Annotated in this window: 44 protein-coding genes (1 of these 44 running past the window's edge); 27 read left to right on the top strand and 17 right to left on the bottom strand. The window is 48.0% G+C overall.

Going from position 1 to position 57,671, the window contains the following annotated elements:
* Both C9J03_RS21535 and C9J03_RS21530 read left to right on the top strand, forming a co-directional pair.
* Nucleotides 1-477, top strand: the 3' portion of a protein-coding gene (locus C9J03_RS21535; protein WP_044623219.1) for a phage tail protein. 135 nt of this gene lie to the left of the window's left edge; the window shows 477 of its 612 coding nt (coding positions 136-612); its start codon lies beyond the left edge, outside the window; its stop codon occupies nucleotides 475-477.
* 664 nt (nucleotides 478-1,141) lie between these two features.
* Nucleotides 1,142-7,837, top strand: coding sequence for an Ig-like domain-containing protein (locus tag C9J03_RS21530; RefSeq protein WP_162845587.1), 6,696 nt, complete (start codon nucleotides 1,142-1,144; stop codon nucleotides 7,835-7,837).
* Nucleotides 7,838-7,914: 77 nt separating this feature from the next.
* Here C9J03_RS21530 and C9J03_RS21525 read toward each other — a convergent pair whose 3' ends face one another.
* A complete protein-coding gene (locus C9J03_RS21525) occupies nucleotides 7,915-9,393 on the bottom strand; it encodes a protein adenylyltransferase SelO (protein WP_044623220.1) in 1,479 nt (492 codons plus the stop codon).
* A 73-nt stretch (nucleotides 9,394-9,466) separates the two neighbouring features.
* The gene (locus C9J03_RS21520; protein ID WP_039456824.1) at nucleotides 9,467-10,825 is read right to left on the bottom strand and encodes a hypothetical protein; all 1,359 of its coding nucleotides are present in this window, start codon (nucleotides 10,823-10,825) and stop codon (nucleotides 9,467-9,469) included.
* 284 nt (nucleotides 10,826-11,109) lie between these two features.
* Between C9J03_RS21520 and C9J03_RS21515 the strand changes: the two genes are divergently transcribed.
* Together C9J03_RS21515 and C9J03_RS21510 are read left to right on the top strand one after the other, a co-directional pair.
* Nucleotides 11,110-11,949, top strand: coding sequence for a CvfB family protein (locus C9J03_RS21515; RefSeq protein ID WP_044623221.1), 840 nt, complete (start codon nucleotides 11,110-11,112; stop codon nucleotides 11,947-11,949).
* A 141-nt stretch (nucleotides 11,950-12,090) separates the two neighbouring features.
* On the top strand, nucleotides 12,091-13,707 hold the full coding sequence (locus C9J03_RS21510; protein ID WP_044623222.1) for a peptide ABC transporter substrate-binding protein: 1,617 nt from the start codon (nucleotides 12,091-12,093) through the stop codon (nucleotides 13,705-13,707).
* 57 nt (nucleotides 13,708-13,764) lie between these two features.
* Here the strand turns inward: C9J03_RS21510 and C9J03_RS21505 are convergent, their stop codons facing one another.
* Together C9J03_RS21505 and C9J03_RS21500 are read right to left on the bottom strand one after the other, a co-directional pair.
* Nucleotides 13,765-14,418, bottom strand: coding sequence for a MarC family protein (locus C9J03_RS21505; RefSeq protein ID WP_044623223.1), 654 nt, complete (start codon nucleotides 14,416-14,418; stop codon nucleotides 13,765-13,767).
* A gap of 153 nt (nucleotides 14,419-14,571) precedes the next feature.
* A complete protein-coding gene (locus C9J03_RS21500; RefSeq protein WP_044623224.1) occupies nucleotides 14,572-15,030 on the bottom strand; it encodes a CC0125/CC1285 family lipoprotein in 459 nt (152 codons plus the stop codon).
* A gap of 293 nt (nucleotides 15,031-15,323) precedes the next feature.
* Between C9J03_RS21500 and C9J03_RS21495 the strand changes: the two genes are divergently transcribed.
* A complete protein-coding gene (locus tag C9J03_RS21495; RefSeq protein ID WP_044623225.1) occupies nucleotides 15,324-15,869 on the top strand; it encodes an OmpA family protein in 546 nt (181 codons plus the stop codon).
* A gap of 33 nt (nucleotides 15,870-15,902) precedes the next feature.
* Here C9J03_RS21495 and moeB read toward each other — a convergent pair whose 3' ends face one another.
* Together moeB and moeA are read right to left on the bottom strand one after the other, a co-directional pair.
* Nucleotides 15,903-16,649, bottom strand: a complete 747-nt coding sequence (gene moeB / locus C9J03_RS21490; RefSeq protein WP_044623226.1) for a molybdopterin-synthase adenylyltransferase MoeB — start codon at nucleotides 16,647-16,649, stop codon at nucleotides 15,903-15,905.
* A gap of 70 nt (nucleotides 16,650-16,719) precedes the next feature.
* Nucleotides 16,720-17,952 carry a molybdopterin molybdotransferase MoeA gene (gene moeA / locus C9J03_RS21485; protein ID WP_044623227.1) on the bottom strand — a complete coding sequence of 411 codons (1,233 nt, stop codon included), beginning with the start codon at nucleotides 17,950-17,952 and terminating at the stop codon, nucleotides 16,720-16,722.
* 236 nt (nucleotides 17,953-18,188) lie between these two features.
* On the opposite strand from moeA, the gene folE reads away from it, so the two are divergent.
* Nucleotides 18,189-18,842: a GTP cyclohydrolase I FolE gene (gene folE / locus C9J03_RS21480; RefSeq protein WP_039456800.1), complete on the top strand. Its 654-nt coding sequence runs from the start codon at nucleotides 18,189-18,191 to the stop codon at nucleotides 18,840-18,842.
* A 106-nt stretch (nucleotides 18,843-18,948) separates the two neighbouring features.
* Nucleotides 18,949-19,872, top strand: a complete 924-nt coding sequence (locus C9J03_RS21475; protein ID WP_044623228.1) for a LysR family transcriptional regulator — start codon at nucleotides 18,949-18,951, stop codon at nucleotides 19,870-19,872.
* Nucleotides 19,873-19,922: 50 nt separating this feature from the next.
* On the opposite strand, the gene C9J03_RS21470 is transcribed toward C9J03_RS21475, so the two are convergent.
* Entirely contained in the window at nucleotides 19,923-20,975 is a 1,053-nt protein-coding gene (locus tag C9J03_RS21470; protein WP_044623229.1) for an AraC family transcriptional regulator, read from the bottom strand.
* Nucleotides 20,976-21,135: 160 nt separating this feature from the next.
* Here C9J03_RS21470 and C9J03_RS21465 point away from each other — a divergent pair, with 160 nt between their 5' ends.
* The 3 genes from C9J03_RS21465 to C9J03_RS21455 all read left to right on the top strand — a co-directional run bounded on the left by C9J03_RS21465 (nucleotide 21,136) and on the right by C9J03_RS21455 (nucleotide 25,962).
* Nucleotides 21,136-22,611 carry a coniferyl aldehyde dehydrogenase gene (locus C9J03_RS21465; protein ID WP_082060604.1) on the top strand — a complete coding sequence of 492 codons (1,476 nt, stop codon included), beginning with the start codon at nucleotides 21,136-21,138 and terminating at the stop codon, nucleotides 22,609-22,611.
* Between the two features lie 114 nt (nucleotides 22,612-22,725).
* Complete coding sequence (locus C9J03_RS21460) at nucleotides 22,726-24,276, top strand: long-chain-fatty-acid--CoA ligase (RefSeq protein WP_044623230.1); 1,551 nt, start codon at nucleotides 22,726-22,728, stop codon at nucleotides 24,274-24,276.
* Nucleotides 24,277-24,291: 15 nt separating this feature from the next.
* Entirely contained in the window at nucleotides 24,292-25,962 is a 1,671-nt protein-coding gene (locus tag C9J03_RS21455) for a GMC family oxidoreductase (RefSeq protein ID WP_044623231.1), read from the top strand.
* 67 nt (nucleotides 25,963-26,029) lie between these two features.
* Here C9J03_RS21455 and C9J03_RS21450 read toward each other — a convergent pair whose 3' ends face one another.
* Both C9J03_RS21450 and C9J03_RS21445 read right to left on the bottom strand, forming a co-directional pair.
* On the bottom strand, nucleotides 26,030-26,899 hold the full coding sequence (locus C9J03_RS21450; RefSeq protein WP_044623232.1) for a YjjW family glycine radical enzyme activase: 870 nt from the start codon (nucleotides 26,897-26,899) through the stop codon (nucleotides 26,030-26,032).
* Complete coding sequence (locus C9J03_RS21445) at nucleotides 26,865-28,412, bottom strand: YjjI family glycine radical enzyme (protein WP_197078593.1); 1,548 nt, start codon at nucleotides 28,410-28,412, stop codon at nucleotides 26,865-26,867. The genes C9J03_RS21450 and C9J03_RS21445 overlap by 35 nt, the downstream gene beginning before the upstream one ends.
* A 354-nt stretch (nucleotides 28,413-28,766) precedes the next feature.
* On the opposite strand from C9J03_RS21445, the gene C9J03_RS21440 reads away from it, so the two are divergent.
* The 5 genes from C9J03_RS21440 to C9J03_RS21420 all read left to right on the top strand — a co-directional run bounded on the left by C9J03_RS21440 (nucleotide 28,767) and on the right by C9J03_RS21420 (nucleotide 35,799).
* The gene (locus C9J03_RS21440; RefSeq protein WP_044623234.1) at nucleotides 28,767-30,536 is read left to right on the top strand and encodes a L,D-transpeptidase family protein; all 1,770 of its coding nucleotides are present in this window, start codon (nucleotides 28,767-28,769) and stop codon (nucleotides 30,534-30,536) included.
* 171 nt (nucleotides 30,537-30,707) lie between these two features.
* Entirely contained in the window at nucleotides 30,708-32,240 is a 1,533-nt protein-coding gene (locus C9J03_RS21435) for a phospholipase D family protein (RefSeq protein WP_044623235.1), read from the top strand.
* Nucleotides 32,241-32,305: 65 nt separating this feature from the next.
* Nucleotides 32,306-32,737: an ecotin family protein gene (locus C9J03_RS21430; RefSeq protein WP_044623236.1), complete on the top strand. Its 432-nt coding sequence runs from the start codon at nucleotides 32,306-32,308 to the stop codon at nucleotides 32,735-32,737.
* Between the two features lie 260 nt (nucleotides 32,738-32,997).
* Nucleotides 32,998-34,479, top strand: a complete 1,482-nt coding sequence (locus tag C9J03_RS21425; protein WP_044623237.1) for a pyridoxal phosphate-dependent decarboxylase family protein — start codon at nucleotides 32,998-33,000, stop codon at nucleotides 34,477-34,479.
* Between the two features lie 48 nt (nucleotides 34,480-34,527).
* Entirely contained in the window at nucleotides 34,528-35,799 is a 1,272-nt protein-coding gene (locus C9J03_RS21420; protein ID WP_044623238.1) for a metal-dependent hydrolase family protein, read from the top strand.
* 84 nt (nucleotides 35,800-35,883) lie between these two features.
* Here C9J03_RS21420 and C9J03_RS21415 read toward each other — a convergent pair whose 3' ends face one another.
* Nucleotides 35,884-36,831, bottom strand: coding sequence for a TerC family protein (locus C9J03_RS21415; RefSeq protein ID WP_044623239.1), 948 nt, complete (start codon nucleotides 36,829-36,831; stop codon nucleotides 35,884-35,886).
* Between the two features lie 404 nt (nucleotides 36,832-37,235).
* Between C9J03_RS21415 and C9J03_RS21410 the strand changes: the two genes are divergently transcribed.
* The 4 genes from C9J03_RS21410 to C9J03_RS21395 all read left to right on the top strand — a co-directional run bounded on the left by C9J03_RS21410 (nucleotide 37,236) and on the right by C9J03_RS21395 (nucleotide 40,380).
* The gene (locus tag C9J03_RS21410) at nucleotides 37,236-38,648 is read left to right on the top strand and encodes an FAD-dependent oxidoreductase (protein WP_052829761.1); all 1,413 of its coding nucleotides are present in this window, start codon (nucleotides 37,236-37,238) and stop codon (nucleotides 38,646-38,648) included.
* A gap of 157 nt (nucleotides 38,649-38,805) precedes the next feature.
* Nucleotides 38,806-39,276, top strand: a complete 471-nt coding sequence (locus C9J03_RS21405; RefSeq protein WP_146149100.1) for a hypothetical protein — start codon at nucleotides 38,806-38,808, stop codon at nucleotides 39,274-39,276.
* Nucleotides 39,277-39,403: 127 nt separating this feature from the next.
* The gene (locus tag C9J03_RS21400) at nucleotides 39,404-39,649 is read left to right on the top strand and encodes a hypothetical protein (RefSeq protein WP_146149099.1); all 246 of its coding nucleotides are present in this window, start codon (nucleotides 39,404-39,406) and stop codon (nucleotides 39,647-39,649) included.
* Between the two features lie 68 nt (nucleotides 39,650-39,717).
* Nucleotides 39,718-40,380: a DedA family protein gene (locus C9J03_RS21395; protein WP_044623242.1), complete on the top strand. Its 663-nt coding sequence runs from the start codon at nucleotides 39,718-39,720 to the stop codon at nucleotides 40,378-40,380.
* Nucleotides 40,381-40,483: 103 nt separating this feature from the next.
* On the opposite strand, the gene phnR is transcribed toward C9J03_RS21395, so the two are convergent.
* From phnR to C9J03_RS21380, 3 genes are all read right to left on the bottom strand, one after another.
* Nucleotides 40,484-41,188 (bottom strand): phosphonate utilization transcriptional regulator PhnR, encoded by a 705-nt coding sequence (phnR, locus tag C9J03_RS21390; protein WP_044623243.1) that lies wholly within the window; start codon nucleotides 41,186-41,188, stop codon nucleotides 40,484-40,486.
* Nucleotides 41,189-41,371: 183 nt separating this feature from the next.
* Entirely contained in the window at nucleotides 41,372-43,081 is a 1,710-nt protein-coding gene (locus C9J03_RS21385) for a putative 2-aminoethylphosphonate ABC transporter permease subunit (protein ID WP_044624468.1), read from the bottom strand.
* 68 nt (nucleotides 43,082-43,149) lie between these two features.
* Nucleotides 43,150-44,223, bottom strand: a complete 1,074-nt coding sequence (locus C9J03_RS21380) for a putative 2-aminoethylphosphonate ABC transporter ATP-binding protein (RefSeq protein WP_044623244.1) — start codon at nucleotides 44,221-44,223, stop codon at nucleotides 43,150-43,152.
* A 528-nt stretch (nucleotides 44,224-44,751) separates the two neighbouring features.
* Here C9J03_RS21380 and C9J03_RS26775 point away from each other — a divergent pair.
* Complete coding sequence (locus C9J03_RS26775) at nucleotides 44,752-44,910, top strand: hypothetical protein (protein ID WP_156149939.1); 159 nt, start codon at nucleotides 44,752-44,754, stop codon at nucleotides 44,908-44,910.
* A 125-nt stretch (nucleotides 44,911-45,035) separates the two neighbouring features.
* Here the strand turns inward: C9J03_RS26775 and C9J03_RS21375 are convergent, their stop codons facing one another.
* Nucleotides 45,036-46,049 carry a putative 2-aminoethylphosphonate ABC transporter substrate-binding protein gene (locus C9J03_RS21375; RefSeq protein ID WP_044623245.1) on the bottom strand — a complete coding sequence of 338 codons (1,014 nt, stop codon included), beginning with the start codon at nucleotides 46,047-46,049 and terminating at the stop codon, nucleotides 45,036-45,038.
* Between the two features lie 320 nt (nucleotides 46,050-46,369).
* Here C9J03_RS21375 and phnW point away from each other — a divergent pair, with 320 nt between their 5' ends.
* The 5 genes from phnW to C9J03_RS21350 all read left to right on the top strand — a co-directional run bounded on the left by phnW (nucleotide 46,370) and on the right by C9J03_RS21350 (nucleotide 52,058).
* Nucleotides 46,370-47,467 (top strand): 2-aminoethylphosphonate--pyruvate transaminase, encoded by a 1,098-nt coding sequence (gene phnW / locus C9J03_RS21370; RefSeq protein ID WP_044624469.1) that lies wholly within the window; start codon nucleotides 46,370-46,372, stop codon nucleotides 47,465-47,467.
* Nucleotides 47,468-47,477: 10 nt separating this feature from the next.
* Nucleotides 47,478-48,875, top strand: a complete 1,398-nt coding sequence (locus C9J03_RS21365) for an aspartate aminotransferase family protein (protein WP_044623246.1) — start codon at nucleotides 47,478-47,480, stop codon at nucleotides 48,873-48,875.
* Nucleotides 48,876-48,963: 88 nt separating this feature from the next.
* Nucleotides 48,964-49,776, top strand: a complete 813-nt coding sequence (gene phnX / locus C9J03_RS21360) for a phosphonoacetaldehyde hydrolase (RefSeq protein WP_044623247.1) — start codon at nucleotides 48,964-48,966, stop codon at nucleotides 49,774-49,776.
* Between the two features lie 294 nt (nucleotides 49,777-50,070).
* A complete protein-coding gene (glgC, locus tag C9J03_RS21355) occupies nucleotides 50,071-51,288 on the top strand; it encodes a glucose-1-phosphate adenylyltransferase (RefSeq protein ID WP_044623248.1) in 1,218 nt (405 codons plus the stop codon).
* 371 nt (nucleotides 51,289-51,659) lie between these two features.
* The gene (locus C9J03_RS21350; RefSeq protein ID WP_044623249.1) at nucleotides 51,660-52,058 is read left to right on the top strand and encodes a hypothetical protein; all 399 of its coding nucleotides are present in this window, start codon (nucleotides 51,660-51,662) and stop codon (nucleotides 52,056-52,058) included.
* A gap of 53 nt (nucleotides 52,059-52,111) precedes the next feature.
* On the opposite strand, the gene C9J03_RS21345 is transcribed toward C9J03_RS21350, so the two are convergent.
* From C9J03_RS21345 to C9J03_RS21335, 3 genes are all read right to left on the bottom strand, one after another.
* Entirely contained in the window at nucleotides 52,112-53,518 is a 1,407-nt protein-coding gene (locus C9J03_RS21345; protein ID WP_044623250.1) for a basic amino acid/polyamine antiporter, read from the bottom strand.
* Between the two features lie 227 nt (nucleotides 53,519-53,745).
* On the bottom strand, nucleotides 53,746-54,216 hold the full coding sequence (locus C9J03_RS21340) for a cell division inhibitor SulA (protein ID WP_044623251.1): 471 nt from the start codon (nucleotides 54,214-54,216) through the stop codon (nucleotides 53,746-53,748).
* 426 nt (nucleotides 54,217-54,642) lie between these two features.
* On the bottom strand, nucleotides 54,643-55,629 hold the full coding sequence (locus tag C9J03_RS21335) for an integron integrase (protein WP_044623252.1): 987 nt from the start codon (nucleotides 55,627-55,629) through the stop codon (nucleotides 54,643-54,645).
* Between the two features lie 279 nt (nucleotides 55,630-55,908).
* On the opposite strand from C9J03_RS21335, the gene C9J03_RS21330 reads away from it, so the two are divergent.
* Together C9J03_RS21330 and C9J03_RS21325 are read left to right on the top strand one after the other, a co-directional pair.
* The gene (locus C9J03_RS21330) at nucleotides 55,909-56,451 is read left to right on the top strand and encodes a CbrC family protein (RefSeq protein ID WP_082060607.1); all 543 of its coding nucleotides are present in this window, start codon (nucleotides 55,909-55,911) and stop codon (nucleotides 56,449-56,451) included.
* A 574-nt stretch (nucleotides 56,452-57,025) separates the two neighbouring features.
* Nucleotides 57,026-57,451 (top strand): hypothetical protein, encoded by a 426-nt coding sequence (locus C9J03_RS21325; RefSeq protein ID WP_107291744.1) that lies wholly within the window; start codon nucleotides 57,026-57,028, stop codon nucleotides 57,449-57,451.
* Nucleotides 57,452-57,671: the final 220 nt, after the last annotated feature.

Raw genomic sequence — 57,671 nt, 5'->3', positions numbered from 1 at the left:
GGGGATGGTAGAACAACACTTGGCTTACCTGATTTACAGGGGCGTTCGCCTGTGGGTGTAGGGCAAGGAAAAGGTTTGTCAACAATAATGTGGGGCCAGAGCTATGGCTCTGAACTTACGACGCTGAGTTTAGACAATCTTCCTAAACATTCACATGTGGCTGCGTTTAACCCGTCTGGCGGTGGCGGTAGCGTTGAGGTGTCAGTGATGGCCTCTAAAAAAGCGGGCGATACGTCTGCTAAAGATAATGCTGTTTTAGCGAATGCGACCGAAGGTATGGGTTTACAAACAGCCTATGCCGCGAACCCTGCTGATGCTGATCTTGTTTCTCTTGGTGGCGTGCGCGTGCAGGGGAGCGGTGGCGGAACGGTGGCAGTTGGAAACACAGGTTCAAACCAAGCATTTGGAATTCGAAACCCGTATTTGGGGCTGTACCACATCATTTCCCTAGTGGGGGTATTTCCATCGCGCAACTAAGGAAGGGGTCTAGTTCATCATAGATAATTGTCGAGGATCACTATAAAGGGCTGAGCACCACAAGGATGTGGTAACTGGGGGAGAAATAGATATGGATGGTTTGTTTAGATTTAGTCCAAATAGCTTGAGAAATTGTTGGAGAGCTATAATTTTTTATAGTGCAACCTTGGGTTTAATATATTCTGGGCAAGTGAACAGTGCGATTGTGGTAAATGACACCAATGGCTGGGCGTTTAATATTTGGTCTTCTAGCCAGTACGGTTCGGAGTGGGGGCAGACGTTTGAAGCTCCTGCAACTGGTGTGGTTACCAAAGTAGAACTTGTTTCAAACCAATCATCTACATGTACAATTCAATTTTATGAATTTAGTGGTAGTAAAGGTGCGTCAATAGGTAGTGAAGAACAATGGAATTTCACTAATACGTTCATCACCAGTACAGAGCAGAATGGTTATAGTTTTAGTGAAATTTCCCTTACCGACTCTGTACCTGTTACTGAAGGGAATACTTATCTTTTTACGCTAATGCCCGCTGATTGTCATAGCATTAACTATTCGGATGGTAGCAAGTCAGCTAATTACGGAAACCCACCATTTTATCCTAATGGAAATCTGTATTTAGATGGTGCTGTTTTTCCCGATTATGACCTAACCTTCAGACTGACGGTGACACCCTCGTCGGCAGGTAACACAGCGCCAATCATTTCAGGGGCGCCGGCGACCTCGGTCAATCAGGATGCCAGCTACAGCTTCACGCCAGTGGCCAGCGATATCGACAACGATGACTTGACCTTCAGCATTGATAATCAACCGTCTTGGGCAAGCTTCAATACCGCCACCGGACAGCTGTTCGGCACACCGACCAATGACAATGTCGGCACCGCGGCGAACATCGTGATTCATGTCAGCGATGGCACGGAAACGGTCAGCTTGGCCGCGTTTAACCTGGAAGTGGTGAATGTTAATGATGCACCGACGATTTCGGGCATCCCGGCGACCAGTGTGCAGCAGGATGCCAGCTACAGCTTCACGCCAGTGGCCAGCGATATCGACAACGATGACCTGACCTTCAGCATTGATAATTTGCCGAGTTGGGCGAGCTTCAATACCGCCAGCGGGCAGTTGAGCGGCACGCCGACCAACGACGATGTCGGCACCACGTCGAACATCGTGATTCATGTCAGTGATGGGGTAGAGACGGATAGTCTTGGTCCATTCAGCCTAGAGGTGGTCAATGTCAATGATGCACCGACGATTTCGGGGACGCCGGCGATTTCGGTCAACCAGGATGCCAGCTACAGCTTCACCCCAGTGGCCAGCGACATCGACAACGATGACTTGACCTTCAGCATTGATAATTTGCCGAGTTGGGCGAGTTTTAATACCGCCAGCGGTTTGCTTTCCGGCACGCCAACCAATGATGATGTCGGGACTATATCGAACATCGTGATTCATGTCAGCGACGGAAACGAGACCGTGAGTCTGGCCGCGTTCAACCTGGAAGTGGTGAATGTTAACGACGCGCCGACCATTTCGGGTACCCCGGCGACCAGCGTCCAGCAGGATTCCAGTTACAGTTTCACGCCAGTAGCCAGTGATATCGACAACGATGATCTGACCTTCAGTATTGATAATTTGCCAACCTGGGCGATCTTTAATACCGCCAGCGGTGTGCTTTCCGGCACGCCATCCAACGGCGATGTCGGCACTACGTCGAACATCGTGATTCATGTCAGTGATGGAGTAGAGACGGATAGTCTTGGTCCATTCAGCCTAGAGGTGGTCAATGTCAATGATGCACCGACGATTTCGGGGACGCCGGCGACTTCGGTCAACCAGGGTGCCAGCTACAGCTTCACGCCAGTGGCGAGCGATATCGACAGCGATGCGCTGACCTTTGGTATCGACAATCTGCCGGCTTGGGCGAGCTTCAATACCGCCACCGGGCAGCTGTTCGGCACGCCGAGCAACGACGATGTCGGGACTACATCGAATATTGTGATTCATGTCAGTGACGGCAACGAGACTGCGAGTCTGACGGCGTTTAATCTTGAAGTGGTGAACGTCAACGATGCACCGACGATATCGGGCACCCCGGCGACCAGCGTGCAGCAGGATGCCAGTTACAGCTTCACGCCAGTGGCCAGCGATATCGACAACGATGACTTGACCTTCAGTATCGACAACCAGCCTTCGTGGGCGAGCTTTAATACCGCCAGCGGTTTGCTCAGCGGTACGCCGACTAACGGCGATGTCGGGACTACATCGAACATCGTGATTCATGTCAGTGATGGAGTAGAGACGGATAGTTTAGACCCATTTAGCCTCGAGGTGGTCAATGTCAATGATGCACCGACGATTTCGGGCACCCCGGCGACTTCGGTCAACCAGGATGCCAGTTACAGCTTCACGCCAGTGGCTAGCGATATTGACAACGATGACTTGACCTTCAGCATTGATAATTTGCCGAGTTGGGCGAGCTTTAATACCGCCAGCGGGCAGCTGAGCGGCACGCCGAGCAACGACGATGTCGGCACCACGTCGAACATCGTGATTCGTGTCAGCGACGGCAACGAGACTGCGAGTCTGGCGGCGTTCAATCTCGAGGTAGTCAATGTTAATGACGCGCCGACCATTTCGGGTACCCCGGCGACCTCGGTCAACCAGGACGCCAGCTACAGCTTCACGCCAGTGGCCAGCGATATCGACAATGATGACTTGACCTTCAGCATTGATAATCAACCGTCTTGGGCGAGCTTCAATACCGCCACCGGACAGCTGAGCGGCACGCCATCCAACGATGATGTCGGGACGACATCGAACATCGTGATTCATGTCAGTGATGGGGTAGAGACGGATAGTCTTGGTCCATTCAGCCTAGAGGTGGTCAACGTCAACGACGCGCCGACGATTTCGGGCACACCAGCGACCAGCGTCCAGCAGGATGCCAGTTACAGCTTCACGCCAGTGGCCAGTGATCTCGACAACGATGCGCTGACCTTCGGTATCGACAACCAGCCATCGTGGGCGAGCTTCAATACCGCGAGCGGGCAGTTGTTCGGCACGCCGAGCAACGACGATGTCGGCACCACGTCGAACATCGTGATTCATGTCAGTGACGGCACCGAGACAGTGAGCCTTGTGGCGTTCAACCTGGAAGTGGTGAATGTCAATGACGCGCCGGTTTCTGTTGATGACATTGCGGAGACAAATGAAGATGAGTCCGTACTGATTGACATTCTGAGCAATGATTACGATATCGATCAGAATCTGGTGGTATCCAGCGTTAGCATAGAAACTGCCCCAGAACATGGTACTGCTCAGTTTGATACTGGAACAGGAAAAGTGACCTACCAGCCTGAAAATGATTTCAATGGTACCGATATCTTCTCCTACAGAGTCAAAGATAGCGATTTAAGTCAATCTGAACTGGCAACGGTCACCATAACAGTCACACCTGTTAATGATGCACCGGTCGCTGCTGCATTTAACGAAAAAACGAAAGAGGACAACCCTTTAGATTTGGCGGTAAGGATTGCTGCTTCGGACTCTGAAGAGGGAACACCAGCAGGGGATATCGAAATAGTGGTTCATCCTGAGTACGGTGTGGCTACCGTAGTCGACGGCGCCAATATTCGTTATATGCCCAATGATGATTACTTTGGCCAAGATGAATTGATCTACCGCATCTACGATGAAGCAGGACTCGCATCGGAAAATGCAGAAATCAAGATTTTGGTAGGGGCAATTAACGACCGACCTGTTGCCAGAGATGATGAAGTTACGACATTCGAAGATGAGCCAGTTGATATCGCAATTTTGTCGAACGACAGTGATATCGAAGATGGTAGTGGCGAGACTGGGTTTGCATCTCAACAGATCACCCTCATTGACCAAGGCTCTTTGAATATAGGCTCAGTCTCAGTGCTCGCTGATGGAAAGCTAAGGTATGTACCTGATGCGGATGCTAATGGCACTGAATTGATCTCGTACTCTATTACTGACAGCGATGGCTATGAGTCGTTAGCCGCAACGGTGACTGTTACGATTACTTCTGTCAACGATTCACCTGTTGCTATCGATAACCAAGCTCAATTGCTCGAGGAGGGCACGCTAGAGATTAACGTCTTGGGCAATGACTACGATGTCGACGAGGGTGATCAGCTAGACGTTTCATCGGTAGAAATTGTGACAATGCCACAAGGCGGGACGGTCAGTGTAACGCCGACCGGCGCAATACGTTACCAGGCCATTGAGAATTTCTTCGGTGATGACTTATTTAGTTATCAGGTCAAGGACTTGACTGGTGACGTGTCTAACATTGCCATGGTGGACCTGACCGTTATGCCGGTCAATGATGTGCCGATTATCGTTGACGACACCATCACGGAAACATATACGGAGCAAAATCAGTTTGAACTCGATGTGCTAAGCAATGATGTCGATGTGGATGGTGACGAATTGAGCATTGTTGCGGCCCAGGCCAGCGTGGGAACAGTAACAATCGAGAATAACAAGCTTAATTTTGTTGCACCCGCAGGCTTTACCGGCAATGTTGAAATCAGCTATTTGGTTACTGATGAACACAGTGAGTTAGTCAGTGCGACGGTCAATTTAACCATCGAAGGAGATGTTCAGTTAGGAACACCTGTTATCAATGAACCCGATGACGTTGAGGTCAACGCAACAGGACTCTTTACTAAAGTTGATCTCGGTATTGCCTCAGCATTTGATTCTGTGGGTAACCCGCTAAGTGTTTCTTTGGTCGATAATCAGCTTTACTTCCCTCCTGGTAAGAATATTGCTTATTGGCAAACCAAAGATGCCCAAGGAAATACTGCGGAGGCAAGCCAGCGAGTCATGGTACACCCGTTAGTGTCTATCGAAAAAGACAGAGTGACAGCGGAAGGAAGTCGTCACCAGGTTAAGGTTCACTTAAATGGGGCCTCTCCGAGCTACCCTGTTGTCATCCCTTACACCATATCGGGAAGTGTGGATAACAAAGACCACGACCTGGAAGAAGGCAAAGTTGTTATTGAAGACGGTGTGGAAGGTTCGATCACGTTTTCGGTAGCTGCTGATGGTATCAGTGAAGGCGATGAAGAGTTGATTATCACCTTGGATCAAAGCGTGAATCTTGGTAGCAAGTCAGTGTTCCACCTGCTTATCAAAGAGGACAATATTCCACCTCAGCTAACAGCTACTGTGAGTCAGTCTGGTCAAAATCGTCAGTTGATCACCAACAGTGCCGATTTGGTCACCATCAGAACTACGGTTATTGACGCAAATGTTTTGGATAGCCACCAATATAGCTGGGATACGGATGAGCCTTTGATCATTAACCAAAGTGATAATGAAGAGGAGTTTGTGTTTTCACCCCAGTCGCTTTTGCCAGGGCATTATCGAATCAGCTTGACGGTGATGGATAATGCTTCTGTTCCGGCATTGGTGAAAAAGGACATTTATTTCGAGGTGGTCTCGCAATTGGCTTCGCTTGGCACTGAGGATAGTGATGGTGATTTGATGCCTGATAGCGAAGAGGGCTTTGCCGACAGCGATGATGATGGTATCCCTGATTACCTTGATGCAATCAATGAATGTAATGTCCTCCAAGAGCGTGCTCTCGAGTCGGATAGCTACCTGATCGAAGGGAACCCAGGGGTCTGCTTGCGTAAAGGTGTGAGTGTTGCCGCGAATGCATCGGGAGGAACGCAGTTATTTGATGACGAGGTTGAGCAGGAATTTGGAAGCGATACGGAAGCAACCAATATCGGTGGGGTGTTCGATTTCATCGCTTACGGACTACCGACGCCAGGTCAAACTTATCAGGTGGTCTTTCCTCAGCGTCTTCCTATTCCGGCCAATGCTGTTTACCGAAAATACTCGGAGGAGAATGGGTGGTTTGATTTTGTCATAGACAGTAATAACTACTTGTCGTCAACCGCGGGTGAGGCAGGGTATTGCCCGCCGCCAGGAAGTGAACTTTGGGTTGTTGGCCTTAAAGAGGGAGATTGGTGTGTTCAGCTCACGATAGAAGATGGTGGCCCGAATGATGATGATGGTACGGTAAACGGTAGCATTATGGATCCGGGCGGTGTAGCGGCAAAAGCCAGTGAAAACGTGCTTCCCGTCGCTGAGCCTGATACCGCGATAGTGGGTAAGAATGCTTCTGTCATGATTGATGTGTTAGCAAATGACAGTGACGTAGGCGGGGATACCCTCAGTATTGTCAATGCGTCGGTTAACTTCGGCCAGGCTGAGATCATTAATGGTCAACTCTATTATACGGCTGAAACGGGCTACCTCGGTGAGGCGTTGATTGCCTACAGTATTACAGATAGTCGAGGAGGGACTGCCACTGCGACGGCTACCGTCACGGTTGTTAACAGCCAGTCGCCGGTTGCGGTGGCAGATGATGCACAAGCTGTCACTCAGGAAACGGTGCTTATCGATGTTCTGGCAAATGACTACGATCCTGATAGCGATCAATTAGCAATACTCGCTGCTAGTGCGACGAATGGTAAGGTTGTGATTAATAGCAATCAAACCTTGAGTTATCAATCTGATGCCGGGTTTGAAGGGATAGATACCATCAGCTATCAAATTACAGATATGTTTGGTTTGACGTCGGTAGCTAACGTCAAGGTCACTGTCCGTAATGTCAGTTCAACCTACGTGAAAAATTCAGGAGGAGGCAGCATGGGTGGAGTAGGGATAATGATGCTGATGTTGTTAGCGCTTTGTAAGTGGGGGGCTTCCAAAAGCCGTTCATTGATACGCATGATACTGTTGTTTATGCTGCCTTTCAGTTTACAGGCTCAGGCTGGTTGGTATGTAGAGGCGGATATCGGCATGAGTAAAGCTCGAGATGATTTGGGTTCGACCCAAGCAGAGATCATCAATATCGAGGATGATGATCTTTACTGGGCTGTTGGGGTAGGTTATTCGATCACGCCTGATTGGGATGTAACGATTAGGTATATTGATCAGGGCAAAGCAGCGGCGACCTTAGCCGGAGGGCTTGGTCTGACAGACGCTGAGCATCAATCTGTATCTCGAATAACGCCTGTACTGGTGCAAGGTTTTGGTATCGATACTCGTTATGCATTCTGGCGGCAACATCAAGTATCACTTGCCGGAGTAGTGGGCGCCATGTTTTGGCAGGCAGATATAGAGAGCCTATATCAAGGAAAGGTAATTACCCATGATGACGACGGTGTGGATCCCTATTTAGGCTTAGAATTGAGTTATGCTTTCACTCCGCAGTGGCAAGTTAGCTTGGCTGTTAACCGTTATTTTATCGATGCCAATGACGTAGATTCGTTCAGTGTTAAGCTGAAGTACCAACTTCCCGGTTTCTGATATCATTAACAATTGAAAGTAGCTCATTCAGCAGTAAACAATGAAGCCATTTACGAGCTGTAAATGGCTTTTCTGTATCAAGAAGAGCAGCTGATTTCCAACTTTTTGCCCCATTCAGGTGGGCGTTTTGCAAAGGCATCGAATTCCGGGTGTTCATCAAAGGGATGTTGGAGGATGGCCAGTAGTTGCTCGATCATGGAAAAATCCCCTTTTTCTGCCAGCTCAATGGCTTGCTGGGCGAGGTAGTTCCTCAGGATAAACTTGGGGTTGGTTGATCTCATGAGATCGAGGCGATCTGCATCATCTAACGATTCTTTTTCCAGCCGAACTGAATATAAAGACAGCCAGGCAGCCAAAGGGGCGAGATCTTCAAACAGGGCCTGAAAGTGGTGACTTGCTGATAGGAGTTCGGCATGAGGGAGCGACGATAACGTGCGGAAGAACAGCGTGTAGTCAACGGCTTGGGATTTCAATAAATCAAACAAACCAGCAAATAGCGCGGTATCTTGTTCGAGTGTTGCTTTCAATCCCAGCTTATGGCGCATTTTCTTGCTGTAAGCTTTCTGCAATAGCGGCTGATAGTTCTGAAGGGCCTGATCAATGGCTTGTTTTTCCAACAGCGGGGTTAATGCATAGCCCAGAGCGGATAAATTCCACAAGGCGATCGTTGGTTGCTGGTTGAACGCATATCGGCCGGAGTAATCAGAGTGGTTACAAATATAGCCGGGCTCGTAGTCATCGAGAAAGCCGTATGGACCGTAATCGAACGTCAGGCCGAGTACCGACATATTGTCGGTATTCATCACCCCATGAGCAAATCCTACCGCTTGCCAGTCGGCTATCATTTCGGCGGTCAGTTGAACTATGTGGTTGAACATCTCCCGATACTGGCCGGTCTCATTATTATGGCGATTGATTTCAGGAAAGTGATGGCTGATTAGATAGTCGGCCAGTAGTTTTAATTCGGCATATTGCTGGGTATAAAAAAAGTACTCGAAATGACCGAACCTTAGGTGGCTGTCCGCCACCCGGATCAAGGTTGCTCCGCGCTCGACCGTTTCTCTAAATACTGGGGTGTTGCTCGAGAGCACCGCCAATGCATGGGTTGTTTTGATCCCCAACCCCGCCATTGCGGCGCTGGCCAGGTATTCACGGATGCTGGAGCGCAATACAGCCCGGCCATCCCCTTGGCGCGAGTAGGGGGTAAGGCCGGAGCCTTTCAGGTGTATATCCCACTTTTGCCCGGAAGATGTCAGTACTTCTCCCATTAGCAAGCCTCGTCCGTCACCCAGATCAGGGTTATATTGGCCAAATTGATGGCCGGTGTACTTCATGGCAAGAGGAGCCATCGCTGGGTGCTCATCGTTGCCGGTAAAGAGGTCAACAAAGTATTGGGTATGGGCTTGAGCCGGATCAAGCTCAAGCATTTGGCTAACGCGGTTGTTCACACTGACCAGGAAAGGATCATCAAGCGGCTGAGGTTTGATGAAGGTACCAAAACTTTTCGGTAGTGCGCTGTAGGTGTTGTTGAAGACGAGCTCGGACAGTTTTTTCATATAGGGATCATCTAAATGGCTTCCCTTTAAGCGTATCAACTGTCCGTGAGGTTACAACGGAGAGAGTGTAGGGTTATTCCCCGTTGTAGGTTTCAATCGGCTCGATATCGACAATTTTCGAGCGGTTCATAATCACTTTCCAGCGTTGGATCGAAATGGTCTTGTCATCAACTTTCTCCCGGGTGACAAGGTTGATCAAATGGCGCTTTTCTACCGACTCCTTAGAGACCTGGCCGTCTTTGAGCTGGTAGATTTTCTGCGAGCCTTTCTCCATCAGACGGGTAATAGTGCGGAGATCCAACATAATGGATTCACGGGTTTGCTCATAACCGGTCAGGAATTTGGTGGGTGACATCCGGGTCGTGCTCTTGTAATGCAGTACGGTTTCCTCGTGCTGGGAGACTTTGTGCTTGCGTACTTTTCGGATTTCCTTGTCGAGTTCCTTGAAGGCGCAGTATTCCATCCATTCAAGCTGGCGGCCAATCAATTGGTTTGAGTTGACGTCAAAGAATTGCTTGCGCCATTTCGGCTTGCCTTTACGCACCCAGCGCCAAAGCATGGTTTTCAAGTCATCCTTGAATACTTCACGGGCGGCATAGATGAAAGAGAGCACCAAAATGAAAGAGGCGGTAATATCGCCGAGTACCCCTCGTGCTTTGATGAGCATTAACGTTACGAAAATCATCACAAACCCTGCAGCAAAGCCAGTAACCACTTTGCGTGTGTTTTGGCCCAGCTCGGTGGTTTTTTCTTTCATGGTTACCGGGTACTCGATCAAACGGCGGAGCAGGCGCATCTTGTTAGACATCCGAGTCGGATCTTCCATGGCCTTGGACGAGTTGTAGTCATGCTTGCTACGATGTTCAGACTCTCTTTCACAGACTTCAAGCAGTAGCGATTTTATCTCACTGTAGTCACTGCTCCGTGGCAAGTGGGCGACTAGCTCGAGCAAGCGTTGTTCGGTAAACCATGACAGGTAGTTATCGACATTCTCGTAGTACTTGTGCAGTTTTTTGTCGGTGGGCACGTTACGGCGCAGACGCTTGAGGATCCGCATCGTGAGTTGGGCGATTTCTTCGACTTCATCCAGTGAGCGATCTTCTTTGTCATCAAGCAGCTGCTGGGTGGTTTTCTCAAGCGCCAAGGCGTATTGATACGCATAGAGGCTCAAGCTCAAACGGTACTGTTCGGTTGATAGCTTGCCTCGGCTGGCAAGGCGGCTGTGGACGAGGGGTAAATGGTTTACGTCACTGTAATAGGTACGTTTACCTTGGATAGCATTGTGGAAAAATTCATCCTCAGCAATGATATTGCTGTTTAATCCGAGTTCACCGGGAACGAAAATAAAGAGATCCAGTTGTCGATTGGTTGTTTCTGGGATGACGTGGGAAATTTTGAGTTTATGCCCGTCTTTTTTTTCAACTGTGATCACTCTACTACACTACCTCACATTAGCTTGGGGACTTTAATATAGCGTTAACTATCGGAATTAATATTAATTTTAGATGAATTAGTCAGTTAATAGCAGAGTTATTTGGAATTTGGCGCTTTATTAGAGTGAAAAATAAGCAAAAAATGAAAGATAGGTCAGGCGCATTGGGTTAACATCACGTATAATGCGCCGCCTGATGTTAAGATGAAGCTGTTGCGAAGCTTCGCATACTGGCGGCTGTGAGATGAGCAGGCCGTTTTATTTACCCAGAGAGTGTCGAAAGAATGATTAGAATTGGACAATACAACACATTAGAGGTCGTCAAGCTGGTTGATTTTGGCGTATTCCTTGATGGTGGTGAAGACTTTGGCAATATCCTACTGCCTAAAGCTTGTGTTCCTGCTGGCACTGAGCTGGGTGATAAGCTGGAAGTCTTTGTATATTTCGACTCTGAAGATGACATCATTGCAACGACCAAGCAGCCTTACGCGGTAGTGGGGGATTTTGCCTTGCTTCGTGTGGTCGGCATTTGTGGCGTGGGGGCATTCGTTGACTGGGGCCTGGAAAAAGATCTGCTTGTTCCTTTCAGTGAGCAACGCCGCCGCCTTGAAGTCGGCCAGGATATCATGGTGCGTGTTTACACGGATAAAGCATCAGGCCGTATTGTTGGTTCCACCAAGTTCAATCGTTTCTTGGATAAAACACCCGCTAAATACAAAGTTGGCGAAGAAGTCCAAGTACAAATCGCTGAAATTACCGATCTGGGTTACAAAGCGGTGATTGAAGACAAGCACTGGGGACTGCTGTTCAAAACAGAATCATTTGGCAAGCTGTTCCCGGGCAAAAAGCTGAAAGCTTACATTAAAGAAATCCGCCCAGACGGCAAGATCAACCTGTCGCTGCAAAAAGCAGGTAAGGCCAAGGTTGATGACTTGGCCGATAAAATTCTGACGACCCTTGAGCGCAAGGGTGGTTTTGTTCCGTTGAGCGACAAGTCGTCACCAGATGCAATCTTCAAAGAATTCCGTACCAGTAAAGCGACCTTCAAGAAGACTATCGGTGCCCTGTACAAAAAAGGCATTATTATTATTGAGCGTGATGGAATTCGCTTGAACGATAATTAACCAGTGTAAGGTTGCAAGACTGAATCAAAAGCCGGTGTTTATCACCGGCTTTTTTGTGAGCGGTAGCATATCACCTGAGTGAATATGTGTGTATGTTAAAAGCGGTTTAACCCTTTATTACAACCATCACAAGGATAGATTATGCAAGGAAGTAAGCTAACAGTGATCGCTGCTGCTGTCGCAATGCTAGCGGCAAGCCCAACTTGGGCGGCAGATGTCCCCGATAATGTGACATTAGCTAAAGTTCAGGAGATAGTTCGTGGCAATGGCGATGAAGTTCCGACGTTAGACCCTTCTTACTCTTCAGATACCTCCAGTGCCCGCGTTATTGCCGATATGTTCGAGGGGCTGGTGACCCAAAGTCCTGATGGCGAGATTATTCCTGCGCTGGCAACGCACTGGGAACAATCGGATGACGGTCGAGTGTTCACCTTCCACCTGCGCGATGGCATTAAGTGGTCAAACGGTGAGCCGATTGTTGCTGGTGACTTCGAGTACAGCTTCAAGCGGGTGGTGGATCCGAAAACCGGTGCCCCGTATGCGTGGTATTACAGTACTGCCCATATTCTTAATGCTGATAAAATCAACGAAGGCAAGCTTCCGGTGGAGCAGCTTGGTGTCAAAGCGCTTGATGACAAAACGTTGCAGGTCACCCTGGATAAGCCGGTCCCGTATTTCGTCAAAATGATGGTACACGAGTCGACATTCCCGGTTTACCGTCCCGCCATCGAAGCTCATGGCGATGCATGGACCAAGCCGGAGAACATTGTTACCAGCAGTGCCTACAAACTGGCCAACTGGACCTTGAATGAGCGCATTGTGCTGGAGCGCAACCCCCAATATTGGAACAACGACAAAACAGTCGTCAACAAGGTGACGTATTTACCAATTGCTGATATGACTGCGGAATATAACCGTTTCCGGACTGGGGAAATCCATATCACCTCGTCATTCCCTCTTGAGCAATATAATGCAATCAAAAAGCAGCGGCCGGAAGAGTTACTGACCATGCCATCGCTCGGCACTTACTACTACTTATTCAATGTCAGCAAAGCACCGTTTGATGATCCAAGGGTCCGCAAAGCTCTGGCCTATGCGATTGATCGTGACGTTGTCACCAAGGTGATCCTTGGCCAAGGGCAGGTCCCGGCTTATGGGGTGACCCCGCCATCGGTAGATGGCTTTGTACCGCCGAAATTGGCATGGGGGCAGCTAAGCCAGAAAGAGCGAAATCAGAAAGCGAAAGAGCTGCTGGCAGAGGCTGGTTTCGATAAATCGAATCCACTGTCCTTTGAGCTGGTATACAACACCTCAGAGTCGCACAAGAAACTGGCGATTGTGATGTCGTCGATGTGGAACAAGACCCTGGGTGCCAAGGTCAACTTGGCCAACCAAGAGTGGAAGACGTTTTTGCAGAAACTGGGTCAGAAAGACTTTACGGTAGCCCGTTATGCCTGGGTAGGGGATTACAACGAAGCCTCAACCTTCTTGTCTTATTTTGAAAGTACCGGAATGAACTACTCTCGCTGGTCGAGTGATGCCTATGACGAGGCAATGGCCAAAGCTATCCAATCGCCAAGCAATGACGAGCGTAACAAGTACTACCAGCAGGCGGAGCAGGTTTTCTCTGAAGAGATGCCAGCTATCCCGCTTTATCACTACACGCGTTCAGTGCTCAAGAGCACAAAAGTTGGCGGCTACTCGGCCACCAATGCAGCAGAAGCGCGATACAGTCGTGATTTGTACCTGATGCAGTAATGTTAGTTGTTCAGCTGAAAAGCCAATAGATACCAAGCCGGACTTTGTTCCGGCTTTTTATTTAGTAAGGTGATCGAACAGGGCGATGGCATCATGTATTCCCTGAATCCCCATTTGCATCCCGATGACTGTCAGGATTAACCCCATTAGCCGGGTGACGATACCTAATCCGTTAACCCCGAGCAAACTCACCAGCTTCTGGCCATAAATAAAGCAAATCAAGCTGATGAGGCACAACAGTGCAAAGGCAGAAATCGTGACGGCGATACTCAGAAAACCACCTGCCGCAGAATAGTTCATGGCGGTTGCGATGGTGCCTGGCCCTGCCAGTATGGGGAGAGCAAGCGGTGAAATCGCCACGTCCTGTCCTTCACTGCTGGTATTGTTTTGGCTATCTTCTTCTTGATGACTATGCATTGAAGAGCTACTGCCTTGCAGCATATGGTAACCAACCAGGAACACCAAGATGCCCCCTGAAATCCGAAGCGCGGGTAGAGTGATACCGAAAGCGTGGAAGATCCCTTTGCCTAGCAGGCTGAAAGCCGCCACGATGCAAAAAGCAGTCAATAGGGCTTTGAATGCTGTCGCTTTCTGTTGCTGGTGGGTTTGATCACTGGTTAAACCGATGAAGACAGCGGTGTTAGCGATCGGGTTCATAATGGCGAAGAAACCCATAAAGACGGTTACGCTAACAGTCAGTAAGTCGTGCATTAGACAGTCCTCTGAACTTGAGTTTAACTTGTTGTTTTAATGAAGCTTAGTTCTGATGTTGCCGAGGTAAAGAAAGTTGGTGCTAAATGAGAGGATTTTATCACTTCGGAGAAAAGCCGATGTTCCAACACCGGCTTAACTGTGGGAAGTAGATTAAGAGTTTACATCGACATTTTTTAAGATGAAGTCTGATTCATACACAGGCAGGTTACTGTCAGCTGGCTTTTCATTCATGCCAATGACTTCAACCATCACGGTAGTTTCTGAGATCGTGCTGCCAATACCGTAAAGGAAATCGTTGCTCGAGTAACCAAGCCCGGTTGAGCTACCGGTTTGGTCGCGGAAGTTCTGTTCGCCGCGAAGCGCAAAGTATGGATAGCCGGCACCCTGTGCGAGCTCTGCTGCTTTGTGAAGCAGGTAGTTTCGGGCCAGTGTGCGGTCAGTATTTTCGTTGCCGATAAAACTGATTTGCCAAGTATCCTGAGCAAGAGGAGTAACTTCGAAGCCTTTACCGAATGACCAGAAAGAGTCACGGTCGGTATCATAAGGGGTTGCACAGCCCGCAAGTAGCAATGCGCTCAAACCACATGCGATCAGTCCGATTTTTTTCATTATATACACCCTATAAAACACTGTTCATTAACGGGGTGATAGTAGCACTAATTTAATGCTATTTATTGCTTTTATGCGTAATCCATACAAACCCATACATTTTCTGAATGTGTCGTTAGAGGATATAAAGGCTGCGGCAAGATTGATTTGGTTTCGCTCGATAGACTATTTGACAATATGCAATTATTTCATTTGTTGGTGTGAAGTATTTCCACGTAAGTTGAATTTAGAAGTATTTTCGCTCTGAACCCTGATAAAGTTTGTTCGTGTCGTAAAGTAACTGGGAAGTTTTGATGCGAAATTGTAAAAGATATGGGTTGCTGCTGCTGTCTTTGCTTGTTTTTGGGTGTGCTCAATCTGACAAAGCAGGCATGCAGAGTGCGACTGAGGTGGATAAGTTCTTAGCAGCAAACTACGAACAAGCCTCCGTGGTGGTGATTGAGCGGTTCGGTGATGTTGAGCAAAAGGAGCGGCAAGTTATTATCACTTTAAAAGGGGATAATAGTTTTGCTTATAACAGTTCCAATGTGAAAACTGGAGGGCGAGTTGTGCTTGAGCAGCTTTCTCAGACTTTAAAGGAATTCCCTGAATCTAAAGTGTTTATTGGTGGCCATACCGATAGCATAGGCTCTGAAGAATATAACCGGATACTCTCTACACAAAGAGCAGAAGCGGTACATGCAATCCTAGTTGATAACGGGGTCGATGAGTCGCGATTAGGTTTGTTCGGTTTTGGTAAGGATTTCCCAATTGCGAATAATGATACTGAAGAGGGGCGGCAACTCAACCGCCGAATCGAGCTCCGGATAACGCCAAAGTTTGAAGCATTCACGCAATAGTAAAAAGGAAGCAAATGCTTCCTTTTTCATAGCTTAACCACAAACTTGACAACTCGGCTGCTTGCCGAGTTTCATTTCCCGCCAGCTCATGGTCATGGCATCGAGCATCAGGATTTTACCCGTCAGTGGCTGTCCCATATTAGCGGCGACTTTAATCGCTTCCATGGCTTGTACCGCGCCGACAATGCCAACTACCGGCGACATGATCCCGGCTTCTACGCACGTCAGGGCTTGCTGGCCAAATAGGGCGCTCAGGCACTGGTAGCAAGGCTCGTTATCCTGATAGGTATAAACACTGATCTGGCCTTCCATGCGGATAGCTGCACCGGAAATCAACGGAGTCTTGGTTTCGAAACACAATCGATTTAGCTGGTTTCGGGTATCCACATTATCACAACAATCGAGCACCATATCATGCTGCTTAATAAGCGCTTTTAGAGCTTCGTCATCAAGACGTTTTGCCACGGTTGCGATAACGGTATTCGGGTTGATCATCTGCAGAGCCCGCTTGGCAGAGTCGACTTTCAGCATGCCGACCGTGCTGTCGTTGTGCAAAACCTGTCGCTGGAGGTTGGACACTTCGACTTTATCGTCATCGATCAAGGTGAGCTTGCCAACGCCGGCGGCTGCAAGGTATTGGCTGGATGCACAACCCAATCCACCAGCACCAAGGATCAGCATCGAGGTGGCTTTGAGCGCTTCCTGGCCATCAAAATCAAATTGTCTAAGAATAATCTGGCGGTTATAGCGCAGCATCTCTGCATCGGTAAGTTCTACCACTATATATTCCTGTCGGTAGTTATGTGCGGGAGGCGTGCTCGCCGGTTGGCGAGCACCGTCTTTAGCGTATTTAGTACATTGCGTGGTTGAACAGCTCGATCGTCACTTCTTCGCCCGGCATCACACGGCCGCGCTCTTGCTCGAGCACTACAAAGCAGTTGGCCTGGTGCATCGAGCTAAAGGCGCCTGAGCCCTGGTTGCCTGTCGTTGCCACTTCAACCAGGCCTTCGCTGTTCAGTTGATAGATGCCACGTTGGTAGTCGGCACGGCCCGGACGCTTTTTAAAGACTGTTGTCGCCTTGGCTTTCAGGCGCTGCGGTGGCTGGTATTGGCTATGGCCCGACAGCTTGGCCAGCATGGGCTGTACCAATTGGTAAAGCGTGACCATGGCCGATACCGGGTTGCCCGGCAGGCCACAGAACCAAGTGTTTTTGATGGTACCGAAGGCAAAAGGTTTGCCCGGTTTCATCGCAATTTTCCAAAAGCCGATCTCGCCTTGCTCATCCAAGATGTCTTTGGTGTAGTCGGCTTCGCCCACGCTGACACCACCGGAGGTAACCAATACATCGGCGGTGGTGGCTTTATCGAAGGCTTCACGCAGTTTTTCAGGACAGTCAGGGATAATCCCCAGATCCATTACGTCACAACCGAATTTTTCCAATAGAGCACGGATGCCGTAGCGGTTGCTGTCGTAGATCTGACCCGCTTCCAGCGGCTCGCCAACCGGGCGAAGCTCATCACCGGTCGAGAAGAAAGCAACCACTGGGCGACGATAAACGGGCAGGGTAGCAATACCCAGAGAAGCCAGCAGTGGCATCTCGCGGGCGGTGATACGGTTGCCTTTTGCGACGACCACATCACCCTGATGAACATCATCACCAATAGGGCGGACGTTCTTGCCGTGAGAGACCTTGGCCGTGAAGCGGATGTTATCACCGTCGACATCGGTTTCTTCCTGCATGATAACGGTATCAGCACCTTCTGGCATTTGAGCACCGGTCATGATGCGGATACATTCGCCAGGCTGGCAAACACCGTCGTAGGGGATGCCGGCAAATGACTTACCTGCCATGCGCAAGGTATCTGTACTTTCCAGATCAGCACTGCGCAGGGCATAGCCATCCATTGCCGAGTTAGCAAAAGGGGGTACGTTAATTGGTGAGCAAATATCTTCAGCCAGCACCAAGCCCATACCGTCAGAAAGAGAAACTGATGTTACATCTTTGAGTGGTTCAACCTGGTCAAGAATTTTAGTCAGTGCGGTTTCGACTGGCATTAAGCCTGGAGTGTCACAACATCCCATAATAGGTATCCGTCTATCGTCGTTATATGTTTTAGTGGCGTAATTATGACAAAAAAAGGTCACTAGCACTAATACCTGAGTAGTTTTGTAGTGTAATTCCTAGTGTATTTTTGATCATTTAAAGGTATCCTTCCGTCTCAAAGTTTGCTGGCACTCGTATTTGGGCGTGTTTTGTACATATAAGTAACTAAAATTACTTGATGTTTGCCTTAAGCCCAGCCGGTTGGAGGAAAAGAATGACTGCATTTAGCGAATCTGCATTGAAGGTGCGCCAAGCACTGGTTGAGCGTGGCCTAGAAACCCCGATGACTGACAAGGTGGTAAGCCGCGAAGAAAAGAAGGAAAAAATCGAGTATCACATGCGTGAGATCCTCGAGCTTCTTTCACTGGATTTAACCGATGACAGCCTGGTTGAAACTCCCCATCGAATCGCGAAAATGTATGTTGACGAAGTGTTTTCTGGTCTAGATTACGCCAACTTCCCGAAGATCACCGTCATCGAGAACAAGATGAAGTGTGATGAAATGGTTCGCGTGAAAGACATTACCCTGACCAGTACCTGTGAGCACCACTTGGTGACTATTGATGGTACTGCGACAGTCGCTTACATTCCGCGCGGTAAGATCATTGGCCTGTCCAAGATCAATCGTATCGTCCGTTTCTTTGCCCAGCGCCCGCAGGTACAGGAGCGTATGACCCAACAAATTTTGGTGGCACTGCAAACCCTGCTGGAAAGCGATGATGTTGCGGTCACCATGGATGCAACCCACTACTGCGTGAAAGCGCGCGGTGTAATGGATGCGACCAGTACCACGACGACAACAGCCTTGGGTGGTATTTTTAAGCGCAACCCAGCCACCCGCGCTGAATTTCTGCACGGCCTGCGTTAATCTTTATTTGACGCCCATCTAGAATAATTTATTATGAAACAAGCCAGTAGATAACCTACTGGCTTTTTTGTAGCTATCGTTTTTTCATCTGGATACTGAAAGGCTTATGGATTTAATTAAACTATCCCGAATCAGCATGAAGCATCTCATTACACTGCATGTGATGCTGGACACGCTCAGTGTCACTGCCAGTGCTGAGCGGTTATGCCTGAGCCCGTCCTCTGTCAGTAAAACCTTGACCCAGTTGAGGGAGAGCCTCAATGATGAGCTGTTCTACCGCCATGGTAACCAGCTTGTCGCGACGCCGCTGGCGCGCCGCCTGGGGCCAACCGTGCATCAGATGATCAACGAGATGAACCAGATGTTGACGCAGGAGGCTTTTGATCCGGCGTCTTACCAGGGGCGTTTTTCGTTGGCGATGCGCGAAAGCACCTTCGAATTGTTAGCGGCCAAGCTCAGTGCCAGAGTGTTGGAGCAAGCGCCGGGTATGCGGTTGGAAATTTGGTCGCGGGACAACATGGGTTTTGACAGCCTTGCCAAAGGCCAGTTGGATTTTATTATCTTGCCCCATGACAAGAGCCAGCCGCCGAGCACCCAGAATAATTTGGTTTGGGAAACCTTATTAGATGACGAAATGGTGTGCTTGATGAATCCTAACCATCCGCTGGCAGGCAAGAAACTGACCATCGATGATTACCTGAGCTACGGTCACGTTGGTATTACTGATAACGACTTGAATGTGCCGTTTTTCGAGCTGCAGCTTGCCCAGCAGCACCAGAAACGCAAAATTGCGGTTCATGTGCCGGATTTTGGTGGCGCAGCCTTGATGTGCCACCACAGTGATTTGTTATTCACTTGCTCGCGTCAATGGGCCGATGTCGCTCTTCAGGCCAAAGCGTTAATCACCAAACCGTTGCCTTTCAATTACGGCGAAGTGTCTTACAGTCTTGTCTGGCACCAGCCGAGTATGAATGATCCGGCTCAGCGTTGGCTGTACGAGCAAATTATTTCGGTCGCCAAAGGGTCATAGCTTCTAGGGTGTCGTGCATAAAAGACAAGGTACCAAGTGCGCTGCAAGGGTTAGGTTTTGTTGCCGGCCCGAGTGCTTTTACGGTATTGCGAAGGGCTTATGCCGGTCCACTTTTGGAAGGCATGGCGAAAATTGGCACTGTCTGAAAAGCCGATGCGTTCGGCAATCTCATCCAGGCTCATGTGCGTCGTCTTTAGATAATCTTTGGCCAGGTTAGAGCGTACTTGATCCAGCAAGGACTGATAGCTTGTGCCCAGGTTGGTCAAGCGCCGGCGAAGGGTACGTGAAGACATGGAAAAGTGGTCAGCGACCTGTTCGATGCTCGGGTAGCGTCCTGAGCATTCAACAAAGAACAACGAGACTTTGTCGGCCAATGTCGTAGGGTGGCTTAGCTTAGAGAGCATGTCATCGCAAGACTGCAGGCACATTTTCAACGTCAGAGGGTTGGTTGTTGGCAGCGGGCGTGCCAGCCACTCCGAGTCAAAATGCCATTCGAGTTTGTTGCTGTTGAATACCACGGGGCATTGGAAGATTTCTTGGTACAGGTGGCTGTAGCTCGGCTCGGGAAAAGGAAAGTAGAGTTTCTGAGCTGGGAAGCGTGTCTGGGTGACTTCTTCGCATAGTGATTTGATGGCACTGAACCAGTATTCGGCACAGAAACGGAGTAGTTTTGCATCGAGCTCCAGCAGCTCTTCGCCACTGAATCCACCGATATCTCCATTGATCCACATTTTTTTGCGTAATACCGGACCCGCGAGGCGGAGGTATTTAAAGCCAATAAGCAGTGCCTCACCGAGAGTCGCACTGCTGAAGACGGCATAGCCGAGGACACCAAAATCACTAAATCGAGCTTGGTTGCCTACTAGCAGGCCAAGTCCGGGCTGAGAGGATAAATCGATGGCATTAGCAAATACTGCCAATTTATCCCGGTAGCGAATGTGGGTGTTGGGTGAGGCCAGATCATCAGGTGTTAGGTTGCTGCCCGAGAGTAAGGTTTCAACAGCAATTCCTTCTTTCTCGAGCATTTTTACCAAGAGTTGAATATCTAATATACCGTAAGTGTAATCGTTGGCACTCGGGGCGTAATCAGCAATATATTCCATATTTTAATTCTAGATTGACCATACGCAACAGATTACCACAAACATTTACTCACTTTATTGGGTTGTCCGTATTTCACCTATTATTGTCTGCTTGCGACCTGTGATTAATGTTAATCAAATGTTGTACTGTGACGGTATTACTATGAGGTGAATTTTTACTATGAGTGAACCGTGTATTGTCGCCAATCAACAAACGATGCCACATGATTCCAGTCAAGTTGATGATTTGAATGATAAATTCATAGCCTTGCAACGTGCTTTCAGACAAGAACCGTATCCAAGTATTCCATTGAGGAAAGAGCGTCTAACAGCGCTGAAATCCCAGTTGAGCCGCTATCAGCAGCTGCTGGCTGATGCCATGAGCCTTGATTTTGGCCATCGCTCGCACACGGAGTCTATTCTGGCTGACGTGCTGGCGCCGATTTTAGATATCAACCATGTACTCAGTCACATCAAGCGGTGGTCAAAGCCAAGCCGTAGGCCGACAGAGTGGCTATTTAAAGGCAATAAGCTTCAGGTGCGCTATCAACCCAAGGGGATTGTCGGCATTATCTGCCCGTGGAACTTCCCTTTGTATCTATCAATCGGGCCGATGATCACGGCGTTGGCAGCGGGTAATCGCTGCATGATCAAAATGCCACCCAACTGCCCGCAAACCACCGCAGTACTCAAGCGGATGCTGGCCGAGATCTACAGTGAGGATCTGGTGTGTATTATTGAGGGGGAGCATCCCCAAGCGATGGAGATTTCCCACCTGCCTTTCGACCATCTGGTTTTCACCGGCTCACCGGCAAGCGGCAAACATATCATGGCCAATGCTGCGGCCAATTTGACCCCTGTAACGCTTGAGCTGGGGGGTAAGTCACCGGCTATTGTGTTTGATGACTATGAGATAGAAAAAGCAGCTGAACGCATCGCCCACGGCAAAGGGCTCAACTCGGGGCAGATCTGTATTGCCCCGGACTACGCCATGGTACCAAGGGAAAAAGTCGAGAATTTTGTTGCTGCCGTGCAGAAGGCAAACCGAGCAATGTACCCGAGCCTGAGTGGTAACCCCGATATCACGAATTTAGTCGATGAGGCGCAAGAAGCCCGATTTATGGCGCTGGTGGAGGATGCCGAGCAAAAAGGTGCGGTCATTGTTCGCTGCGGTGAGAAGGGGGAGGGGCGTCAGTATCCGTTGCATATCGTTACTTCACTGTCGCCGGCGATGCGCATTTGCCAAGAGGAAATTTTTGGACCGCTGTTACCCGTGTACGGGTATGACGAACTCGATGATGTTGTCGAGCATATCCAGTCGCGGCCCCGGCCACTGGCCTGTTACTTGTTCAGCCATGATACTGAGCGGCGGGAATGGGTGCTGACCCATACCCATAGTGGAGGCGTTACCATCAATGATTGGGGGTGGCATGTACTCAACCATGCAGTGCCCTTTGGTGGTACGGGCAACTCTGGAATAGGTAACTACCATGGAGAAGAAGGCTTTCGTGAACTAAGCCATGCCCGCTCGGTATTGGAAATGAAGCCTTGGTTTCCGATCCAAATTTTCAGCCCACCATATGGCGGCCTGCTACAACGTTTGATATTGCGAATGTTCGTTGGCAAGCCTGATCCCAGCTTGATTGATAAAAAATAATTGCAGTCGTTGTTACTCGTTATTTAAAGGCTCACTAGTGTGAAATAACAGCGCTAGTGGGCCAAGCAGTACCCCTTTTCTAATGTGAAATAAAACCATAACAAGAGGTCGTAAATGCTGAATCTTGCTGTAAATCTAGAACGCTGTGCAACATTGTATCCATCCAAAAATGCACTAACGTGTGCGGGTCAAAATCTTAGCTTTAGCCAGTTGAACGTGTTGGCCAATCAGATTGCCAACGGGTTGAAAGGGCTCGGCTTGGTGCCCGGGGACAAAGTCGCGCTTTCATCTCCGAACCTGCCGTACTTTCCTGCTATCTATTATGGAATCTTAAAAGCTGGCTGTACGGTCGTGCCTCTTAATGTCTTATTCAAAGCCAGAGAGGTCGCATACCACCTGGAAGACTCAGAAGCAAAAGCCTACTTTTGTTTTGAAGGGACTCCCGAGATGCCGATTGGCGAGATGGGACGTAGTGGGTTTACTCAGGCAAGCAGCTGTAAACACTTTATTCAAATTCCAACCCCCGGACATACTTTGCCTGCTCATGAGGGAGAAATCCATTTTGCTGAGTGGGTCGAGAAGCAATCTACATATTGTGATGTTTACCCCAGTGCCGGGGATGATACTGCGGTGATCCTCTACACCTCGGGCACGACGGGGCGACCGAAGGGGGCAGAGCTGACGCATACGAATATGCTGACCAATGCCATGGCGTCGCAAAATCTGATGCGGCTCTCTAAGCTGGATACGACTCTTATCACCTTGCCGTTATTCCATAGCTTTGGCCAAACAGTGTTGATGAATGCATCGATACTGAGTGGCAGTAGTATGGTCCTGATCCCCAGATTTGATCCCGACGCGGTACTGGAAGCGCTTGATGCGTATCAAGTTACGGTTTTTGCCGGTGTCCCGACGATGTATATCGCCTTGTTGGCGGCTTGTGAACATCATCAATCGCTGATTGAGCGGTTGTCGGAGAAGCTGAGGCTAGGCATTTCTGGCGGCGCCTCTATGCCGGTTGAGATCATTAAGCAATTTGAAAGTCGGTTCAATATTCCGATCCTTGAGGGGTACGGGCTATCTGAAACCGCCCCTGTCGCCACATTTAACCATGTTGATGCCAAGCGTATTCCCGGTAGTGTCGGCCAACCTCTGTGTGCAACGGCGATCAAAATTATTGATTTGAACGGCGATGATGTACCCGCGGGCGAGCTTGGCGAAATCTGTATTAATAGCCCGAGTGTCATGAAGGGCTATTACAACCGTCCGGAAGCCACTGAGGAAGTGTTGGTGGACGGCTGGTTCCGCACCGGGGATATCGGCCGGCTCGATAGTAGCGGTTACCTCTACATTGTTGACCGTATAAAGGAAATGATTGTGCGCGGTGGCTATAACGTCTATCCACGCGAGGTAGAAGAAATCCTCATGGCACACGAAGCCGTGGCTATGGTTGCTGTTGTTGGGTTACCCCATGCCGTACATGGCGAAGAAATACATGCGTTTGTTGTCTTGGATAACAACCACGAAGCGGATGAACAAACCCTCAAGGCATGGTGTAAAGCTCAGTTGGCCGATTATAAATACCCAAGGCACGTTCATTTTAGGGCGCAATTGCCGATGAGTGCGACAGGCAAGATTTTAAAGCGAAAACTCACCGCAGAATAAGTCAGGAGCAGCATGATGAAGGACTATGACTATATTGTTGTCGGCGGTGGCTCAGCAGGCTGTGTACTGGCCGCTCGGTTATCAGAGGACCCGCAAGTGACAGTCTGTTTAGTCGAGGCGGGTGGGACAGATAACAGTATGCTTATTCGTGCGCCTATTGGATCCGTCGCGATGTTGCCCACCAAGCTGAATAACTGGGCCTTTGAGACCGTTCCCCAGCCGGGGCTCAATGGCCGTAAGGGGTATCAGCCCAGAGGAAAAACCTTGGGGGGCTCAAGTTCAATTAACGCCATGATGTACGCCCGGGGACATCAAGCTGATTATGATCATTGGGCTAGCCTCGGCAATGAGGGATGGAGTTACCAAGAATGCTTGCCGTATTTTAAGAAAGCAGAGAATAACGAGATCCATGCCGATGAGTACCATGGCCAAGGGGGACCATTGAATGTCACGGATCTCCAGTGCCCGAGCAGCTTGTTAGCGCATTACCTCGAGGCTTGTGAGTCAATCGGGATCCCGGCGAACCCCGATGTCAATGGTGAACAGCAGTTCGGCGCCATGGCAACGCAAGTGACCCAGAAAAACGGTGAGCGATGCAGCGCGGCAAGGGCGTACCTCACGCCCAATAGAGATCGTGGGAATCTGACGGTGCTGACCAAGGCAACCACAACGCGCGTGGTGGTTGAAGGTAAGCGAGCCGTGGGGGTGGAATTCAGTAAAGGAGGTCAGCGACAGGTCATTACCGCAACTCAAGAAGTGATTATCAGCGCCGGGGCGTTTGGCTCCCCGCAATTGCTGCAACTCTCGGGAATAGGGCACGGAAAAGATATTGCTCCCTTGGGTATTGATGTGATCCATGAATTGCCGGGGGTTGGTGAAAATTTGCAGGATCATATCGATTTAGTTCACAGCTTCGAATGCTGCAGCCGGTATGACACGTTTGGTTTCTCTGCAAGAATGCTGGCCACCATGAGCAAGGCTCTGCCGCAATGGCTGCTCAAGCGTCGTGGAAAAGTAACCAGCAACTTTGCCGAAGGGATCGGTTTCTTTTATTCAGAACCCAATGTCACCATTCCTGATCTTGAATTCGTGTTTGTGGTCGCCATCGTTGATGACCATGCCCGTAAAATTCATCTTCAGCACGGTTTTAGCTGCCATTTAACGTTATTGAGACCCAAAAGCCGGGGTACCGTCAAGCTGGAGAGCGCCGATCCGTTTGCGCCGCCCCGGATTGATCCCCAATTCTTCTCTCATCCCGATGATATGCCAGTGATGATTGCGGGGTGGAAAAAACAGAAACAGATGCTGATGAGCAAGGTATTCGACGGAATCAGAGGGGCAGAGCTATATCCCGTTGATGAGTGCGACAATGCCGCAATAGAGCAAGATATTCGTAATCGAGCCGATACACAATACCATCCCGTCGGGACATGTAAAATGGGGCCAAGCTCTGATCCGATGGCTGTTGTCGATAGTGAGCTGCGGGTCCATGGCCTGAAAGGATTGAGGGTGGTAGACGCATCAATCATGCCGACCTTGGTGGGGGCAAACACCAATGCCCCGACGATTATGATTGCGGAAAAAGCGGCCGACAAAATAAAAGCGGCACGCACTGAGAAATGCCAGCGCACCAAGCAAGCCGGTACGGCTGATAAAAGCCATTCGGTGGCCGAGCTTGGAGAATAATGGCAAAGCCCGTGTTATCTCCAAATCTCCAACCGATGAAGCGGGGGAGATACACAACGTGGAGAGTTTACGTTACGGGTTCACGGTAGAGAACACGCAGGCCTCGTTGGGTTAACTGCTTTGCAAACGCGTTTATCTGAGACGCGCTGCAGGGCGGCCACTCAAGGGCCGGGCCCGTGACCCCATGGTGCTGAAAGGCATTTAGCCTGATTGTTGTGCGTGCCGGAAGGGCTGACAAATAGTGCGCCAGCGCATCAATTTCCTGTTCGAAATCTGTGATCGCCGGGATATGCAGCAGTCTGACTTCTTCGAGCTTATCGTGCTTGCCAAGCCAATCGATAGTTTGCATTACCCTGTGATGGCTGCGACCGGTTAGCCAACGGTGGGTTTCTTCCTGCCACGCTTTTAGATCAACCATCGCGCCGTCCAATACCGGTAGCAGTTTTTCCCATCCCGTTTGGCTCAGGCTTCCGTTGGTATCTACCATGCAGGTGAGATGGCGCAAGCTTGGATCGGCCTTGATTGCGTTGAAGAGCTCGACAATGAACGGCAGCTGAAGCGTAGCCTCGCCGCCACTGACGGTGATCCCCGATAAAAACAGCTGATGCTTGCGGACAAGCTGCAATATGTCATCAACATTCATGGTTTGGGTCTTGGGATTCGACTGGTTAGGACAAACGGCCAAGCAGCGATCGCAATGGGTGCATAGCTCTGCATTCCACCTGATGTGGCCTTCACTCATCGAAAGCGCATTGCTTGGGCAGGGGGCAACGCAGTCCCCGCAGTGGTTGCAGATCCCTATAGTATGCGGGTTGTGGCAATTTTTGCACTGGTAGTTACACCCTTGCAGGAAGATAACGAGCCTGTTGCCAGGCCCGTCGACACACGAGAAATTGAGGATCTTACTGACTGTCGCAGTAGCGCGGCGCTTGCTCATGACTCACGACTCGTGGTTTACGGTTGAGGATACCGGTATTCGCGGCAGCTTCAGCGCCTAGCCCGGTGGTGTTGGTGCGGGAGCCTTGCTCTTTGAACTTGGCGATATCGGACAGTTTGACCATGTAGCCAGTCACACGGACCAGATCGTTGGAGTGGACATTGGCGGTAAACTCACGAAAGCCGATAGCTAGCGCGCCCTTACAGAGCTGATACATGGCCTCAGGGTTGGATTTGACCGTTTCATCAATGGTCAGAATATCGCTGATACCGGATGTATAGTACTGGTGATGCTGAGCCAATGCTTGGATATGGCTTACCGGATCCGGCTCGGTACCATATGGGATGCGAACGCCCGGAGTGACATCTTCATCCAGGCTGATCCCGCCTTGGGCATGAAGCAGGGCGCGGCCATGGTAGCCATATTTAACCGGTGTGGATGTGACAATGTCACTCAGTGCTTTAGAAATTCGGTGGCCGAGTTTATTCGCAGCCGGCTGCTGGCCATACTTTTCGTCCCGGCCGTCTTTTTCCAGCAGGATATTAACCGCTTCAGCCATGCCATAGATACCAAACATCGGAGCAAAACGGCTTTCGTCAATTAAGCCCTCCTGCACTAAAAAGCCATTGAAGAAGCCTGATTGCTCGTGCAAATAAGCTGAGCGGGCTTCGATCAGTTCGTACATGGTTTGGCAGTAGTTCGGCAGGGTTGCGTGAAAGAAGTCTTCGCTTGATGAGGCCTTGCGTGCGACTTCTTTGAGGTTCATGCGTACCAGGGTGTTAGCCCCGCCTGCCAATGGCAGTGAGTTATAGCAACTGACAATACCGAAGCCGGAGTTGTCATAGGCATGGGCGTGGACAGGGTAGTTAGCAATATGTGGTTTGCTGCACTCGCAGATGTTGTGGCTGGCCTGGCGCAGGAGATCGTCTGGCGTGATCTCAGGATCATACATAAAGGTCAAGTTAGGGGCGACCTGCTTGAGCTCGGCATCGACGCGGAGAATAGTACGGCAGATGACATTGTCCGTTGGACCGATATTTACGTGCATGAAAGCATCAGGCAGAGTGCGATCAAGCAAGATCCAGAACAGGCGCAGCTTGCGGTAAATTGTTTCTGCATCCAGCCCTTCTGCGTAAGGCAGCAAGACATCATCGAGCTGGCCAAGGTAGACAGGGATATTGGTGACCGATGGTACATGGTGATAAAGGATTGTCAGGTGGTTAAGTGCTTCGTCGAAATCCTTGGCAGGTGGCAATTCCAAATATTCAGAGCCTTGCTGAAGGAACTTGGCGTAATCCGGCAGAACATAGCGTGGTTTGAATGGCGCATTACCTTCAAACATATCACACAAGATATTGTCTTCAATCGCTGCTTTTACTGACTCCGTGATCTCAGGGTAAGGCAAGCTGGCATCGGCTTCTAAGGCCAGGTACTGGCTTTTTTGCATAGGGGAAAGAGTCGGGTCGTTGATGATTTGTCTGAATTTTTCTGGAATGCTCATGTTATTAACCATGTTTGAATTATGGTTAATAACATAAATCGGTCACATGATTTCTTGAAGTGAAAAGATATAAACCAGCAGTTTCCATTATGGAAAATCATGTCATATTGAGACTTGATGAGAAAAGTTTGGCTCATTCTGAACGATATATGAAACTATGAGCAATCTTGGGTGAGGGCTACAAGCGAATCTGGAATTTATTGATTGGATTGTCATTTTTGAAGCATGACTCAGTTGCCATAGTGTCATCAGTTTGACTAGAAATAATAGTAGGGTGGCTCATGCAGGAAGTGGGCTCCGCCATTTTATATCGCTCACGGAAAGAACTTGATAGTTGGTCGAGGACCATAGCTCAGGGCTTAAGTGATGACATGTTCAGATAGAATGCCAAATCGCTTTAACGTGTTATATTTCGCACTTTCTTTTGCCATTTTCGGCCAGGTGTCTGCCGAAAAAGTAGAAACTGCAGAATATGCGCTGCTCGTTAACCCCATCCCCCTCGCTGAAGATAACTTTAGCCAAGGCTCTGCTTTGCCTGCTAGTCCGGCCAATGAAAGTAGCGTGCTTGACCTTTCCCTGCTCAGCATTATCAATCTGTCTAGCCATCAGCAACTGTGCGGGTTTGTACAATCCAGTCTGTGTTTTAGCGATGAGGTGAAGCGGATCTACGCGGCTAATGGCTATATGCCACTGTGGTGGAACAATGAGCTACGTGAATTACTGGAGACTCGGCTAAGGGTATTGGCGTTCTCTGGCTTGGTCTCGGGTATTGATCGCCGTCTGGCGGAGTTGGCTGAGCTTGAGCAGGTTGCCGATCAACGCGCATACGATATCCTTGCCACGGATACTTACCTATTATACGAAGCTCTGATGCATCAGCTCTATTCCGAGCCAAGTCTGATGTTTCGTCACCAAACCTTGATTCTGTATCCCGATTCAGAAAATGGGGTGCTGCCAGGCTCTGTTGCCGCTTCTGTGATCAATGTGCCATTTTTAACTTCTCGCCTGATCGGCTATGGCGATAACTTTGCGATGACCAAAGGTGTTTTGGCCCAAGTCGAGCGCTTTTACCAATTACCGGCCCACTCATATCAACCTCACGGTAGGCAGTTGATCAAATTGAACGAGTCAGTTCCTAATGGGCTGGCAATGCTAGCTGTACTCAATGCTTATGGTGACTTGAGCGATGAGTCATTTGAGCAATTATCCGCCGAGCCAACGCTGATCAACAATGGCGAGCTGAACCAAGCGATCCGGCGTTTCCAGCAACGCAATGGATTGGAAGACGATGGGGTTATTGGGCCGGCGACGGCTCAACAACTGGCCCTGCCATATAGTGAGGTTGCTCGTTTGCTTGCGCTCAATTTATATCGCAGCCAGTTGGGTGCGACTGGCAATGAGCGGCCGATTATACGGGTGAACATTCCTGATTACCGGTTGCAAATAACCCATCAGCAAGAAGTTGTTTTTGAGTCCAGAGTCATCGTAGGACGAACAGCTCGGCCAACGAACCTGTTTTCATCGTCGATGAATATCATGGTGGTCAACCCGTACTGGAATGTTCCAGAAACGATCAAGACCAAAGATGTGATCCCGGGAATGAAGGCTTCATCGGATTACTTGCAGCAAACGAACCTGAAAATGATCCGTAGCTGGGATGATCGGACTGAAATTTCTCCCGAGATGGTGGAATGGAGTAATGTTGATCCCAATACCTTCCCGTATGAGTTTATGCAGAGTCCCGGCCGAGGTAATGCTCTTGGCAATGTGAAATTTCTCATGCCCAATGATTTCTCCGTCTACCTGCATGACACGCCATCCAGAAGTTTATTCAACAAAGCCAGGCGTAACCTGAGCTCGGGCTGTGTTCGGGTCGAGAAGGCTGCGGAGCTGGCTGAGTATGTCTTGGATTACCAGCAGCGGCCAAGCTGGCGTAACTACCAGCAACTGGTCAGTGACGGCAGAACCAATACCATTACGCTGCCGCGTAAGATTGATGTCGATGTGACGTATGTGACTGCCTGGGTTGATGAAAATAACCAACTACAGTTGCGGGAAGACATCTATGGTTACGACAGACCAATTAAAAGACCGGTTAAACTGCAATATTCAACAGTGAAAAACTATAGGCAATAGAGTCGCTAAAACTTGAGCTTGGCTGACAAAGTTGCACTCTATGGCGGTAGATGCCGATCAGTTTGGTATACTTTCTCGTTTAAATTTACCCAGTGAGCTCAGGCTATTGCTTAAACCGTAGCTGAACGCGCCAGGACGGGTTATTCGAAGTAAAAATAGGAACGCTATTCAATGCCTCTGCTGCAACGCATTAGTACAACAATTTTCTTAGTCACTATTCTTAATGGATGTGCGTCACTTTCTGAAGAGGTAAAGCACCAGGTTGGGCCGCCGGTCTCGCGGTCGACCAGCACATTATCATCGCTGACTGATACCTATCGACCGCAAAGTCCTAAGCAAGGCTCGAGTGCCGTTGTGTTGCAAGAGTCCGGCTGGGATGCGCTGGCCCAGCGGCTAGCGCTAATCGAAACCGCTGAGCAAAGCATCGATATCCAGTATTACATTTGGAACTCAGATGCGTCGGGTAAATACCTGGCGACCAGGTTGATAGCCGCCGCGAACCGCGGGGTGAAAGTGCGTGTCATGCTTGATGATATCAACCTCAACGAGCGAGAAGATCTGCTGACAGCGCTCGATTCTCATCCTTTTATCGAAATACGCGTGTTTAACCCTATTCCCACCCGCCGTGGTGTTGCAAAGTGGCTCAATGTGTTGGGGGATTTCTCCCGCCTGAATCGCCGCATGCACAACAAGTCCTTCACCGTCGATGGGGCTATGTCGGTTGTCGGAGGGCGTAATATCGGTGATGAATATTTTGATCTTTCCGATGATATTAATTTCCGTGACCGTGATGTGTTGGTTATGGGGCCAGTGGTTAATGATATCCAAACTAGTTTTGTCGACTATTGGGATAGCCGTTGGTCTTATCCTGTCAGCATGCTGGGTGGGGAAGCAACAATTGAACTGGCGGATTTAGATAAAGTCTATGCGCCGCGCTATAAGCATTACCCGGTATTGCCTGAAGGAAAAGAGGTCGCTTATCGTTTTCTGCAAGAGTTAATGAGCGAGATGACTTGGGTCAACGCGCGTTATGTGGCCGACCAGCCTGTTCCGGATGATGTTGACAATACCGATGCACCCAAAAAGACAGCCAGAGTTTTGTCGGACTTAGCACTGCAGTCTGAGCAAGAAATCATCGTGGAATCGGCATATCTGGTTTTCGATGATCGCCAGTTGGCAGGTCTTGAGGATCTAACGAGTGAAGGTGTTGTCGTAAAGGCATTGACTAACTCTATGGTGTCGAACGATCTTATCACTAACCACTCTGGTTATGCGGGGCGGCGACAAGACATGCTCGAGAATGGCATGCAGCTGTTCGAATTGAAGCCGGACACTAAGTTGTGTGAGGAGTCGACAAGAGATGCTTCTAAGTGCGCACCGATAACACCATATGGCTTGCACTCAAAGTCCGTTGTTTTTGATCGGCAAGTGGCTGGTGTCGGCTCCTTTAACTTTAACTTGCGCTCAACCTATCTCAATACCGAATCTATTCTGGTGATAGACAATCAAAGCATCGCCGATTCGCTTGCTGTTGACATTGAGGCGGCAATGGAGGACGAGAACAGCTGGCGCCTGAATTTGGAAGAGGGCAATGTTCGCTGGTATTCCGGTTCAGAAAGCTGGGACAACGAGCCCGATACGGGGCAGTGGGAGCGCATTAAGTCTCGACTGTTACAGTTATTCCCAATAGAAAAGTACTTGTGAGTTGAACAGCGAGGGTTCAGGCTATGATGGTAAAACTAGACTCAGTAAAAATAATAGGAATAACAATGAAAAAGACACTTCTTACCGCAGCATTATTGTGTTCAGCCCCTCATGTTATGGCAAGCGGGAACGCTGACATGTTCCCTGAAATGCCGGGCTTCACCAAGCATGTGATCCAGCTTGATGAGGTTGATAACGAAAGCCAAACCCGCCGGGTTCAAATCATCGCTGACAGTGTTATGAAGGTAGATTGCAACATCAAAGCACTGCCGATGGACTTTGAGCGACGCTCGCTGGAAGGGTGGGGATACTCATACTATGTGATGAAAAAACAAACGAACTATGCCAGTACAATGATGGCTTGCGAGAAAGAAGCCGCTGATACCAACCTGCAGTTCCACAGTGATCTGCTGCGCTATAACTCAAAGCTTCCTTTGGTTATTTATGCCGAGGATGATGTTGACGTTGACTACTCTGTGTGGGCGCCAATGCAGTAATCCCCCTTATCCTCGAGACTTCCTGTCGACACCAATGCCTTTTGGGCATTGGTGTTTTTTTATATCTATACACTCACATTTCCAATAGATAGCTATCTCAATGGTTGGCACCGAACACGTTTTGTTAAACTCACCGATTTTTGACCCACGGGGGCTGCCGCCTGTGTCGATGGTTTTATTTTTTGGCGCGAATTGATAAAAAACTCTTACGGAGGAGAAGTAATTTAGTGGCATAGCCGAAAACGAAGAGGAGCTGTGCTATGTCTCACCAGTTTAATCAATACCGTCAATTACTTAACCAATCATTTGATCATGCAGTGGCCTACCTTGAGTCATTACCAGAGCGTCCGGTTGATAAGCATGTGACATCCGATGCATTGCGACAGGCTATTGGCGGTGAGCTACCACAAGCGCCAAGTTGTCCTGATACTGTTCTAAACCAGCTAGCTGTGAATGTGGAACAAGGTCTGATTGGCTCTGGTGGCCCAAGGTTCTTTGGCTATGCCATTGGCAGTGCTTTCCCTGTGTCTATGGCCGCGGATTGGCTGGTAAGTGCGTGGGATCAGAATGTGCCTTATTACGTTTCAAGCCCTTCGATGGCCATTGTCGAAGAAACCGCAGCGGAGTGGGTGCTGGAGCTGCTCGGCTTATCTGAACACGCAGGCCTTGGTTTTACTTCTGGTGCGCAGGAAGCAATCTATACTGCATTGATCACCGCACGTAATACCTTGTTGCAGCGCGCTGGCTGGGATGTCGCCAAGCAAGGTCTGTACGGTGCGCCACGTATTAATGTTGTCGTGAGTGATCAAATTCACTCTACCATTAAGCGTGCTCTGTCGATGATCGGCATTGGCCTTGAAGATATCCATACTATTCCGACTGACGATAACCTCCGGATCATTGAGGATCATATCCCAGAAGTCCTGTCTCGTTGCGAAGGGCCAACGCTTGTTTGTGCGCAAGCCGGATGTATTGACTCTGGTGCCTTCGACCCGTTTGATGCACTGGCTGATGCTGTTGAGAGTCATCCAAATGCATGGCTGCATGTGGACGGTGCTATTGGGCTGTGGGCGGCAGTAAGTGACAAGCAGAAATACCTGGTTAAGGGTATTGAGCGAGTAGACTCCATCGATACCGACGGTCACAAGTGGTTCAACATGCCTTATGACTGCGGTCTGGTCATTGTAAAGGATGCATCGGCGTTGGCCTGTGCCATGGGCGGCAGCAACATGGGGGACTACCTCAATGACGCGATGGCCAAACCGGATCGCAATGCGATCAACTTTGGTATTTCCGCTTCTCGTCGTGCCCGCGGGGTACCGGTGTATGCGGCAATTAAAGCACTGGGTAAATCAGGCATTGAACAACATCTTGATAATTGCTGTGAGCTTGCCCAGCGCATGGCCGATAAGTTACGTGCCGTCGAGGGGATCACCATTCTGAATGATGTGGTCTCTAACCGCTTCTCAGCCCAATTCGGAACGGGCAACGACGAACAGCGCAACCAGCTCACCGAGCGCGTGGTACACCGCTTGCAGCAGGAAGGTTTCTGTTATCCGTCCACATCTGGCTACAAAGGGCTGAAGACCATGTTGTTCTCGGTGCTGAGCTGCCATACCAACGAGCAGGATATTGACCTTTCGGCAGAGAAAATTATCGCTGCATTCGAGATCGAACGTGAGCCTGTCAATCAAGCTGGCCAGCCAAAACACGCTGAGGCTGTAGCGCAGGCTGAGTGCTGAATAGCACTTCTGAGTTGTGGTTTTTAATCGACTGTGATGGGAAAAGAAATGAAAGTATTAGTTAAAAATGCCGCCTTGTTTGATGGCGAAAACGAAGCGCTACGCCATGATTGTAGTTTGCTGGTGGAAGATGGGGTGATCACCAAGATTTACCAGTACGAGGCTGTGCTCGAAGATGTTGATCAAACCATAGATGCCGCAGGCTACACGGTGATCCCGGGCCTTATTGATGCCCATACCCATATCGCACTGTCTGATAGCTTCGACAAGATTGATCTGATGACGCAGGAAGAAGTGGCTGTCCGTTCGACAGTGATTGCCAAGGAGATGCTGGAGCGCGGTTTTACCTCGGTGCGTGATGTTGGCAGTAACTGTTATGGCCTTAAGCAAAGCATCGACAATGGTTTTGTGCCGGGGCCAAGGATTTACCCGAGTTATGCGGGGATCTCGCAAACTTGTGGTCATGCGGACTATCGCCAGAACCGTGCGCAGCGTTCAAACTTCAATCGCGGCATCGAAGATTCCAGCTTTATGCGCCAGGGGCATCTGATTCTGGCTGATGGTGTGCCAGAGTGCTTGAAGCGCACCCGTGATCAAATATTCAAAGGTGCATCGCAAATCAAGGTCTTCGGCGGGGGCGGCGCTTCGTCGTTGTTCGACCCACTGGATACGATCCAATACACCCGTGATGAACTGCGAGCCATCGTTGAAACCGTGACAAATTACGGGTCGTATGTCTGTAGTCATATCCATGCTCAGCCGGCAATGAAAATCGCGATTGAGGAAGGGGTGAAGTCGTTGGAGCACGCCACTTTTATGGATGATGAAGTCGCCAGCATGTGCCTTGACAATGATGTTTGGGTGGTACCGCAATATGCCACGGCTGAGCTGATTGCCAATCGCATGATCCCGCTAGGTAGTGAGATTTTGTATCAGAAAACTGAGCGTGTCGGCAAAGGTTTGTTAAAGCAGGCAGAGTTGGTAGATAAATACGGTTTGAAATGTGCCTTTGGTACAGATTTAGTCGGCACACCCGAAGTGCATGCCAAGCAGAACATGGAGTTCTCTGCGCGTAAGAAGTATTTCGGCTCGTTCAGAGGTATCAAGCAGGCTACGTCAGACACCGGTGAGTTGTTGAAAATGTCTGGGCTATTGGATCCTTATCCAGAAGCCAAGTTGGGTGTACTGTGTCCGGGGGCATTTGCCGATATGCTGTTTGTTAAAGGAAATCCGGTGGCAGACCTCGATATCCTGGCCAACCCCGATAACATCAAGGTGGTCATGAAAGGTGGTGCTGTCTTTAAAGATATTCGCGAGTAGAAATGCCTCTGATTATCTAGCATCTTGATGAAATAAGCCGCTCGAAATAGTTCGAGCGGCTTTATTTTTATGGAAGATAGTCAGTTATGACACTTTCAGCTCTCGGGTTTTCCAGAGCGAGCCGATAATTGCGGCACTGATGGTCAGTACGATCACACCTAAGGAAACCGGTGTCGGGATCGCATAACTGGTTTCCATCAACAGCATCTTGATACCGATGAAGCTCAGGATGAACGCCAGTGCCGGCCGCAGGTAGCAGAAGCGGGTCAGCATACCTTCCAGCACGAAATACAGCGAACGCAAGCCAAGCAGGGCAAAGACGTTGGCTGTCATGACCAGAAACGGCTCTTTGGTTACCGCGAAGATCGCCGGGATCGAGTCCAGAGCAAACATCACATCGGTCAATGCAATGACAGCAATGACAATCAACAGCGGAGTGGCAAGCCAACCCATGCTGTCTTTGACAAAGAACTGATGGCCACGATAATCATCGGTAACACGGAAGCATTTTTTCACTAAGCGTACTGGTAGCGACTGGGAAAAGTCCTCTTGCTCTTCTTCATCCTCACGCCATAACTTGTAGCCGGTATACAGCAAGAACGCTGCAAAGACATACAAGACCCAGTGGAATTGGGTGAGCAACTCAGCCCCCACGGCAATCATGATTGCACGCAGTATCAGTGCGCCCACCACGCCTAGCATCAGTACCCGCGGACGAATCGCTTCAGGCACGGCAAATTGGCTGAAAATCAATGCGAAGACAAACAGGTTGTCGACACTCAATGATTTTTCAAGCAAGTAGCCGGTAAGGAAAGCTGTCGCCGCTTCGCTATTGGTATAGCTACTCTCTGGTGCCATCAAAGGCCAGTATAAATAGATAACCACATTGAAAGCTAAAGCCAACATAACCCAGAAAACACTCCAGGTAGCGGCTTTTTTGATGGTGACTTTGCCACCGCGGGTTTGGTACAAGTCCAGCGCCAACATAAAGATGGTTAGAACAGCGAACCCTTCATAGCTCAAAAGGCTCATAATTTACTCCTTTCACGATCGAGCGCGCGAAAGGGACCGGATCAGGGGGAGACCAGACCTTTCGCGCATTAATGTAATGAGCTACCTCCAAATGCTAAATGGCATATGAAGCTACCCCTGCACGGATGTGCATGATTAATGGCGTTGGTCTCGTCAGGATGGTGTAGGGCTGGTACTACAAATCCACCCTCGGCTGCCGGAAGTTTGGGACTTCGAGATGACGACAGACGAACAGTTGGTGACTACTCCCCAAAGCAGGCGCATTCTAAGAGCAAATTTCATAATGCGCTAGTGGTAATTTACGTCAAAAATAATTTTTTTACACCTAGATTGTCATAATCCTTTCACAGGTGATCATTAATTTATCGCAATTGTTTTGGTCTATACCAAAGAGGTGGTGAATAATGCTCAAGGACAACGATAACTTCCAGCCATATTGGTTTGCTCATGCGATGGGAGTTGAAGTATCCGCTCAACCCAATGTGTTACAAAATGATATCCAAACCGATGTGTGTATCGTCGGTGGCGGGTATACCGGTCTGTGGACTGCCATTAATCTGAAGCAACAGCAGCCAGAGCTGGATGTTGTGGTCATTGATAAAGGGCTGTGTGGCAGTGGAGCCTCTGGCCGCAACGGCGGCTGCATGCTGACGTGGTCGACTAAATACCAGTCGATGAAAAAGCTCTACGGCGAAGAGAAGGCGGCAAAGCTAGTTGCGGCCTCTGAGCTGGCAATCTATGAAATCGAGGCCTTCTGTAAGGAGCACGGTATTGATGCCCAATTGCGTCGCCATGGAGCGTTATATACCGCGACCAACAGTGCCCAAGAAGGGGCAATGGCTGGCGTCTTGCAGGCATTGGAGCAGCAGGAAATTAACAGCTGGCAAGCGTGGGAAAAAGACAAGATCCAACTGGAGGCGGGATCTAGCGTGCATAGTGAAGGGTACTATTCTCCGGCGGCTGCCAGTGTCCAGCCGGCGATGTTGGCCCGTGGCTTGAAACGTGTTGCCGAACATATGGGGGTAAAGATCTTTGAGAATACCCCGATGGAAGATATCAATACCGAGATCCCAATTACCATTACCACCCCGCAAGCGGATATTTTTGCCAAGAAGGTGGTACTGGCACTCAATGCCTGGATGGTCGAGCAATTTCCTGAATTCAGGCGCAGCGTGGTATTAGTCTCTTCAGATATGGCAATCACTAAGCCCATCCCAGATAAACTGGCCGCGATGGGGTTAAAAGACGGTAAAACCATCGTGGATTCGCGTACCTTTGTTCATTACTACCGCACAACACCTGATGGCCGGCTGATGTTGGGTAAGGGCGGCAATTATTTCGCGTTTGCCAATCGTATCAGCAAGATATTTGATCAGCCAAGTCGTTATCAGCCGCTGCTGCGTAATGCATTCAATCGGTTTTTTCCCTCAATATCCGGGCAGCCATTTGCGGCTACTTGGACGGGGGCATCGGATCGCTCTGTAACCGGTATGCCGTTTTTCGGCCAGTTAAAACACAATAAGGACATTGTTTATGGCTTGGGCTACTCAGGCAATGGTGTTGCTCAAACTTGGATTGGCGGGAAAATTTTGTCGGCTATGGTACTGGAGCAGAAAAATAGCTGGACCGAGTGTGGCTTGGTATCCGGCCCGAAAGGGTATTTCCCACCTGAGCCTATTCGTTGGACAGGGGCGATGATGGTCCGCAATGCGATTCGTCGTAAAGAAGCGGCCGAAGATGCCGGACGAAAACCATCATGGCTGGATAAGCAATTGGCCAAGTTTGCCGATGCCGCCGGCAAAGCAGACAAAGGGTAATACGGCCGGCTGCTTTCTTACCAGATGGAAATATATCAAGAGCCTCAGGTCTATTTGTTTGCATATTACATAACTTGTAACACAACCTGCTATTTATCACTTTCCAGTTTGTTTGGACAGATTATAATGTTTTGAGTAATTAGTCTGGGTAGCTTGTATGTTGATTAGGCGTCTCTACACAATTTGTCTGCTGGCTTTATTGTGGTGTGTGAACATCGCGATGGCGCAGCCTATTGAGTCGTTTAATGACCCGATATTGAGCCCGGAAGTCACGACCGAATTGTCTTCCCACCTGCTGGGGGCTGAGAGAAAGTGGCCGGTTCAAACAACAGATTTAGCAACCATTACCCAAGATGACGATCGTTCTGTCTTCGATGAGGGGCATGAAGCATATATTTTCAACGCTTTAAGGCGGATCAAAAGCGTTGACCAGTATGCAGGGATGGGCATCAAACCCGTTTTTTCCCAGGTTTTTGAGTTTCATCCCCCTTCCTATCTACACCGTGCTTTGACGCCAACGGCTTTGCCTACCTTGCAATCGCATTGGGTTGGGCACATCCCTCATAACCACAATCGACTTTCCGGCTGGAAAGAGGGCAATTTGCTCTATAGCCATCGCTTTGGCTAACTTTCGTCTCCCCAAATCTTTTTAAGTTTACTGAGTGTAGCTGTAGCAGAACGACACTGATTGCTACGGCTTCCTGTACAGAAGTGGCGCTGGAATATCCGTGCCTCTGAAAATTAAGGGTATGACAATGGAGCGTACTTGGGTTTCTTTGCGAGTTAAAACTGCACTGTCTAATTGGCGGGGGATCACCCTGGTCGTAATTACGACTCTGCTCGTTTTTCTAAGTTGGCCAAGCTCACCAATTCACCATTCATCGCTGGTGGTAAATGAGTACATCGAACACAGAATGGTTGAGATGAAAATCAACCAGGAAGGGACTCTAGCTTCCCGAATGCTAGTGGATTTGATTTTTGGTAACGCTCGCCAAGGTTGAGCAGCGTTTGTCTGTTCATAGGCGGCAATAAGGCCGGGAATACCGGTAGTTACGTTTTGGAGTAGTATATGCAAGAGATGTTATTGGCTATATGGCATCATGATTTTGAAACCCTGCAGCAAGTGAGTTCATTGCAATGGTTCTTGTTGTTGCTGACGATAATCTTGCTATTGGAATCGAGTTTTGTATTTTTGCCTCTGCCTGGCGACGGGTTAGTACTGTTTGCCGGAGGTATGATTGGGCTTGGAATTTTAGATTTCCCTACGACTGTTGCTGCACTGTGTTTTGCGGCTACCTTTGGTGGGTTTATGGGCTACCTGCAGGGAAGGGTGTTACATCGGACCCGGTTTGTGGATTGGTTGGAGCGTATGCTACCTGATGATGCGTTGCCAAAAGCAAGACGGTTACTCAATAAATACGGCTTTCTCTCGTTGTTCATTTCTCGCTTTGTTCCTTTTGTCAGGGTGCTAACGCCCATGTTGATGGGGATCGCTAAGCTGAGCGCATGGCGAATGGTGGTGATCAGCGCCATGAGCTCTTTGATTTGGTGTCTGATTTTGCTATTGGCAGGCAAGTGGATCATGCTTAGCCCGATGTTGAGTGAATACCAGCAAATCCTAACCAAAGGGTTGGTGATGCTGAGCTTCACCCTGATGGTGTCGGCTATTGTTGGCTTGGTCTATCGCTATGCAAAGACTAAATTTGCTACCGAGCGTGTTTCAAAAGTGTAGCGTTCGCTGACCTTTATTGTGTTGTAATCGTTAAGCCTGAATACCACAGTACTCAGGCTTTTCTTATATACTGGCTGGTGTCCTAATAGGCGCAGTGTACCTCCTATTTTGACAGTTCGGCGACCGATTCGATGCAAATCGCATCGTGGCGCCAGTATTCCAAGTCACAGTCTATGACATTGTCATGCTGATCATAGTTAAGGCGTTCGACCAACATCGCAGGGCTACCTGCGGTTGCCCTCAGGTGTTGCGCGGTTTCACCCAGTAGGGATGTGGTACTGACACGATAACGGGTTTTCGAATAGATCACGCCATATTCTTCCCGGTACAGGGTAGTCAGTGACGAAGTAAAAGATTTTTCCAGTAAGTTCGGAAAGTATTTTGGCAAGATGAAGTTGGTGACCACCACCACCGGGCGTTCATCCAGAAAACGCAGGCGGTCGATTCGGTAGACTTCCGATAGGGGGGGCACTTTAAGTAATGACGCGGCTCGGCGGCTGGCCGGAATCAGCTTGGCATCGATCAGCTCGGTGCGAGCGAGTCGACCTTGCTCTTTCGCCATTTGCGGGAAGTTGGTGGTGTATGTCGGGTCATAGCTTAGCGGTGCGGGTGAGACGAACCAACCCCGGCGGTCTTCACGGTACAGTTTCCCTTCCGCTTCCAGCAGAGCCAGTGACTCACGCAAGGTGACCCTTGTCGTGTTGAATGATTCTGCGAGCTTACGCTCGGCAGGTAATTTGTTACCAGCTGCAAGAAGGCCTGCATCAATCTGTTCGTTGATGGCTTCCATGATTTTCAAATATTGCACAATTGACCCTATGTAAAATGCAAATTCGATTAATCCCTAAGTTGGGGGGAAGTTAATCGGATTGACATTATATCCTTATCATTACTTAAGCGCTTTATTAAAAGGTCACGGTAATAGACTATTACGGCTTCTATTACCGTGCGTGAAATGTGCCACATTGCGAAAAGTGAATGAGCGCTGCCTTTAACGGTTACGCCATGCCTGGGTGTAACGTTCGATAAGCTGAATAGTACCGACATGGGTAAGCTTAACCAGTGCCGCGGTGAGCAAAATCATTACCGCCATGGCTGCAGCGGGACCAGTCTGGCCAGCGTCGTCCATGTTCAACACCGAAACAGATGCTGGCATGGTGTCGGTGGCGTAAAGAAAAACAATTGCAGACGTCGTGGTCATGGCATTGACGAACATGTAAACCGCGATTTCGAACACCGCTGGTAAGCAAACAGGCAGGGTCACTTTGAAGAAGACCTTGTACTGCGGCATTTTGATTGAGGCAGAAATCGCTTCGACTTCTGCAGGCAACTGCTTGAGTGCTGTCAGTGCCGTCATGTGGCCGACGGTGTAGTAGTGAATCACGGTGTTGATCACCAGGATAGCCATCGTTCCGTACAATACCGACATTGGGTTTGCTTGGTTGTTGAAGAAGAAAATATACCCAAGGCCCAACACCATACCCGGTACGGCCATTGGAATGATGGCTATCATCTGCAGTAGGTTACGGATAGGTGCAAAGGCTCGGCCTTTTTCTACACAGTACGCACCAATGAAGATGACAATGGTACCGAACATTGCCACATTGCTGGCAAGCTGGATTGAGTTGAAGTAGGGTGCCCAGCCATAAGTGCTGAATTGGGCAAAGTTATAATTGTTCAGGCTTAGTGTCAGGTTCCAAGGCCAGAAGGTAACCAGCGAGCCGTAGAAAGCCATACCGATAACCGCCAAGATACACAGCGAGATCAAGCTACAGAATAAGAAACACAAACCATCGCGTAGCTTGTTTGGCTCAGGCGTGTATGCAACAGAGCGTGAGTCAAACAGCCCTTGTTGTTTCTTCTTCACCCTGCGGTCAACCGAAAATGCAAGGATGGCCGGAGCAAGCAGAATGACACTGGTCACCGCACCCATGGAGAAGTTCTGCTGCCCAACAACTTGCTTGAAGATATCTGTAGCCAACACGTTGTAGCTGCCGCCGATGACCTTAGGTACACCGAAGTCACAGACAACAAGGGTGAAAACCACGATCAGTGCACTGATCAAACCATATTTTGCCGCCGGTAGCGTGACAATGAAGAAGGTTTTGATTGACGAGGTGTTCAATGCCTTGGCAGCTTCGTAAAGCCGTGCATCGGATGTTTTCAGCGATGTAGTCAGGATCATTACCGCATGCGGGAAGGTCCAGAAGATCAAGCCGATCGCAATACCGATTGGGCCGTATACGGAGTTCCCCATCAGCAACTCTTTGGCAATACCTTGGTTACCGAACAGGTAAATGAGACTGATGGCCGGAAGAAGCGATGGTGCCAGGATTGGTGCGGCACCGAGCACATTGAACAGGCCTTTGAATGGCATGCAGCTTCGGGTTAGGGCATAGGCATAACCAAAGGCAAGGAAGCCAACAAAGACGGTGACGATCAGACCGATATTGATCGTGTTCTTCAGAGATTGCCACAGAGCCGGTGAAGAGAAGTAGTTGGCAAAGTTTTGCAGACCGACAAATTCACCTTGGTTGTTCATCACACTTTTTTGCAGCATGGCGAACATAGGGCCGAGGACAAAGATCCCCATGATGATCAACAACATCATAAGGATAACACCTAATGTGATGTTATCTCGGCTTAGCGAGTTCTTGAAAACAGTCAGGCGCTGCGACAGGCTTGATTGACGTGTTGCCATCGTACGTTCGTTAGTCGTCACATTCGAAATTGCATTCGTATTTGCATTCATCGCGATTTCCATGCTCTCTATTGCGCTTGAAAGATATGGGTATGATTCTTGGACATGTTCACGTAATGGAAGTGACCACGCTCGAGCTGAAGCTCGCGCAATTCGCGAATAGGCACATCAACTTTAAGTATGTTGCTTTGATACGCACCCTGGAGTTTGCACTCGGCACGGACAAAGGTGCCCTGGAATTCCAATTCTTCAATCTGAACAGGGAAGCTCGAATCGCTCTTCTTGCCGATTTCCAAAAAGTGAAGATCTTCTGGGCGCAGGCCCAATTCCACTTGCTGACCACGCTCTAGTGCATCACAAGGCTTGGGCAGCAATGATTCACCGATTCTGATTTGGTTATCACTGACTACGGAAGCCGGTATAAAGTTCATGTTACCGACAAAGTCCGCAACGAAGCGCGAGGCTGGGTTTTGGTAGATTTCCTGCGGCGTGCCAACCTGTTCGATAACACCGTGGTTCATCACCACAATGCGATCGGCCATCGCGAGAGCTTCGTCCTGGTCGTGGGTCACCATAATGGTGGTTATACCCAGCTGGCGCTGCAGGCGACGTATTTCTTCTCGGAGGTGAGATCGCACTTTTGCATCCAGGGCAGACAAAGGTTCATCGAGCAGTAACAAGCCTGGCGATAATGATAGTGCGCGGGCGAGGGCAACTCGCTGCTGTTGGCCTCCAGAGAGTTGGTTAGGATATTTTCCCCCGGAGTCTGGCAAGCCGATAACATTCAACCAATGACTGACGGTGTCGTTGACGGTTTTGTTGTCTTTCCCTTGGTTACGCAGGCCTAGGCTGATGTTATCCGCTACGGTCAGGTTTGGGAACAGGGCATAGGACTGGAAGACAATGCCGAAGTCACGCTTTTCAGGGGCAAGGAAAGTCGTTTCTTTATCGCCTTGGGTGATCTTGCCTGAAGACGCCAGATCCAATCCGGCAATGGCACGTAGCAAGGTAGTTTTACCGCACCCTGACGGGCCGAGGAAGCAAACAAATTCGCCTTTATGAATATCAAGGGAAATGTCGTTCAGCGCAGTAAACTGTCCATATTGCTTGCTGACATTTTCAATCTTCAGATACGTTTCCATGGTTCTAACTCACTTTATTTGGTATATACCAAAATTAATTGCAGTCAGTTACAGTTAAATGACATGGATTTTACGAAAAAAAGAAAATTGTTTTCTGGAAAAAAATTTCTGTTGGTTCATACTTAACCATTACTGAATATCGCATTCTTTTGCCATGCTAAAAAAGAATTTGATTAGGGTGCCTCGTTTTCATCTTGTCAAATTGATATTCTTATACCCAAGCTACCTCAAGATGCAGTTTCAGCGAGAATTTCTAATCTTATAGACAAGGCATTGTTTTGAAGAGCTAGTGGCTCTAAATCGAAAAACAATAACGCGGTATAGAAGCTTAGAAAACTCGCCCTTCGGGAGGGTGTCAGCGCATTCACTCCCTCGTTGAAGCTATTTGAAAGGGAATGCCATTCCTGCAAAGCTTCGCCTTGGATTGAATCCGCTGGCAACCCTCTGAATTCTGCTTCTTGAGGTAACTTGGGTATACTTCTAGACCTTTTATTCTATTCTTGTGTTTTTTGATTGAGGCAAAGCATCATGGAAAGAAAAATGTTGATCCGTAATATTTCTTATATGGAACGTGAGCTGTCGGAAATGAAAAAAGAACTGGCTAAACTGGATGCTCAAAACGAGCAACAAGAAGGGCTGGAAAGCCATGAGGGAATGGTGGCTCGCCAACCTTATTTCCAGCTTTAAATACCATTGATTTAAATATATTGATACATTACATATTTAATAGGTATAAAACAAAAATAGCGTGACAGCATTACCGTCACGCTCAGCGTATTCATTGTTATCTGCTCGTGATAATACAAAGTAGATTATGAACGTGGCTCAGATTTAGCATCAAATCGGTCAGACCAAGTCTTCAGCACATCTTCTCGGCTAGCCGCCATCTTGCCAAAGTCCATATCAACCATTGCGTTTTCTACATCAGGATAGTTGTTAACTGCTGCGTTGATCGCCTTATGGCCAACAACCGGATAGAACGCATTGTAAAGCTTGTTTGCTTCTTCAGAGATGGACCAGTCTACAAGACGCTTGGCAGCATCGGATTCGGTATTTACCAGACCAACGGCTTCAGCTTCCCAGCCCACGCCACCTTTGGGCATGATAATGTCGATGGGCGCACCTTGTGTTTTCAGGGTGGCACCGCGGATTGCCATTGAAATACCAATAGCCACTTCTCCCATAGCAGCCTGCACACACGGTTTTGAGCCCGAGTGGGTGTAGTGTGCGATGTTACCGTCCAGTTGTTCCATATACTGCCATGCAGGTTTCTCTCCCATAGACTGGATCCACGCGGATACCTGCATGTAGCCCGTGCCAGAAGAGGCTGGGTTTGGCATCGCAATATGGCCTTTGTATTCAGGCTTTAGCAGATCTTCCCAGCTGTCTGGCTTGGAGAGGCCTTTTTGCTCGGCAACAATCTCGTTGAAACATACGGCATTAAAAAATGCATCGTTACCGAACCAAGCTTTGTTTTGTTGCGGGTCAACTAGATTTGCACGGATTTGATCAAGACCTTCCGGTGTGTATGGCTTCAGTACGCCTTCTTCTTTGAGAAGTGCCATGGAAGAGCCGGCTAGGCCCCATACCACGTCAGCGTGGGGGTTATTTTTTTCGGCCAACAGTTTTGCAGTCATGATCCCGGTTGAATCACGTACCCAGTTAATTTTGATATCAGGGTTAGCTTGCTCAAAACTATTTTTGAATTTAGCCAGCATGTCTGTCTCGAAAGCGGTATACACCGTTAGTTCCTCGGCAGCAAATGCAGAAGAAGCGGAAAGAGCTGCTATTGCAGTAAGAGGGGTAATCATCCAACGGTTTTTCATTTTTTCATCTCCATGAATTTTTGGCTGACCGAGCCAGAGGGTTTAATTGTATTGCTTGGTCTGTACCAGATTGTTTCGACATGGAAGATGCTAGGCAGGAAATATGACACTTCAATGATTGCGATATTTCAGTTTACTAACAATTTTATTGGTTATTTTTGACAGCAATAACTCAGAGGTAAATAAAGGAGAGAAGCGAAAAACGACAAAACATGAAGCTTTTGTTAATTGTTGGGTCTGGGGATTTACAGCAATTTGGCAAGATCGTTATAGTTCGTCGTAACTGGTATAGTCCAATTGGAATCAAGATAATGGAAAACTTGGATAATCAATATTTGCTACTGACCCCGGGGCCGCTGTCAACGAGCCGTACTGTTCGCGAAGCCATGCTGAAAGACTGGTGTACTTGGGATGATGAATACAATAAAGGTATTGTAGAAGTGATCCGTGAGCAGTTAGTTGAGTTGGCCACGGGTGTTGAAGGTTATACAAGTGTGTTGATGCAGGGCAGCGGCACAGCATCGGTTGAAGCCACAATCGGCACCGTTGTTCCTGCAAACGCAAAGCTGCTGGTGGTTAACAATGGTGCGTACGGTGAGCGTATTGGTCAGATTGCACACTACCTAAACATTGCACACACCATTATTGAGCTTGGTGAAGTGGCGCAGCCATCTGCTGAGCAAGTGGCAGAAATCCTAGATAGCGATGCGAGTATTACCCATGTTGCTATGGTGCACTGCGAAACGACAACAGGGATGTTAAACCCGGTTGAAGCTGTGTGCGATGTGGTGAAATCTCGCAATAAGATCATGATCTTAGATGCCATGTCGAGTTTTGGCGGTATCCCATTGGATATCGGTAAACTGGGGATCGACTTTATGATCAGCTCAGCCAACAAGTGTATTCAGGGTGTGCCTGGCTTTGGCTTTGTCATTGCAAAACAAACTGAGCTGGAAAAGTGCGCAGGCCGTGCCCGTTCATTGTCTCTGGATCTTTATGATCAATGGCTGTGTATGGAGAAGAACCATGGCAAGTGGCGTTTCACTTCTCCAACCCATACAGTACGCGCTTTCCATCAGGCCCTGCAAGAACTGCAAGACGAAGGCGGGGTAGAAGCACGCTATCAGCGTTATGCGTCTAACCAACTGATCTTGGTTGCCGGGATGGAAAAACTGGGCTTCAAATGCTTGCTGGATAAGTCATTGCACTCTCCGATTATTACTTCTTTCTATTCGCCGGAAGCAGACGAATATGACTTTAAAAAATTCTACAACCTGCTGAAAGAAAAAGGGTTTGTTATCTACCCAGGCAAAGTGTCAAATGCTGATTGCTTTCGTATCGGTAACATTGGTGATGTTCATAATGAAGATATGCATCGTCTGATTGACGCGATCGAAGCGTCTATGTACTGGGCATAAGGGAAGCGTAATGACTCAGATAACGACATCTCAGCAACACGGTTCGGCGCTATCGGAACAGTCATTGCGAAGTGAAGGAGATACCAATATTACGCCAGCTCGTGTCGCATGGACAAACAGTATTGCTGATCAAAAAACGCAGCAGATGCTGAAGGAAGATAGTCAGTTTTTCTTGCATCAAGCTATGTCGACGCCATGCCTGGATGCCCTGGTAGGTGCCGATGGGATCTATATTGAAGATGCTGCCGGAAAAAAATACATGGATTTCCACGGTAACAATGTCCATCAATTGGGTTATGGACATCCCCATGTTGTTGGCCGTATCAAACAACAACTGGCGGAGTTGCCATTTTCGCCGCGTCGCTTTACCAACCAGACAGCCATTGATTGTGCAAAAAAGCTGACAGATATCGCCGGTGGCGATCTCAATCGCGTGCTGTTTGCGCCGGGCGGCACCTCGGTCATTGGTATGGCGTTGAAACTCGCCCGTTATGTGACTGGAAACTACAAGGTAGTGTCTTTGTGGGACTCATTCCATGGCGCTTCCCTTGATGCCATTTCAGTTGGCGGCGAAGCATGCTTCCGTGAGGGGATAGGCCCTTTGATGGCGGGCGTAGAGCGTATTCCACCTGCAGTAAGTTATCGTGGCGCATTTCCATCGAATGACGGCAGCGATGTTCACTATGCTGATTACTTGGAATATGTGATCGAAAAAGAAGGGGGCATAGGCGCTTTTATTGCTGAGGGTATTCGCAATACCGATGTGCAGGTACCGAGCAGAGCGTATTGGAAGCGCATCCGTGAAATTTGCGAAAAGCACAATGTCATGCTGATCATTGACGATATTCCAAATGGTATGGGACGTAGTGGAAACTGGTTCACTTACCAGGAATTTGGCATCGAACCGGACATTCTTTGTATCGGCAAAGGGTTAGGCGGTGGGGTCGTACCTATCGCAGCCATGATCACTAAAGATAAGTACAACACGGCATCGCATATTTCACTGGGTCACTATACCCACGAAAAATCTCCGGTCGGTTGTGCTGCTGCACTGGCAACGATTGAGGTGATTGAACAACAAAACTTATTGACCAAAGTGAAGAGTGATGAAGCGTACATGCGAGATCGCCTAGAAGGAATGAAACAGAAATATCCACTGATAGGGGATGTTCGAGGCGTCGGTTTGCTTTGGGGGGTAGAGCTTGTTACTTGCCGTGAGACCAAAGAGCGCGCACTTCAACAAGCGGAACAAGTGATGTATCGATGTCTTGAATTAGGGATGAGTTTCAAAGTGTCACAGGGTAACGTTCTGCAGTTAAGCCCACCATTGATTATCGAACGCGATGATCTTGCTCGTGCGATGGATATGTTAGAGCAGGCCATCAGTGAAATTCAAGCTAGTAGTTAATGGCAATCACCAGCTATTGAAACATTTGAGACCTTGCTGGCCGCCAAAGGTGTTGCCGGCAGGTAAAGAGATTTAAAAGGAAGAGAAAATGACTAAACAAGTTCAGGCAGTAATTTTTGATTGGGCCGGCACCGTTGTAGATTTTGGCTCGTTCGCACCAACCACCATTTTTGTAGAAGCATTCCGTCGCGAATACGGCTTTGATATTTCACTGGCTGAAGCGCGTGTACCAATGGGGCTGGGTAAGTGGGATCACATAAAAGCGGTTGGTGAAATGTCTGAAGTCAGCCAACGTTGGCAGGACAAGTTCGGCCAGCCGATGCAGAAAGAAGATATCGATAAAATCTACCAAACTTTCATGCCACTTCAGATTGCCAAAGTGGGTGAGCATGCTGATTTGATCCCAGGGGCAAAAGCGGTGATTGATGGTCTTCGTGAAGAGGGGATCAAAATTGGTTCATGTACCGGTTACCCGCGAGAGGTCCTTGATAAGTTGCTCCCAGCGGCAAAAGACAAAGGCTATAGCCCTGATTGCGCAGTAGCAACCGATGACCTTGCTGCGGGAGGCCGTCCTGCACCATACATGGTACTGCAGAACATGATCGAGCTTGCGGTAACTGATGTGAAAGCGTGCATCAAGGTTGATGACTCTGTGCCTGGTATTACTGAAGGCCTGAACGCAGGCATGTGGACCGTTGCATTGTTGCTATCTGGTAATGAGGCGGGCTTGACCCAGGCTGAGTTCGAACAAGCTGACGAAGCGACACTTGCTGGTGCACGAGCAAAAGCTATCGATGCCTTTGCCCATTCTGGTGCACATTACCAAATCGATACTATTGCGGATTTGCCGGAAGTGGTCGCAGATATCGAGCGTCGTTTGGCTGCGGGTGAGCGGCCATAGCTGCCCATTGATAGTGCCTTGACGTCATAATAACGATGGTGGATAAACTGATCTCCTAGTGATGTTAAAATTGCACGATCTGTCCCGGATATAAGTTGCCCTTTTGGTGCGGTCATACATCAAAAGGGCATTTTTTGTGCAATGCCCTGAATCGCCTCCCTATTTTGGTGCACAAAGGGATGTAAGTGTTTATTGAATGAATTTAATCACTTTATTTCAATGCCTTGCTTATCGTCACTTATGGCGTAAATTTTGCTTTTAACTCTCTGTCGATTTTAGCGCTAGGGGGAGAATATGAAAAAGGAAGCGATTACCGTTATTTTGGCTGGTGGAGTAGGCTCAAGGCTGTCACCTTTAACTGACCATAGAGCCAAGCCTGCTGTACCATTTGGCGGAAAATACCGAATTATTGATTTTACACTGACCAACTGCCTGCATTCTGGTTTGCGTCGTGTGCTCGTGTTGACCCAATATAAGTCTCATTCCCTGCAAAAACACCTGCGTGATGGTTGGTCGATATTCAACCCTGAGCTTGGTGAGTATATAACTGCAGTACCGCCCCAGATGCGCACGGGTGAAAGCTGGTATCAAGGTACTGCTGATGCTATTTATCAGAATCTCTACTTGTTGACCCGCAGTGAAGCAAAATATGTAGTGGTACTATCTGGCGATCATATTTACCGTATGGACTATGAGCCAATGCTAAAGCAGCATGTTGAAAATGAAGCTGATTTGACCGTTGCCTGTATGGAAGTTCCCAAGTCTGAAGCTCATGCTTTCGGTGTAATGTCCATCGATGAATACCAGCGCGTGTATTCATTTACCGAAAAACCAGAGGCTCCTCAATCACTTCCTAACAATCCTGATGCCTGTCTGGCATCAATGGGAATCTATATTTTTTCAATGAAAGCATTGGAAGAGGCGTTAGAAAAGGATGCACTTAATCCAACAAGTAGCCATGACTTCGGTAAAGATATTATTCCTGGCCTAATTGATGGTGAGCGGGTTTATGCTTATCAGTTCGGAGGCTCGGCGGGTAGGGTTAGCCAAGATGCCTACTGGCGAGATGTTGGGACTATTGATTCTTATTATCAGGCTAATATGGACTTATTGTCATATTATCCACCTATGGATTTATACCAAGAAGAGTGGCCAATTCGTACCTATGAGCAACAGTTGCCACCTGCCAGAACCGTCTCTTCACCTGCTGGAAATGAAGGTATTTTTATTAACTCTATTATTTCCAATGGGGTAGCGATAAAAGGTGGCTCGGCACAGAACTCGGTGCTATTTCCAAAAGTGAAAATCGAGAATGCCGCCGTTGTTATTAATAGCATTGTGTTTGAAGGGGTGGTCGTTGGCGAAGGGGCTCATATCGAGAACTGTATTATCGATAAAGATGTTGTCATTCCGCCCGGTGTAGAAATTGGTGTTAACCGGAAAAAGGATGCAGAACGGTTTGATATTTCACCAAAAGGGATTGTTGTCATTACTTCTGACCATCAATTTTAACATTGTTCTTAACAACTAAAATAAAAGGTCGACATTATTTGTCGGCCTTTGGGTTTTCAGTGTGTTGCAAGTTTGTTGGTTTGTATTAATCGGATGAATAATGTAATTCATCAATAGACAGGGATGAAAAAAATTTATTTATCAAGATGGTGATCACTATGTTCTTAAAGTTTTATTGATGTTAATCAATTGTTTTGCTGTCATTTCCACTTTGATTTTTTGCTTGCAAAAAGCAGATCGACGCCATATTTTCATAAATTAGACATAGCTCATGGTTAAGTTAGTCGTATAGTGGTTATTAGCTAACGGTATATTTAGCCAGATGCACATGAGTTATTAGCAACAGTGGTTATGTTTCTAAAGGGATGAATATGGAAACATCAGTTGAATTCTCAAATCCGGACAATGTTGTTTTTGATTACACAACCTTTTTGTCAGCATCATGCAAACAGAGAGTAACACTTGTCGATGCGCTAAAAGCGCTAATTCCAGCATTTGAAATTACATGGACTTCTTCAATGCCGCATGGAATGACAGACTCAGAGAAGTTGCAGCTGCAGGCACTGAAAGTGCTTTCGACCAACATTAGCGACACGAACAATTTGATTCGCTTGTTACGACTTGCACGCGCAGAGCATATCGATGAGCTGATGATAAAGCTGCCATATGCCTTGGAAGAACTGCAACTCGTCGAAATTGAAAGCAAAGCAGGATGTAAAGTGATCAAGTTAGATGATGAGGGTGAGGTGCTAAGGGCACATATGATCTAACTGCTAACTTGTTCCGAAAAAATAAAAGCCAGCTTCTGCTGGCTTTTGCATTTCTACATCATACCTTTCCACAGCATTCCGACGGCTATGCAAGCTGCCGCAGTTAGTAGGCTTGCAGCGGTCATTTCTTTACCAACAAATGGTCGGGTCTGTTGTTCCCGTTTGGCTTTTACGTAGAAATACAGCCCCGGGACGTAAAGTAGTGCAGAGAGCAGCAAGTAGTTGAGACCTGATGCGTATAGTAGCCACAGGCCGTAGAGGCTCGCACACAGGCCCACGATGAACAGCGAGCCACGGTCCTTGCGTTCGATCGCCAATTTCAGTGTATATGCGCCAACCAAGAAGTAGGGGACAAGGATCATTTCTGATGCGATTGCCAATAGTGTGTCATAGGTACTCCCAGCAAACATTACAAAAATAAGGCTTACCTGGATACAGCTATTGGTGAGTAGTAATGAATTAACCGGGCTGCCGGCCTCATTTTGCTTGGCAAAGCTGATAGGGAACATTTTATCTCTAGCACCTAAGTATGGTGCTTCGGAGGCGAGTACAGTCCAGCTGAGGAAAGCCCCGCAGACAGAAATCAAAAGTCCGCACCCAATGATGTATTTACCCAATGGCCCAAGGATCTCGGTAAGTACCTCAGCCATGGATGGATTCTGGTAAGTTGCCAATTGCTCTGTGCTTACCACTCCCATCGAAAGCAGAGTTACGAAAACATAGATAGTCAAGGCGGTCAGCAAGCCCAGAATGGTAGCACGGCCGATATCCTTACGGTCTTTCGCTCGGTTTGAAACGACAACTGCGCCTTCGATACCGATGAAAACCCATACGGTAATCAGCATAGTACCTTTTACTTGGGACAGTAAATCGTGCTGTTCACCGAAATGCAGCCCGGTGAAATCGAACACGAACGTATCCCAGTGAAAAGCAATAAGGGCAGAGAAGATGAAGAGGAATAATGGGATCAGCTTGGCACATGTTGTGATCATATTGATCATTGCTGCTGTTTGTACGCCACGTAGTACAAGCGCATGGACAAGCCAAAGTAAAACCGATGAACCAATAATAGAGATCCAGGTATTACCATTGCCAAATAGCACCATGTCAGGGCTGTCGAAGAGCATCCCCAATGTACTGAACACGATAACCAAGTAAGAGACATTGGCTAGCATAGCACTGAGCCAATAGCCCCATGCAGAGCAGAAGCCGACAAAATCGCCAAAGCCAGCTTGGGCGTAGCCAAAGACACCGCTTTCGATTTCAGGCTTGAGCTTCGAGAGGTGTTGGAAGGCAAGGGCAAGAAATATCATACCAATACCTGTGATAGTCCAACCGATCATTACTGCTGCGGGACTGGCAACGGCAGCCATATTTTGGGGAAGGCTGAAGACCCCCGCCCCAATCATTGAGCCGATGACCAAGGCAGTAAGCGATCCTAATCCCAGTTTCTTTTCCATTTTAACATCCGGTTATAACGACTGAATTTTTATAATTTTCAGGCGTATTATGATGGTTTTTTGCATTAATGCACGGCGAAAGTGATGAGGATCACGCAATTAGTGGTTAATTACACCATTCATTGTACTGGATCAAAAAAAGCCATCGGCACTGCTGATGGCTTTATTAGTATAGGAAAGAATTATTTACTGGACTCGGCACATAATTTAAACAAATTACTGTGTATTCAGTGGTATGTGATTTGAGACCTGTCGTTACGATTAATGACAAATGCATAGCTGGCCCCTGAATCTGAAGCTTCTCGCATGGCATAACTGGCAAAGTGCTGGATATCACCTGTGGCAATAACCGCACTGCAATTACCACAACGGAGCGCTTTTTCCATCAGCTCCTGATCAGTTTTGCCTTTTTTGTTGGTCAAAACCAAAACCTTGTTCAAGTCTATACCTGCACTCTTCAATAGGTTTTTATCAATGAGTGCATTTTGGCCGATAAACATGATCCAGCGGTTTTGTTGACTGGCTTGCTTGAGGATACGTAGAAAATAGGCCAATTGTGCCTGGCTCTCATCATTAAAAGAAACCTCGATAGGACAGCTGACTGTATGAGAAGAGGTACCTTCGGTTTGAGCGGCAAACGTCGCTTTGTAGACCTGAGAAGCAGAAACAGTGTTTTGGTGTTCAAAGTAAGCAGCCATAATCCATCATCCTCAAACAGTGTTTATTTATACATGCTGTATGTACATACAGTAGTTGTATTCAGGTGCTGTTGCAAGTCTTTTTTAACAATTGCTTGAGGTTTTATGAGCATAAAGGATTCAAAACTATACAAGTTAAGGGTTTAAGTTCATGAATATAAAGTACTTTGTTTGTTGTACTTCTTTTGAGTACTTGTTGGGTTTTTTTTGGTTTCAAGTGGTTTTGAACCGGGTAAGTCATAGAGAACTACTGTATAAACTAGATAACCACTGTGTATACAGTAATGTTTCATCATATACGCAGGCTATCTCACAGATACTTGCATTAGTCTTTTTTGTGAAACTGATTGAATGTATTCTTATTTAGACACTGATAATTAAAATTGTAGGCGTGGGGATTTAAATATCTTAGGCGGTAGCATACCGTTAAACCTGATCTAATGGACTTTTGACGCCGCTGAAATGCGTGCCTACGACATGGGTGTAGATTTGAGTCGTTTTTATATCGCTATGGCCAAGCAGTTCTTGGATATTCCGCAAGTCTGTACCAGCTTCAAGTAAACGGGTTGCGAAAGAATGCCTAAAAGTGTGGCAGTTTGCTTTTTTTAATATTTTGGCCTGCTTGACTGCAGTGGCTACTTGCTGTTGCACACTACGGTCAGTTAAATGGTGGCGCATCAATCTGTTTGAGCGCGGATCTTTGCTGATATTTTTTGCTGGAAATAGATACTGCCAGCCAAGTGATTTAGCATGATTCGGATATTTACGTTGCAAGGCGTAGGGCATATACACCTCACCATAACCATTCTTGGTATCCAGTTTGTACAGGGCTGTAACTGATTCTATTTGATGTTTAAGATCTGCAATAATGTGCGGCGACAGTAGGGTCTTTCTATCTTTGTTTCCTTTACCATTTCTGACAGTAATACTTAAGGTGTCAAAGTTAATGTCATTAATCCTGAGCCGAAGCGCTTCGTTCACACGAAGCCCGCTGCCATACATTAACTGGGCCACAAGCCTGCATGGATATTGAAGCAGGCAGATTATCGACATGGCTTCTTCGTGGCTGAACACTTCTGGTAATTTTGTAGAACGTTTTGAGCGCTTGAAGTTTAACAAGCTAGTATCTTGATTAAGCATCTCCCTGCAGAGAAAGACAAGTGCGTTTAATGCTGTCCTTTGGGTGTTTGGTGAGACATTTTTAGTTGTCACCAAATGTTCGAGGAATTGTTGAATATCTCTTGCATTGATTTGATTACGATGTTGGTAACGCGAGAATAGGATAAAACGTTTGATCCAACTTATGTAGGCTTTCTCGGTTGAATAGGCTAGTCCCCTTGTACGAATGAAGGTGGTTACTTCTGCCAAAAAAGGACTTTTAATGCTTGATAGTGGCTGTGGGATATCTTTCATACAAATACTGTTTTCTAAATGTGTATATTACTTTATGAACGTTTTTCACCAGACACCAAGCTATGCAGAACAGATTTCGGTTATTTGTAGCGAAAATCACAACATATAGAAAAGCAGTTGTTTGTCAGTATGTTACTATTGATTGCTGAGGTGGGATATACGAATTGACTACGCACTATAAGCAAGAACAAACCAAGAAAAATTTAACTGGTTGATTTTTGGTAGTAGGGATAGTCGAAGTGGTTTCGACAAATAAAATGTTACACCTAAAGGAGAAATATGACACTTCCTCAATTTAAATATCATCCATTTCCATTAAATACTGGAGCAATAGAAATATCCGAGAATGAATGTGAGTGCTGTGGAAAGCAGACAGGATACATTTATACAGGGCCAGTTTACTCTGAAGAAGAACTTGATGATTGTATTTGTCCTTGGTGTATTGCCGATGGTTCTGCAAGCAAAAAATTTGATGCTGAATTTACTGATTCTGATGGTATTGGTGATTATGGTTCATGGGATAGTGTGTCTGAGGATGTTGTTCTTGAGGTTTCTACGAGAACTCCTGGCTTTTGTGGCTGGCAACAAGAACGGTGGTGGACACATTGTCATGACGCGGGTGAATTTTTAGGTGCTGCCGGAACAAGCCAAGTATTGGAAATTGGTGGTGAGCTTATTGATGTTTTAAAAGCTGATACTCGATTAGACGGTGCTGAGTGGGACAATTTCTGTTCATCTTTATCAAAAGATGGTTCTCCTACAGCATATATATTTCGTTGTACCAAATGTGGAGCATATGGCGGGTACATCGACTGTGATTAAGGTGTAACAAGGCAATTAAGGTGATGCGTTACACTCGGCGGTTTTGGTATGGAGTTCGGTGCGCTTGGTGAGTTCATCGTGGCACACCTTATTGCTGGCGTTATGTAACAGGTTGATTTTCAGTATTTTTTAGTCTTTCGTAATGCCAAGCTACTTATTCATTCTTGGGTTTCTGGTTCTGCATCTTAGTTTTGCTTCGTCGCAATGATTCAAGGTCAACGAAAGTTCATCCCACTGGGTAAGTTCATTTCGTCTTGCTTGTCTGCGTCAAAAGCTAAGTCATTCGCTGAAATTCACTATCCTGAAATCGTTGTAACTCCCCTACTTCGAATTTGGCTTTCGCACTCAAATCCATCAAAAGAACCTTGAGTGAAAAGGCGTTTTTAGTAGTCTGGTGGGAACAATAAAGTCCGAACATGTGATTACATAACAAGCAATTCAAGCAGACCCTCAACGCGTGGCATTTTCAGTTTGCAGTAGTTTCAGTGGTTAAGGCGCTATGCAGAAACTATCGTTGTGCGTTTCGGGCTACTTAATTGGGCGTTAGCTCATTCCTAAATATATAGAAGCATATATGAAATATTTTGTTATAGAGCCTGAAGTCGCAGGCGGTCTTGGTGAAAAAACTGAAGGGGATTTTTCTGTTCATCCGCCATCGGTAACTAAGTTGCACTACGAGTTTCAAGGGTGGCTTGGTGATGATATCTTGGAATCTTTTCCATGTTTTTTGGTATCTTACAACTTGTCGCAATCTCTTAAAAAGACATCTTTAACAGGTTTTGATTTGGAAGCGGCCAAAATTACCACATCTGAATTATTTAATGAGCTTTATCCGAATAAAACGCTTCCCGAGTTTGTGTGGTTAAAAGTAAATGGTAAACCAGCTCAAGATGATTTTGGTATCACAGAAAGCTCTTTGCTTGTAGTTTCAGATGTTGCTTTATCATATTTGAAGCAATTTTCTTTTGAGAATGCCGAAGAGTTTGAGTTCGTGAGCTAACAAGAACATCAAGTTGACGCTTTTTACTGCGCATTTTTGGTATGGAGTTCGGTGCGCTTGGTGGGTTTAGTGGGGCGCAACTTATGTTAGGCGCTGGAGGATCCCCACAAAATTCACGCATGATAATTGCTCCTTGCCATCATAATTAACTCTTGTTGTGCCCAGCGTAATGTTGAATTTGTAATGTGATATTCCAGCCGTCGAAAGACTTCTTTTCCTA

The organism is Photobacterium gaetbulicola (assembly GCF_003025515.1).
In the GTDB taxonomy this organism is placed as follows: Bacteria; Pseudomonadota; Gammaproteobacteria; order Enterobacterales; family Vibrionaceae; genus Photobacterium; species Photobacterium gaetbulicola.
The sequence above is the reverse complement of the archived record's forward strand: the minus strand, read 5'-3'. Positions and strand labels throughout refer to the sequence as shown.

Excerpts from the sequence above, each read along its gene's own strand:
- C9J03_RS21405 (WP_146149100.1), top strand. The coding sequence starts at position 38,806 with ATGTTGATTAGGCGTCTCTACACAATTTGTCTGCTGGCTTTATTGTGG.
- C9J03_RS21325 (WP_107291744.1), top strand. The coding sequence starts at position 57,026 with ATGAAATATTTTGTTATAGAGCCTGAAGTCGCAGGCGGTCTTGGTGAA.
- C9J03_RS21440 (WP_044623234.1), top strand. The coding sequence starts at position 28,767 with ATGACATGTTCAGATAGAATGCCAAATCGCTTTAACGTGTTATATTTC.
- C9J03_RS21515 (WP_044623221.1), top strand. The coding sequence starts at position 11,110 with ATGATTAGAATTGGACAATACAACACATTAGAGGTCGTCAAGCTGGTT.
- C9J03_RS21330 (WP_082060607.1), top strand. The coding sequence starts at position 55,909 with ATGACACTTCCTCAATTTAAATATCATCCATTTCCATTAAATACTGGA.
- C9J03_RS21410 (WP_052829761.1), top strand. The coding sequence starts at position 37,236 with ATGCTCAAGGACAACGATAACTTCCAGCCATATTGGTTTGCTCATGCG.
- glgC (WP_044623248.1), top strand. The coding sequence starts at position 50,071 with ATGAAAAAGGAAGCGATTACCGTTATTTTGGCTGGTGGAGTAGGCTCA.
- C9J03_RS21345 (WP_044623250.1), bottom strand. The coding sequence starts at position 53,518 with ATGGAAAAGAAACTGGGATTAGGATCGCTTACTGCCTTGGTCATCGGC.
- C9J03_RS21415 (WP_044623239.1), bottom strand. The coding sequence starts at position 36,831 with ATGAGCCTTTTGAGCTATGAAGGGTTCGCTGTTCTAACCATCTTTATG.
- C9J03_RS21420 (WP_044623238.1), top strand. The coding sequence starts at position 34,528 with ATGAAAGTATTAGTTAAAAATGCCGCCTTGTTTGATGGCGAAAACGAA.
- C9J03_RS21400 (WP_146149099.1), top strand. The coding sequence starts at position 39,404 with ATGGAGCGTACTTGGGTTTCTTTGCGAGTTAAAACTGCACTGTCTAAT.
- C9J03_RS21450 (WP_044623232.1), bottom strand. The coding sequence starts at position 26,899 with ATGAGCAAGCGCCGCGCTACTGCGACAGTCAGTAAGATCCTCAATTTC.
- C9J03_RS21445 (WP_197078593.1), bottom strand. The coding sequence starts at position 28,412 with ATGGTTAATAACATGAGCATTCCAGAAAAATTCAGACAAATCATCAAC.
- C9J03_RS21435 (WP_044623235.1), top strand. The coding sequence starts at position 30,708 with ATGCCTCTGCTGCAACGCATTAGTACAACAATTTTCTTAGTCACTATT.
- phnX (WP_044623247.1), top strand. The coding sequence starts at position 48,964 with ATGACTAAACAAGTTCAGGCAGTAATTTTTGATTGGGCCGGCACCGTT.
- C9J03_RS21375 (WP_044623245.1), bottom strand. The coding sequence starts at position 46,049 with ATGAAAAACCGTTGGATGATTACCCCTCTTACTGCAATAGCAGCTCTT.
- C9J03_RS26775 (WP_156149939.1), top strand. The coding sequence starts at position 44,752 with ATGGAAAGAAAAATGTTGATCCGTAATATTTCTTATATGGAACGTGAG.
- C9J03_RS21510 (WP_044623222.1), top strand. The coding sequence starts at position 12,091 with ATGCAAGGAAGTAAGCTAACAGTGATCGCTGCTGCTGTCGCAATGCTA.
- C9J03_RS21350 (WP_044623249.1), top strand. The coding sequence starts at position 51,660 with ATGGAAACATCAGTTGAATTCTCAAATCCGGACAATGTTGTTTTTGAT.
- C9J03_RS21470 (WP_044623229.1), bottom strand. The coding sequence starts at position 20,975 with ATGGAATATATTGCTGATTACGCCCCGAGTGCCAACGATTACACTTAC.
- C9J03_RS21365 (WP_044623246.1), top strand. The coding sequence starts at position 47,478 with ATGACTCAGATAACGACATCTCAGCAACACGGTTCGGCGCTATCGGAA.
- moeA (WP_044623227.1), bottom strand. The coding sequence starts at position 17,952 with ATGGGATGTTGTGACACTCCAGGCTTAATGCCAGTCGAAACCGCACTG.
- C9J03_RS21525 (WP_044623220.1), bottom strand. The coding sequence starts at position 9,393 with ATGAAAAAACTGTCCGAGCTCGTCTTCAACAACACCTACAGCGCACTA.
- C9J03_RS21460 (WP_044623230.1), top strand. The coding sequence starts at position 22,726 with ATGCTGAATCTTGCTGTAAATCTAGAACGCTGTGCAACATTGTATCCA.
- C9J03_RS21455 (WP_044623231.1), top strand. The coding sequence starts at position 24,292 with ATGAAGGACTATGACTATATTGTTGTCGGCGGTGGCTCAGCAGGCTGT.
- C9J03_RS21505 (WP_044623223.1), bottom strand. The coding sequence starts at position 14,418 with ATGCACGACTTACTGACTGTTAGCGTAACCGTCTTTATGGGTTTCTTC.
- C9J03_RS21495 (WP_044623225.1), top strand. The coding sequence starts at position 15,324 with ATGCGAAATTGTAAAAGATATGGGTTGCTGCTGCTGTCTTTGCTTGTT.
- C9J03_RS21340 (WP_044623251.1), bottom strand. The coding sequence starts at position 54,216 with ATGGCTGCTTACTTTGAACACCAAAACACTGTTTCTGCTTCTCAGGTC.
- C9J03_RS21475 (WP_044623228.1), top strand. The coding sequence starts at position 18,949 with ATGGATTTAATTAAACTATCCCGAATCAGCATGAAGCATCTCATTACA.
- C9J03_RS21425 (WP_044623237.1), top strand. The coding sequence starts at position 32,998 with ATGTCTCACCAGTTTAATCAATACCGTCAATTACTTAACCAATCATTT.
- C9J03_RS21385 (WP_044624468.1), bottom strand. The coding sequence starts at position 43,081 with ATGGCAACACGTCAATCAAGCCTGTCGCAGCGCCTGACTGTTTTCAAG.
- C9J03_RS21380 (WP_044623244.1), bottom strand. The coding sequence starts at position 44,223 with ATGGAAACGTATCTGAAGATTGAAAATGTCAGCAAGCAATATGGACAG.
- folE (WP_039456800.1), top strand. The coding sequence starts at position 18,189 with ATGACTGCATTTAGCGAATCTGCATTGAAGGTGCGCCAAGCACTGGTT.
- C9J03_RS21335 (WP_044623252.1), bottom strand. The coding sequence starts at position 55,629 with ATGAAAGATATCCCACAGCCACTATCAAGCATTAAAAGTCCTTTTTTG.
- C9J03_RS21395 (WP_044623242.1), top strand. The coding sequence starts at position 39,718 with ATGCAAGAGATGTTATTGGCTATATGGCATCATGATTTTGAAACCCTG.
- C9J03_RS21500 (WP_044623224.1), bottom strand. The coding sequence starts at position 15,030 with ATGAAAAAAATCGGACTGATCGCATGTGGTTTGAGCGCATTGCTACTT.
- C9J03_RS21465 (WP_082060604.1), top strand. The coding sequence starts at position 21,136 with ATGAGTGAACCGTGTATTGTCGCCAATCAACAAACGATGCCACATGAT.
- C9J03_RS21430 (WP_044623236.1), top strand. The coding sequence starts at position 32,306 with ATGAAAAAGACACTTCTTACCGCAGCATTATTGTGTTCAGCCCCTCAT.